The 55877-nt window shown below is 64.2% G+C and carries 57 protein-coding genes and 1 pseudogene (1 of these 58 running past the window's edge); 27 read left to right on the top strand and 31 right to left on the bottom strand.

Translation table 11 applies throughout. The features are described 5' to 3' along the window. On the bottom strand, positions 1–314 hold the 5' portion of the coding sequence (locus tag CDE01S_RS07705) for an HpcH/HpaI aldolase/citrate lyase family protein (RefSeq protein ID WP_066705584.1). 742 nt of this gene lie to the left of the window's left edge; 314 of the gene's 1056 nt are visible here — the first part of the coding sequence; it begins with the start codon at positions 312–314; its stop codon lies beyond the left edge, outside the window. Positions 315–316: 2 nt separating this feature from the next. After that, complete coding sequence (locus CDE01S_RS07700) at positions 317–1303, bottom strand: malate dehydrogenase (RefSeq protein WP_066705582.1); 987 nt, start codon at positions 1301–1303, stop codon at positions 317–319. 161 nt (positions 1304–1464) lie between these two features. Here CDE01S_RS07700 and CDE01S_RS07695 point away from each other — a divergent pair. The 19 genes and pseudogenes from CDE01S_RS07695 to accD all read left to right on the top strand — a co-directional run bounded on the left by CDE01S_RS07695 (position 1465) and on the right by accD (position 20134). Then, positions 1465–2267 (top strand): annotated as a pseudogene (locus tag CDE01S_RS07695) (GntR family transcriptional regulator). A 136-nt stretch (positions 2268–2403) separates the two neighbouring features. After that, positions 2404–2847 carry a succinate dehydrogenase, cytochrome b556 subunit gene (gene sdhC, locus CDE01S_RS07690; RefSeq protein ID WP_066705581.1) on the top strand — a complete coding sequence of 148 codons (444 nt, stop codon included), beginning with the start codon at positions 2404–2406 and terminating at the stop codon, positions 2845–2847. 17 nt (positions 2848–2864) lie between these two features. Beyond that, the gene (gene sdhD / locus CDE01S_RS07685; RefSeq protein ID WP_066705579.1) at positions 2865–3230 is read left to right on the top strand and encodes a succinate dehydrogenase, hydrophobic membrane anchor protein; all 366 of its coding nucleotides are present in this window, start codon (positions 2865–2867) and stop codon (positions 3228–3230) included. Between the two features lie 3 nt (positions 3231–3233). Beyond that, positions 3234–5033, top strand: coding sequence for a succinate dehydrogenase flavoprotein subunit (gene sdhA / locus CDE01S_RS07680; RefSeq protein WP_066705577.1), 1800 nt, complete (start codon positions 3234–3236; stop codon positions 5031–5033). Between the two features lie 42 nt (positions 5034–5075). Then, complete coding sequence (locus CDE01S_RS07675; RefSeq protein WP_066705575.1) at positions 5076–5780, top strand: succinate dehydrogenase iron-sulfur subunit; 705 nt, start codon at positions 5076–5078, stop codon at positions 5778–5780. A 20-nt stretch (positions 5781–5800) separates the two neighbouring features. After that, positions 5801–6079: an FAD assembly factor SdhE gene (locus CDE01S_RS07670; RefSeq protein ID WP_066705573.1), complete on the top strand. Its 279-nt coding sequence runs from the start codon at positions 5801–5803 to the stop codon at positions 6077–6079. Positions 6080–6089: 10 nt separating this feature from the next. Continuing rightward, positions 6090–7400 (top strand): citrate synthase, encoded by a 1311-nt coding sequence (gltA, locus tag CDE01S_RS07665; protein ID WP_066705571.1) that lies wholly within the window; start codon positions 6090–6092, stop codon positions 7398–7400. Positions 7401–7478: 78 nt separating this feature from the next. Further along, positions 7479–7862 carry a hypothetical protein gene (locus tag CDE01S_RS07660; protein WP_066705569.1) on the top strand — a complete coding sequence of 128 codons (384 nt, stop codon included), beginning with the start codon at positions 7479–7481 and terminating at the stop codon, positions 7860–7862. Positions 7863–7915: 53 nt separating this feature from the next. Then, on the top strand, positions 7916–9337 hold the full coding sequence (gene leuC / locus CDE01S_RS07655) for a 3-isopropylmalate dehydratase large subunit (protein WP_066705567.1): 1422 nt from the start codon (positions 7916–7918) through the stop codon (positions 9335–9337). A 22-nt stretch (positions 9338–9359) separates the two neighbouring features. Further along, complete coding sequence (locus tag CDE01S_RS07650; protein WP_066705565.1) at positions 9360–9488, top strand: entericidin A/B family lipoprotein; 129 nt, start codon at positions 9360–9362, stop codon at positions 9486–9488. Beyond that, positions 9488–10138, top strand: a complete 651-nt coding sequence (gene leuD / locus CDE01S_RS07645; RefSeq protein ID WP_066705563.1) for a 3-isopropylmalate dehydratase small subunit — start codon at positions 9488–9490, stop codon at positions 10136–10138. Before CDE01S_RS07650 ends, leuD begins: the two co-directional genes overlap by 1 nt. Positions 10139–10166: 28 nt before the next feature. After that, complete coding sequence (leuB, locus tag CDE01S_RS07640) at positions 10167–11237, top strand: 3-isopropylmalate dehydrogenase (RefSeq protein WP_066705559.1); 1071 nt, start codon at positions 10167–10169, stop codon at positions 11235–11237. A 351-nt stretch (positions 11238–11588) separates the two neighbouring features. Beyond that, the gene (gene asd, locus CDE01S_RS07635) at positions 11589–12719 is read left to right on the top strand and encodes an aspartate-semialdehyde dehydrogenase (RefSeq protein ID WP_066705557.1); all 1131 of its coding nucleotides are present in this window, start codon (positions 11589–11591) and stop codon (positions 12717–12719) included. 231 nt (positions 12720–12950) lie between these two features. Further along, positions 12951–15425, top strand: coding sequence for a motility hub landmark protein FimV (locus CDE01S_RS07630; protein ID WP_369406357.1), 2475 nt, complete (start codon positions 12951–12953; stop codon positions 15423–15425). A 49-nt stretch (positions 15426–15474) separates the two neighbouring features. Beyond that, positions 15475–16257 carry a tRNA pseudouridine(38-40) synthase TruA gene (truA, locus tag CDE01S_RS07625; RefSeq protein WP_066705555.1) on the top strand — a complete coding sequence of 261 codons (783 nt, stop codon included), beginning with the start codon at positions 15475–15477 and terminating at the stop codon, positions 16255–16257. Between the two features lie 145 nt (positions 16258–16402). After that, complete coding sequence (locus CDE01S_RS07620) at positions 16403–17101, top strand: phosphoribosylanthranilate isomerase (RefSeq protein ID WP_066705553.1); 699 nt, start codon at positions 16403–16405, stop codon at positions 17099–17101. A 3-nt stretch (positions 17102–17104) separates the two neighbouring features. After that, positions 17105–18376, top strand: a complete 1272-nt coding sequence (trpB, locus tag CDE01S_RS07615) for a tryptophan synthase subunit beta (RefSeq protein ID WP_066705551.1) — start codon at positions 17105–17107, stop codon at positions 18374–18376. Further along, positions 18373–19191 carry a tryptophan synthase subunit alpha gene (trpA, locus tag CDE01S_RS07610; RefSeq protein WP_066705549.1) on the top strand — a complete coding sequence of 273 codons (819 nt, stop codon included), beginning with the start codon at positions 18373–18375 and terminating at the stop codon, positions 19189–19191. The genes trpB and trpA overlap by 4 nt, the downstream gene beginning before the upstream one ends. A gap of 70 nt (positions 19192–19261) precedes the next feature. Then, positions 19262–20134: an acetyl-CoA carboxylase, carboxyltransferase subunit beta gene (gene accD, locus CDE01S_RS07605; protein WP_066705653.1), complete on the top strand. Its 873-nt coding sequence runs from the start codon at positions 19262–19264 to the stop codon at positions 20132–20134. A gap of 233 nt (positions 20135–20367) precedes the next feature. On the opposite strand, the gene CDE01S_RS07600 is transcribed toward accD, so the two are convergent. Next, positions 20368–20931, bottom strand: coding sequence for a YggT family protein (locus tag CDE01S_RS07600; RefSeq protein ID WP_066705547.1), 564 nt, complete (start codon positions 20929–20931; stop codon positions 20368–20370). Between the two features lie 57 nt (positions 20932–20988). On the opposite strand from CDE01S_RS07600, the gene lysS reads away from it, so the two are divergent. The 3 genes from lysS to CDE01S_RS07585 are packed head-to-tail and all read left to right on the top strand — an operon-like array spanning position 20989 to position 24443. Continuing rightward, positions 20989–22551 carry a lysine--tRNA ligase gene (gene lysS, locus CDE01S_RS07595; RefSeq protein WP_439648670.1) on the top strand — a complete coding sequence of 521 codons (1563 nt, stop codon included), beginning with the start codon at positions 20989–20991 and terminating at the stop codon, positions 22549–22551. A 33-nt stretch (positions 22552–22584) separates the two neighbouring features. Further along, a complete protein-coding gene (locus tag CDE01S_RS07590; RefSeq protein ID WP_066705543.1) occupies positions 22585–23100 on the top strand; it encodes a pyridoxamine 5'-phosphate oxidase family protein in 516 nt (171 codons plus the stop codon). Continuing rightward, a complete protein-coding gene (locus tag CDE01S_RS07585) occupies positions 23097–24443 on the top strand; it encodes a GAF domain-containing protein (protein ID WP_066705542.1) in 1347 nt (448 codons plus the stop codon). Before CDE01S_RS07590 ends, CDE01S_RS07585 begins: the two co-directional genes overlap by 4 nt. A 21-nt stretch (positions 24444–24464) precedes the next feature. Here the strand turns inward: CDE01S_RS07585 and CDE01S_RS07580 are convergent, their stop codons facing one another. Continuing rightward, positions 24465–25205, bottom strand: a complete 741-nt coding sequence (locus tag CDE01S_RS07580; RefSeq protein ID WP_066705541.1) for a hemerythrin domain-containing protein — start codon at positions 25203–25205, stop codon at positions 24465–24467. A 149-nt stretch (positions 25206–25354) separates the two neighbouring features. Between CDE01S_RS07580 and CDE01S_RS07575 the strand changes: the two genes are divergently transcribed. Then, positions 25355–25930, top strand: coding sequence for a M48 metallopeptidase family protein (locus CDE01S_RS07575; RefSeq protein WP_066705540.1), 576 nt, complete (start codon positions 25355–25357; stop codon positions 25928–25930). Positions 25931–25942: 12 nt separating this feature from the next. Here the strand turns inward: CDE01S_RS07575 and CDE01S_RS07570 are convergent, their stop codons facing one another. The 23 genes from CDE01S_RS07570 to CDE01S_RS07460 all read right to left on the bottom strand — a co-directional run bounded on the left by CDE01S_RS07570 (position 25943) and on the right by CDE01S_RS07460 (position 46994). Next, positions 25943–27529, bottom strand: coding sequence for a methyl-accepting chemotaxis protein (locus CDE01S_RS07570; RefSeq protein WP_084382799.1), 1587 nt, complete (start codon positions 27527–27529; stop codon positions 25943–25945). Positions 27530–27640: 111 nt separating this feature from the next. Further along, a complete protein-coding gene (nagZ, locus tag CDE01S_RS07565) occupies positions 27641–28693 on the bottom strand; it encodes a beta-N-acetylhexosaminidase (protein ID WP_066705538.1) in 1053 nt (350 codons plus the stop codon). 63 nt (positions 28694–28756) lie between these two features. Continuing rightward, positions 28757–29149 carry a holo-ACP synthase gene (gene acpS, locus CDE01S_RS07560; RefSeq protein WP_066705536.1) on the bottom strand — a complete coding sequence of 131 codons (393 nt, stop codon included), beginning with the start codon at positions 29147–29149 and terminating at the stop codon, positions 28757–28759. Then, positions 29146–29895: a pyridoxine 5'-phosphate synthase gene (locus tag CDE01S_RS07555; protein ID WP_066705534.1), complete on the bottom strand. Its 750-nt coding sequence runs from the start codon at positions 29893–29895 to the stop codon at positions 29146–29148. The genes acpS and CDE01S_RS07555 overlap by 4 nt, the downstream gene beginning before the upstream one ends. Continuing rightward, entirely contained in the window at positions 29892–30641 is a 750-nt protein-coding gene (gene recO, locus CDE01S_RS07550; protein WP_066705532.1) for a DNA repair protein RecO, read from the bottom strand. The genes CDE01S_RS07555 and recO overlap by 4 nt, the downstream gene beginning before the upstream one ends. Before the next feature lie 137 nt (positions 30642–30778). Then, on the bottom strand, positions 30779–31741 hold the full coding sequence (gene era / locus CDE01S_RS07545; RefSeq protein WP_439648669.1) for a GTPase Era: 963 nt from the start codon (positions 31739–31741) through the stop codon (positions 30779–30781). 5 nt (positions 31742–31746) lie between these two features. Next, positions 31747–32439 carry a ribonuclease III gene (gene rnc, locus CDE01S_RS07540; RefSeq protein ID WP_066705529.1) on the bottom strand — a complete coding sequence of 231 codons (693 nt, stop codon included), beginning with the start codon at positions 32437–32439 and terminating at the stop codon, positions 31747–31749. An 8-nt stretch (positions 32440–32447) separates the two neighbouring features. Further along, positions 32448–32801: a DUF4845 domain-containing protein gene (locus CDE01S_RS07535; protein ID WP_066705528.1), complete on the bottom strand. Its 354-nt coding sequence runs from the start codon at positions 32799–32801 to the stop codon at positions 32448–32450. A gap of 27 nt (positions 32802–32828) precedes the next feature. Next, on the bottom strand, positions 32829–33794 hold the full coding sequence (gene lepB / locus CDE01S_RS07530) for a signal peptidase I (protein WP_066705526.1): 966 nt from the start codon (positions 33792–33794) through the stop codon (positions 32829–32831). Next, the gene (gene lepA / locus CDE01S_RS07525; RefSeq protein ID WP_066705524.1) at positions 33794–35605 is read right to left on the bottom strand and encodes a translation elongation factor 4; all 1812 of its coding nucleotides are present in this window, start codon (positions 35603–35605) and stop codon (positions 33794–33796) included. The genes lepB and lepA overlap by 1 nt, the downstream gene beginning before the upstream one ends. 511 nt (positions 35606–36116) lie before the next feature. Then, on the bottom strand, positions 36117–37580 hold the full coding sequence (locus CDE01S_RS07520) for a DegQ family serine endoprotease (RefSeq protein ID WP_066705522.1): 1464 nt from the start codon (positions 37578–37580) through the stop codon (positions 36117–36119). Positions 37581–37642: 62 nt separating this feature from the next. Further along, positions 37643–38692 (bottom strand): MucB/RseB C-terminal domain-containing protein, encoded by a 1050-nt coding sequence (locus tag CDE01S_RS07515; protein WP_066705520.1) that lies wholly within the window; start codon positions 38690–38692, stop codon positions 37643–37645. A 31-nt stretch (positions 38693–38723) separates the two neighbouring features. Continuing rightward, positions 38724–39335: a sigma-E factor negative regulatory protein gene (locus CDE01S_RS07510; protein WP_066705518.1), complete on the bottom strand. Its 612-nt coding sequence runs from the start codon at positions 39333–39335 to the stop codon at positions 38724–38726. Between the two features lie 35 nt (positions 39336–39370). Further along, positions 39371–40006, bottom strand: coding sequence for an RNA polymerase sigma factor RpoE (gene rpoE / locus CDE01S_RS07505; protein ID WP_066705516.1), 636 nt, complete (start codon positions 40004–40006; stop codon positions 39371–39373). Beyond that, positions 40003–40479 carry a hypothetical protein gene (locus CDE01S_RS07500; RefSeq protein WP_157077069.1) on the bottom strand — a complete coding sequence of 159 codons (477 nt, stop codon included), beginning with the start codon at positions 40477–40479 and terminating at the stop codon, positions 40003–40005. Before CDE01S_RS07500 ends, rpoE begins: the two co-directional genes overlap by 4 nt. Before the next feature lie 22 nt (positions 40480–40501). Continuing rightward, positions 40502–41746 (bottom strand): beta-ketoacyl-ACP synthase II, encoded by a 1245-nt coding sequence (gene fabF / locus CDE01S_RS07495; RefSeq protein WP_066705512.1) that lies wholly within the window; start codon positions 41744–41746, stop codon positions 40502–40504. A 114-nt stretch (positions 41747–41860) separates the two neighbouring features. Continuing rightward, positions 41861–42100: an acyl carrier protein gene (acpP, locus tag CDE01S_RS07490; protein ID WP_066705508.1), complete on the bottom strand. Its 240-nt coding sequence runs from the start codon at positions 42098–42100 to the stop codon at positions 41861–41863. A 98-nt stretch (positions 42101–42198) separates the two neighbouring features. Beyond that, positions 42199–42945, bottom strand: a complete 747-nt coding sequence (gene fabG / locus CDE01S_RS07485; protein ID WP_066705507.1) for a 3-oxoacyl-ACP reductase FabG — start codon at positions 42943–42945, stop codon at positions 42199–42201. Further along, a complete protein-coding gene (gene fabD / locus CDE01S_RS07480; RefSeq protein ID WP_066705505.1) occupies positions 42942–43892 on the bottom strand; it encodes an ACP S-malonyltransferase in 951 nt (316 codons plus the stop codon). The genes fabG and fabD overlap by 4 nt, the downstream gene beginning before the upstream one ends. 63 nt (positions 43893–43955) lie before the next feature. Then, positions 43956–44933 carry a beta-ketoacyl-ACP synthase III gene (locus CDE01S_RS07475; protein ID WP_066705503.1) on the bottom strand — a complete coding sequence of 326 codons (978 nt, stop codon included), beginning with the start codon at positions 44931–44933 and terminating at the stop codon, positions 43956–43958. Positions 44934–44987: 54 nt separating this feature from the next. Beyond that, positions 44988–46013 (bottom strand): phosphate acyltransferase PlsX, encoded by a 1026-nt coding sequence (gene plsX, locus CDE01S_RS07470; RefSeq protein WP_066705501.1) that lies wholly within the window; start codon positions 46011–46013, stop codon positions 44988–44990. A gap of 106 nt (positions 46014–46119) precedes the next feature. Beyond that, complete coding sequence (gene rpmF, locus CDE01S_RS07465; protein ID WP_005794249.1) at positions 46120–46302, bottom strand: 50S ribosomal protein L32; 183 nt, start codon at positions 46300–46302, stop codon at positions 46120–46122. Positions 46303–46445: 143 nt separating this feature from the next. Continuing rightward, positions 46446–46994 (bottom strand): YceD family protein, encoded by a 549-nt coding sequence (locus tag CDE01S_RS07460; RefSeq protein ID WP_066705651.1) that lies wholly within the window; start codon positions 46992–46994, stop codon positions 46446–46448. A gap of 25 nt (positions 46995–47019) precedes the next feature. Between CDE01S_RS07460 and CDE01S_RS07455 the strand changes: the two genes are divergently transcribed. The 3 genes from CDE01S_RS07455 (at position 47020) to CDE01S_RS07445 (ending at position 49173) form a co-directional block, all read left to right on the top strand. After that, positions 47020–47634: a Maf family nucleotide pyrophosphatase gene (locus CDE01S_RS07455; RefSeq protein ID WP_066705499.1), complete on the top strand. Its 615-nt coding sequence runs from the start codon at positions 47020–47022 to the stop codon at positions 47632–47634. Then, positions 47631–48395, top strand: a complete 765-nt coding sequence (locus tag CDE01S_RS07450; protein ID WP_066705497.1) for an SAM-dependent methyltransferase — start codon at positions 47631–47633, stop codon at positions 48393–48395. Before CDE01S_RS07455 ends, CDE01S_RS07450 begins: the two co-directional genes overlap by 4 nt. Before the next feature lie 349 nt (positions 48396–48744). Beyond that, positions 48745–49173 carry a GreA/GreB family elongation factor gene (locus CDE01S_RS07445; RefSeq protein WP_066705495.1) on the top strand — a complete coding sequence of 143 codons (429 nt, stop codon included), beginning with the start codon at positions 48745–48747 and terminating at the stop codon, positions 49171–49173. A gap of 34 nt (positions 49174–49207) precedes the next feature. Here the strand turns inward: CDE01S_RS07445 and CDE01S_RS07440 are convergent, their stop codons facing one another. From CDE01S_RS07440 to CDE01S_RS07425, 4 genes are read right to left on the bottom strand one after another with little or no spacing between them, the layout of a single operon-like run. Then, positions 49208–50248, bottom strand: a complete 1041-nt coding sequence (locus CDE01S_RS07440) for a S49 family peptidase (protein WP_066705494.1) — start codon at positions 50246–50248, stop codon at positions 49208–49210. Position 50249: 1 nt separating this feature from the next. Continuing rightward, positions 50250–50621, bottom strand: a complete 372-nt coding sequence (locus CDE01S_RS07435) for a Rieske (2Fe-2S) protein (protein WP_066705493.1) — start codon at positions 50619–50621, stop codon at positions 50250–50252. 16 nt (positions 50622–50637) lie between these two features. Continuing rightward, positions 50638–51303 (bottom strand): HAD family hydrolase, encoded by a 666-nt coding sequence (locus CDE01S_RS07430; RefSeq protein WP_157077068.1) that lies wholly within the window; start codon positions 51301–51303, stop codon positions 50638–50640. A gap of 16 nt (positions 51304–51319) precedes the next feature. After that, on the bottom strand, positions 51320–52360 hold the full coding sequence (locus tag CDE01S_RS07425) for an RluA family pseudouridine synthase (protein WP_066705487.1): 1041 nt from the start codon (positions 52358–52360) through the stop codon (positions 51320–51322). Positions 52361–52855: 495 nt separating this feature from the next. Here CDE01S_RS07425 and CDE01S_RS07415 point away from each other — a divergent pair, with 495 nt between their 5' ends. After that, positions 52856–55753 carry an Rne/Rng family ribonuclease gene (locus CDE01S_RS07415; protein WP_066705484.1) on the top strand — a complete coding sequence of 966 codons (2898 nt, stop codon included), beginning with the start codon at positions 52856–52858 and terminating at the stop codon, positions 55751–55753. The last annotated feature ends 124 nt before the right edge of the window (positions 55754–55877 follow it).

The following is a 55877-nucleotide window of genomic DNA, read 5'->3' as shown; positions in this document are numbered from 1 at the left end:
GCGACATGGTCCACCGGATGCACGCGCACGGCGACACGTGGCGACGCCGGCAAGGCCGCCTTGCCGGCGGCCTCCTGCGCTTCGTTGGCCAGCGCCACCACCATCTGGGCATGGTCGCGCTCGCCACCGACCGGGGCGCCGTCTTCGCAATCGAGCGAGACGTCGAAGACGCAGGCCCCGAACTCGGCAATCATCTCGGCCTGCAGCTGCAGGCTCTTGCGCATCCGGACCTCGACGCCGCTGTAATGGTCGCAGACCGGCAAGAAGCCGGCCGCGGCCTGGGCGCCAAGGAGGATGTCGCGCGGATGAGCCATGTTTACAGCAGGTGCTTGACGCCGTCCTGCTCGCCTTGCAACTCGGCCAGGGTGATGTTGATACGCTCTTGCGAGAAGGCGTCGATGGCCAGGCCTTCAACCACCTTGTACTCGCCGTTTTCGCAGGTCACCGGGAAGCCGAACATGGTGTCCTTCGGAATGCCGTACTGGCCATCCGACGGAATGCCCATGGTGACCCACTTGCCGTTGGTGCCCAGGGCCCAGTCGCGCATGTGGTCGATGGCAGCATTGGCAGCCGAAGCAGCCGACGACAGGCCGCGTGCCTCGATGATGGCCGCGCCGCGCTTGCCCACGGTGGGCAGGAACACGTTGGCGTTCCATTCCTGGTCGTTGATCATCTTGGCCACGCTCTCACCCTTGATGGTGGCAAAGCGGTAGTCGGCGTACATGGTGGGCGAGTGGTTGCCCCACACGGTGAGTTTTTCGATGTCGGCCACGGCCTTGCCGGTCTTGGCAGCGATCTGGCTGGCAGCGCGGTTGTGGTCCAGGCGCAGCATGGCGGTGAAGTTCTTACGCGGCAGATCCGGGGCGCTCTTCATGGCGATGTAGGCGTTGGTGTTGGCCGGGTTACCGACCACCAGCACCTTGACGTTGCGGCTGGCCACGGCGTTGAGGGCCTTGCCCTGGGCCGTGAAGATGGCGCCGTTGACGGCCAGCAGCTCGGCACGTTCCATGCCCGGGCCACGCGGACGCGAACCCACCAGCAGGGCGTAGTCGGTATCCTTGAAAGCGGTCATCGGATCGCTGTGGGCTTCCATGCCGGCCAGCAGCGGGAAGGCGCAGTCGTCGAGTTCCATCATCACACCCTTGAGGGCCTTCTGGGCCTTTTCGTCGGGGATTTCGAGCAATTGCAGAATGACGGGCTGGTCCTTGCCCAGCATTTCGCCGGAAGCGATGCGGAACAACAGGGCGTAACCGATTTGGCCTGCGGCGCCAGTAACAGCAACGCGAACGGGCTTTTTGCTCATGGTGAGAACTCCAGAAGTGTTGTGAACGGTAACCGGGACGTAACCAAGCCCCGGATGCACCGCGAAGTGTACCGCGAAAACCCTGATTTATCAATTTGTCTTATGTCTTATATAAGATATGATTCAACCTGTTCTGCCTGCGTGCAACCACCTCCCGCCCCATGAACCAGACGCCCTCTTTTGCTGTTGACCCTGCCCACCCCGGCACGGAAGGTGGCGCGTCTGCGCAACCCGGCCCGACCCCCGCCTTCAGCCCGCTGTACCAGCAGATCAAGGGACTGATTCTGCAAAGCCTGCAGTCGGGTGAATGGAAACCCGGCGAGGCCATTCCGAGCGAAATGGACCTGGCAGCGCGCTTTCGCGTCAGCCAGGGCACGGTGCGCAAGGCAATCGATGAACTCGCGGCCGAGAACCTGCTGCTGCGCCGCCAGGGCAAGGGTACCTTCGTCGCCACCCATGCGGAACAGCATGTCCAGTACCGCTTTCTGCGGCTGATGCCGGACCAGGGCGACAACCAGAGCGAAGGACCGGCCGAGCGCACCATCATCGACTGCAAGCGCCTGCGCGCCAGCGCCGACGTGGCGCGCGCCCTGGCACTGCGCACCGGCGACAGCGTGCTGCAGGCACGCCGGGTGCTTTCCTTCGCCGGCCGCCCCACCATCCTGGAAGACCTGTGGCTGCCGGGCACCCCCTTCAAGGGCCTGACAGCGGAGCGCCTGAGCCAGTACCACGGCCCGATGTATGCACTGTTCGAAACCGAATTCGGCGTGCGCATGGTGCGCGCCGAGGAAAAAATCCGCGCCGTCCTGCCCGATGCCGCCCAGGCCGCCCTGCTCAAGATTCCGAAAACACGCCCTTGCTGAGCGTGGAACGCATTGCCTACACCTACAACGACGTCCCGATGGAACTGCGCCGCGGCCTGTACCTGACCGACACCCACCACTACCACAACGAACTCGGCTGAGAAACTCTGTTACCACGTGCAAACCCCATAAAGAATCCCCCGACTCCCTCGTTCCATTGCTGCGTTGCAATAGAATTTGCCCCGGCAACCTGCCAGAAATTACAAAGCGGTTACATCCAAAAGAGAAAGCCCAACCATGACTGAGCTTGTCACCCCTTCCCAGGCCAAACGGCCCGAGTTCCGCAACATCAACGCGTTCAAGGATCTCCCCACCTACCGCATGGCCCCGGCCGCCTGGGTGTCGATCCTGCATCGCGTCAGCGGCGCCCTCATGTTCCTCCTGCTGCCCTTCATCATCTGGCTGTTCGATGTGTCGGTGTCGTCGGAGTATTCCTTCGCCCGTTTCACGGCCCTGTTCGGTGCCGGCGTCGGCCCGGTGCCGGGCTGGTTCTTCAAGCTGGTGGCACTGGCCCTGATCTGGGCCTACCTGCACCACATCATTGCCGGCATCCGCCACCTGTGGATGGACCTCACCCATGCGGTGACCAAGGAATTCGGCCGCAGTTCGGCCATCGTCACACTGGTGCTCAGCCTCGGTCTGACCGCGGTTCTCGGTGCCAAGCTGTTTGGCCTTTACTAAGCAAGAAGGAGCGACACATGTCGGTTAACTACGGCTCCAAGCGCATCGTCGTCGGTGCGCACTACGGACTTCGCGACTGGCTGAGCCAGCGCATCACCGCGGCCCTGATGGTCGTGTTCACCCTGCTGCTGCTGGGCCAGGTCCTGCTCACCCGCGGCCCCATCGGCTACGAAACCTGGGCCGGCATCTTTGCCGCCCAATGGATGAAGGTACTGACCTTCGTTGTCATCATCGCGCTGGCCTACCACGTCTGGGTGGGCATGCGCGACATCTGGATGGACTACATCAAGCCCATCTGGCTTCGCCTGTCGCTGCAGGTATTCACCATCGTCTGGCTGGTTGGCTGTGCCGGCTGGGCCATTCAAGTCCTGTGGAGGCTGTAACCCATGTCCTACTCCTTATCCAAACGCAAATTTGACGTTGTCATCATCGGTGCCGGCGGTTCCGGCATGCGCGCCTCGCTGCAGCTCGCACGCGCCGGCCTGAACGTGGCCGTGCTGTCCAAGGTGTTCCCGACCCGCTCGCACACCGTCGCCGCTCAAGGTGGCGTCAGCGCCAGCCTGGGCAACATGAGCGAAGACAACTGGCACTACCACTTCTACGACACCATCAAGGGCTCTGACTGGCTGGGCGACCAGGACGCCATCGAGTTCATGTGCCGCGAAGCACCGAAAGTGGTGTACGAGCTGGAACACTTCGGCATGCCGTTCGACCGCAACCCCGACGGCACCATCTACCAGCGTCCGTTCGGCGGCCACACCGCCAACTACGGTGAAAAGCCGGTGCAGCGTGCCTGCGCCGCCGCCGACCGTACCGGCCATGCCATGCTGCACACGCTGTACCAGCAGAACGTGCAGGCCAAGACCACTTTCTTCGTCGAATGGATGGCGCTGGACCTGATCCGCGACGCTGACGGCGACGTGGTGGGCGTGACCGCGCTGGAAATGGAAACCGGCGAGACCTACATCCTGGAAGCCAAGCACACGCTGCTGGCCACCGGCGGTGCCGGGCGCATCTTCGCCGCATCGACCAACGCCTTCATCAACACCGGTGACGGCCTGGGCATGGCGGCACGCGCCGGCATCCCGCTGCAGGACATGGAGTTCTGGCAGTTCCACCCGACCGGCGTGGCCGGCGCGGGCGTGCTGCTGACCGAAGGCTGCCGCGGCGAAGGCGCCATCCTGCTCAACAGCAATGGCGAGCGTTTCATGGAGCGTTATGCCCCGACGCTGAAGGACCTGGCACCGCGCGACTTCGTCTCGCGCTGCATGGACCAGGAGATCAAGGAAGGCCGTGGCTGTGGCCCGAACAAGGACTACGTGCTGCTCAAGCTGGATCACCTGGGCGCCGAGACCATCCACAAGCGTCTGCCCTCGGTGTACGAGATCGGTGTCAACTTCGCCAATGTGGACATCACCAAGGAGCCGATTCCGGTGGTGCCCACCATCCACTACCAGATGGGCGGCATTCCGACCAACATCAACGGCCAGGTCGTCACCCCCGACGGCAGCGGCAGCCAGAAGGTCGTGAACGGCCTCTACGCGGTGGGCGAATGCGCCTGCGTGAGCGTGCACGGTGCCAACCGCCTGGGCACCAACTCGCTGCTCGACCTGCTGGTGTTCGGCCGCGCGGCCGGCAACCACATCGTCCAGGCCAGCGACAAGGCCAAGGCCCACAAGCCGCTGCCGGCCGACGCCGCCGACCGCACACTGGCCCGTCTGGCCCGTCTTGACAGCTCCACCACCGGTGAATATGCCCAGGACGTTGCCAACGACATGCGCGCCACCATGCAGCAGCACGCTGGCGTGTTCCGTACCCAGGCCTCCATGGACGAAGGTGTGCGCAAGATCAATGCCTTGCGCGAGCGCGTGGCCAACATCACGCTCAAGGACAAGTCCAAGGTGTTCAACACCGCGCGCATCGAGGCGCTGGAAGTCGAGAACCTGATGGAAGCCGCCCAGGCCACCATGACCTCGGCTGCCGCCCGCCGCGAGTGCCGCGGTGCCCACACCGTGAACGACTACGAGCGTCCGGCCGACGACGCCCAGTTCCCGCTGGGTCGCAACGACGCCGAGTGGATGAAACACACCCTGTGGGACAGCGCCACCAACAGCCTGTCGTACAAACCCGTCAACCTGAAGCCGCTGACCGTGGAGTCGGTGCCCCCGAAGGTCCGTACCTTCTAAGGCCCCCACATCCAGCATCCACGACGCACGGAGAAAAATACCATGGCAAAACGCACATTCCAGATCTACCGTTACGACCCGGAAAAGGACGCCAAACCCTACATGCAGACCATCGAGGTCGAACTCGACGGTCACGAGCGCATGCTGCTCGACGCCCTGATGAAGCTCAAGGCGGTTGATCCGTCCATTTCGTTCCGCCGCTCCTGCCGCGAAGGTGTCTGCGGCTCGGACGCGATGAACATCAACGGCAAAAACGGCCTGGCCTGCCTGACCAACATGAACACGCTGCCTGGCGTGATCACGCTCAAGCCGCTGCCCGGCCTGCCGGTGGTGCGCGACCTGATCGTCGACATGACGCAGTTCTTCAAGCAGTACAACTCGATCAAGCCCTACCTGATCAACGACACGCCGGCACCCGAGCGCGAGCGCCTGCAGAGCCCGGAAGAGCGTGAAGAGCTCAACGGCCTGTACGAGTGCATCCTGTGTGCCAGCTGCTCGACCAGTTGCCCGAGCTTCTGGTGGAACCCGGACAAGTTCGTCGGTCCCGCCGGTCTGCTGCAGGCCTACCGCTTCCTGGCGGACAGCCGCGACAACGCCACCGGCGAGCGTCTGGACAACCTGGAAGATCCGTACCGCCTGTTCCGCTGCCACACCATCATGAACTGTGTCGATGTCTGCCCCAAGGGTCTGAACCCGACCAAGGCCATCGGCAAGATCAAGGAAATGATGGTCGCCCGCGCGGTGTAAGCAATTCACCGGGGTTCAACATGGACAATGAACTGATTGACGAAAGAACGCTGAGCAAGCTGAAGTGGCGCTGCCGCCGCGGCCTGCTCGAGAACGACCTCTTCATCGAGCGTTTTTTCAACAAGTTCGAGTCCACGCTGACCCTGGCCCAGGCACAGGGCCTGACGGCCCTGATGGACCTGAGTGACAACGATCTGCTCGACCTCCACCTCGGCCGCAAGCCGCTGGCCGAGGTCAGCCCCGAGCTGAACCGTGCGGACGTGCAAGAAGTTTTAGACATGTTGAGAGAAACCTGCTGAAAGGCCCCCAATGAAACTCGCTGACAACAAAGCCACCCTGTCGTTCAGTAACGGCAGCCCCAGCGTCGAGCTGCCCGTCTACCAGGGCAACATCGGCCCGGATGTGATCGACATCCGCAAGCTCTACGGCCAGACCGGCATGTTCACCTACGATCCGGGTTTTCTCTCGACGGCTTCCTGCCAGTCGGCCATCACCTACATCGATGGTGACAAGGGCGAGCTGCTGTACCGCGGTTACCCGATCGAGCAGCTGGCCACCCAGTGCGACTTCCTTGAAACCTGCCACCTGCTGCTGTACGGTGACCTGCCGAACGCCGACAAGAAGGCCGCCTTCAGCCAGCGCGTGACCATGCACACCATGGTCAACGAGCAGATGCAGTTCTTCCTGCGCGGTTTCCGCCGTGATGCGCACCCGATGGCCGTGCTGACCGGTCTGGTGGGCGCCCTGTCGGCCTTCTACCACGACAGCACCGACATCAACAACCCGGAACACCGCGAAATCGCCGCGATCCGCCTGATCGCCAAGATGCCAACGCTGGTGGCCATGGCCTACAAGTACGGCGTCGGCCAGCCCTACATGTACCCGCGCAACGACCTGAGCTATGCCGGCAACTTCCTGCGCATGATGTTCGGCACACCCTGCGAGGACTACAAGGTCAACCCGGTGCTCGAACGCGCCATGGACCGCATCTTCATCCTGCACGCCGACCACGAGCAGAACGCATCCACCTCCACCGTACGCCTGTGCGGCTCGTCCGGTACCAACCCGTTCGCGGCGATTGCCGCTGGCGTGGCCTGCCTCTGGGGCCCGGCCCACGGCGGTGCCAACGAGGCCTGCCTGAACATGCTGGAAGACATCCAGGCCAACGGCGGCGTGGCCAAGGTCGGCGAGTTCATGAACCAGGTCAAGGACAAGAACTCCGGCGTGCGCCTGATGGGCTTCGGCCACCGCGTCTACAAGAACCACGACCCGCGTGCCAAGCTGATGCAGGAAACCTGCAAGGAAGTGCTGGCCGAGTTGGGCCTGGAAAACGACCCGCTGTTCAAGCTGGCCATGTCGCTGGAGAAGATCGCTCTGGAAGATGACTACTTCGTGCAGCGCAAGCTCTACCCGAACGTCGACTTCTACTCTGGCATCGTGCAGCGCGCCCTGGGCATTCCGGTCAACCTGTTCACCGGCATCTTCGCCCTGGCCCGCACTGTCGGCTGGATCGCCCAGCTGAACGAAATGATCAGTGATCCGGAATACAAGATTGGCCGTCCGCGCCAGCTCTTCACCGGTTCGCCGCGCCGCGACGTGCCGCCGTTGGCCAAGCGTTAAACTGCGCTGAAACGCATGCCCGCCGCACGGCAACGTCGGCGGGCATTTTTCATGGGTCGCCCAACTTTTGTCCCCAACATGCACCTGATCCGAAGCGCTGCTGAACTTCGCTCGCTGCTGGAAGACGCGTCCGCTGCGTCCTCCTGCGCGTGTGGCCTGGGACACTGTGCCGGCTGGACCAGCATCACCGAAGAGCGCTGGCCGGCTGCGCAGATGACCCAGGTGGCCACCCTGCGCGACCCGGAGGTCTATGAACCGACCTTCGAGGAATACCACCCGCACGGCACACGCTACGACTCGCCGGAGGCACCGGTGGCACTGGCCTACTTTCCCTACAACCGCTGCGACGTCTGGCAGTGCCGCTCATGCTGCCGCCATATGCTGCGTTACACCGAGTTCGGCGGTTACTACGTAGACCACCGCGTGCGCGAACTGTCGCCGCAGCTGGACATCCACGATTGAAACCCCACTGGCAGCGTCCGCATAAAATGGCGGATTGCCAAGGAAGATTGCCCATGGGACGCACCCTGTACGACAAGATCTGGGACGAGCACGTCGTCCACACCGAGGAAGACGGCACCGCCATCCTCTACATCGACCGCCATCTGGTGCATGAAGTCACCAGCCCGCAGGCCTTCGAGGGCCTGCGTCAGGCTGGCCGCAAGGTCTGGCGCGTCAGCTCCATCGTGGCCACCGCCGACCACAACACCCCGACCACCGGCTGGGAACTGGGCTACGACGGCATTGCCGACCCGATCAGCAAGGAACAGATCACCACGCTGGACGCGAACATCAAGGAGTCCGGCGCCGCCGCCTTCTTCCCCTTCCTGTCCAAGCGCCAAGGCATCGTGCACGTGATCGGCCCGGAAAACGGCGCCACCCTGCCCGGCATGACCGTGGTCTGCGGCGACTCGCACACCTCGACCCACGGCGCCTTTGGTGCGCTGGCGCACGGCATCGGCACCAGCGAGGTCGAGCACGTGATGGCCACGCAGACCCTGCTGGCCAAGAAGGCCAAGAACATGCTCGTCAAGGTGGAAGGCCAGGTTGCCAAGGGTGTGACCGCCAAGGACATCGTGCTGGCCATCATCGGCAAGATCGGCACCGCCGGCGGCACCGGCTACACCATCGAATTCGCTGGCTCCGCCATCCGCGCCCTGAGCATGGAAGGCCGCATGACGGTGTGCAACATGGCGATCGAAGGCGGCGCCCGCGCCGGCCTGGTGGCGGTGGACGACAAGACCATCGAGTACGTCAAGGGCCGCCTGCTCTCTCCCACCGGTGTGGAATGGGACCAGGCGGTGGCCTACTGGAAGACGCTGCACTCCGACGCCGATGCCAAGTTCGATGCAGTGGTCGAACTCGATGCCGCGCAGATCCTGCCGCAGGTCACCTGGGGCACCTCGCCCGAGATGGTGCTGGGGATCGACGGCCGCGTACCAGACCCCGACAAGGAAAAGGACGCCAACAAGCGCGGCGCCATCGAGCGTGCCCTGACCTACATGGGTCTGGAGCCGGGCAAACCGCTGGCCGATATCGCCATCGACAAGGTCTTCATCGGCTCGTGCACCAACAGCCGCATCGAGGACATGCGAGAGGCTGCCGCCGTGGTGAAGAAACTGGGCCAGAAAGTGGCCAAGAACGTCAAGCTGGCGATGGTGGTACCAGGCTCCGGCCTGGTCAAGGAACAGGCCGAGCGCGAAGGCCTGCACGAGATATTCAAGGCCGCCGGCTTCGAGTGGCGCGAACCGGGCTGCTCCATGTGCCTGGCCATGAACGCCGACCGCCTGGAGCCGGGCGAGCGCTGCGCCTCCACCAGCAACCGCAATTTCGAAGGCCGTCAGGGTGCCGGTGGCCGTACCCACCTGGTGAGCCCGGCCATGGCCGCCGCTGCCGCGGTGCACGGCCATTTCGTCGACGTCCGCAAATTCGCCTGAACTATCTGCCTAGGAGAACACGATGAAAAAAACGACCCTGTTTGTGATCCTGTCCCTGACGCTGGCGCTGGTGGGCTGCAACACCGTCAAGGGCGTGGGCCAGGACATCCAGAAGGCCGGCGAGAAGATCGAAGGCGCGGCGAAGAAATAATGAAAACCTTTACCGTACACAAGGGCCTGGTGGCCCCGATGGACCGCGAGAACGTCGACACCGACGCCATCATTCCGAAGCAGTTCCTCAAGTCCATCCGCAAGACCGGCTTTGGCCCCAATCTGTTCGACGAATGGCGCTACCTCGATGCCGGCTACCCGGGCCAGGACCCAGCCAGCCGGAAGCCCAACCCGGATTTCGTGCTGAACCAGCCGCGTTTCGAGGGCGCCTCCATCCTGCTGGCACGCAAGAACTTCGGCTGCGGTTCCTCGCGCGAGCATGCGCCATGGGCGATCGACCAGTATGGCTTTCGCGCCATCATCGCGCCCAGCTTTGCCGACATCTTCTTCAACAACTGCTTCAAGAACGGCCTGCTGCCAATCCAGCTGCCGGAGGCCACGGTAGCGCAGCTGTTCGACGAATGTGCCGCCTTCCCCGGCTACCAGCTCACCATTGATCTGGAACGCCAGGTGATCGTCAAGCCGCAAGGGGAGGAAATTCCCTTTGACGTGCAGGCCTTCCGCAAGTACTGCCTGCTCAATGGCTTCGACGACATCGGCCTGACGCTGCGCCACAAGGACAAGATCGCCGCCTTCGAAGCCCAGCGCTTGGCACAAAAACCCTGGTTGGCCCACACCACTATTGCGTGAGCAGCTATCAATTTAATAGTAATCAAAAATGAAAATCGCAGTCTTGCCGGGTGACGGCATCGGCACCGAAATCGTGGCCGAGGCCGTCAAGGTCCTGAAGGCGCTTGGCCTGAAATTCGAGATGGAAAGCGCGCTGGTCGGCGGCGCCGCCTACGAGGCGCACGGCCACCCGCTGCCCGAGTCCACCCTGAACCTGGCCAAGGCGGCCGATGCCATCCTGTTCGGCGCCGTCGGCGACTGGAAGTACGACAAGCTGGATCGCCCGCTGCGCCCTGAGCAGGCCATCCTGGGCCTGCGCAAGCACCTCGGCCTGTTCGCCAACTTCCGCCCCGCCATCTGCTACGAGCAGCTGGTTGGCGCCTCCAGCCTCAAGCCCGAGCTGATTGCCGGTCTGGACATCCTGATCATCCGCGAGCTGACCGGCGACATCTACTTCGGCCAGCCGCGCGGCCGACGCACCGCGGTGGACGGCCACTTCCCCGGCGCCGAAGAGGCCTTCGACACCATGCGCTACAGCAAGCCGGAGATCGAACGCATCGCCCACGTCGCCTTCCAGGCTGCGCGCAAGCGCAACAAGAAGGTCACCAGCGTGGACAAGGCCAATGTGCTGGAAACTTTCCAGTTCTGGAAAGACGTGGTGACGGAAGTGCATGCCCAGTACCCGGACGTGGAACTGCAGCACATGTACGTGGACAACGCTGCCATGCAACTGGTCAAGGCCCCCAAGGCCTTCGACGTGGTGGTCACCGGCAACATGTTCGGCGACATCCTGTCGGATGAAGCGTCGATGCTGACCGGCTCCATTGGCATGCTGCCCTCGGCCAGCCTGAACAGCCAGAACCGGGGCCTGTACGAGCCCAGCCATGGCAGCGCACCCGACATCGCGGGCAAGGGCGTGGCCAACCCGCTGGCCACCATCCTCTCGGCCGCCATGATGCTGCGCTTCAGCCTGAACCAGGCCGAAGCGGCCGACCGCATCGAGACAGCTGTGAAGAAAGTACTGGCCCAAGGTCTGCGCACACCGGACATCTGGAGCGAGGGCACGACCAAGGTCGGCACGGCGCAGATGGGCGACGCGGTGGTCAAGGCATTGGGCTGACCCACCGGTCCTTCGCATCTCACACTAAGGGGCAGCCATCCGGCTGCCCTTTTTGCTTGCATCCCCGCACAGCCAAGCCTCGCGGGCCGCTCCCGCTCACGGCAGAGACCGCATCCACTCTGCCGGAACAGCACCTCATCCGCTACAATGGAGCCTTATGTTTGCCGCCCGCCCGTTCCCCCTGAACACCGCCTCTGCCGCCCCGGCAGGCGTGGCTACGCGCGCAACGATCATCAAAACCACGACCATTAAGGGCTGATCCGGCTCCGGTTCGTCGTGCGCCCTTCCCGGCCAGACGAGCCGGGGCAGACAGGCCGGTGTGCACTGTTTTATTTTTGAAAGGGCGTTGAAATGAGCAAGTTGGTAGGTTTGGTCGGCTGGCGCGGCATGGTCGGCTCCGTGCTGATGGACCGCATGGTGCAGGAAAAGGATTTCGACCTGATCGAGCCGGTGTTCTTCTCCACGTCGAATGCCGGCGGCAAAGCCCCGGCACAGGCGAAAAACGAAACCATGCTCAAGGATGCCAACAGCATCGACGAGCTGAAGAAGTGCGACATCATCCTGACCTGCCAGGGCGGCGACTACACCAAGGAGGTGTATCCGAAGCTGCGTGCTGCCGGCTGGAACGGCCACTGGATCGACGCCGCCTCCACGCTACGCATGGCCGATGACGCCGTCATCGTGCTCGACCCGGTCAACCGCGACGTCATCGACCAGGCGCTGGCCAAGGGTGGCCGCAACTGGATCGGCGGCAACTGCACCGTGAGCCTGATGCTGATGGCCATGGGTGGCCTGTTCAAGGCCGGTCTGATCGAGTGGGTCAGCGCCATGACCTACCAGGCCGCCTCCGGCGCCGGTGCGCAGAACATGCGCGAACTGCTGAGCCAGATGGGCGCCCTGCACGATGCCGTCAAGGCCGAGCTGGCCGACCCGGCCTCCGCCATCCTGGACATCGACCGCAAGGTGGCCGCCACCATGCGCGACGCCAGCTTCCCGACCAAGAACTTCCGCAACACCGCCCTGGCCGGCAGCCTGATCCCCTGGATCGACGTGCCGGTTGAGCACGGCCAGAGCAAGGAAGAGTGGAAGGGTGGCGCCGAGTGCAACAAGATCCTGGGCAACCCGGCCTTCCGCAGCGCCGGCAGCATCCCGATTGATGGCCTGTGCGTGCGCATCGGCGCCATGCGCTGCCACTCGCAGGGCCTGACCGTCAAGCTGAAGAAGGATGTGCCGCTGGACGAGATCGAGTCCATGCTGGCGGGCGCCAACGACTGGGTGAAAGTGGTCCCTAACCAACGTGAGATCACCGAGCGCGACTTGACGCCGGCCGCCGTCACCGGCACGCTGACCGTGCCGGTCGGCCGCCTGCACAAGCTGGCCATGGGCAACGACTACCTGGGCGCCTTCACCGTGGGCGACCAGCTGCTGTGGGGCGCGGCCGAACCGCTGCGCCGCATGCTGCGCATCCTGCTGGCAGCCTGAGTCCCTTTTCCCCAGACCCAACGGCTTGCGGTTCACCGCAAGCCGTTGTCGTTTGACAACATTCAGCCCCACCTGGGGCGACGAACGGGCAGCTCAGAAGGTTAAGCGCTTTCTTAGCTTGTCAGGCTAACATCTTGATGTTAAGGTACTTTTCCTGTTTTGAGCGTCGGTCGCCTGGTCCATACAAGGTGCTAGGCGTAGCCGCTTGCCCGAACATCGGAGGCTAATAAATTGATTGCTAAGTCACATCGTTGGCAGAAGACTGCCCTGGCCGCTGCGGCCGCGGCGGTTCTGGGTCTGTGGGGAACCCATGCCTCGGCGCTTTCGCTGGGGCGTATTGCCGTCCTGTCGGCGCTGGGCGAGCCTCTGCGGGCTGAAATCGACATTCCCGACATCAATGCTGAGGAAGCTGCCTCGCTGAAGGCCAGTGTGGCCTCACCGGAAGCCTTCCGGGCCGCCGGCATGGACTACAACGCGAGCATGAGCGGTCTGCAGATCACGCTGCAGAAACGCCCCGACGGACGCTCTTTCCTGCGAGTCAGCAGCGACCGCACGATCAATGATCCCTACATCGACCTGATTCTGGAGGCCAGTTGGTCTTCCGGCCGCATCGTGCGCGATTACACGATGCTGTTCGACCCGCCCAATCTGCGCCAGCCGCAGGCCGTGACGGCCACCGTGCCGCAAGTCAGCCCCGCACCGTCCCGTGCGGCTACGCCCGCAGCCCGTACCACCGCGCCGGCGCCCGCCAGCGATACGGGCCGCACTGTGGCGCCGGCCGCCGCCCGCCAGCCCGCCAGGGCGCCCGCGGAACCGACGGCCAAGGTAGCGCCGGACAGCTCGGCCAAACAGCTGACCGTCAAATCCGGCGATACGGCCAGCAAACTGGCCGCCGCCAACCGACCGGCCGGCGTATCGCTGGACCAGATGCTGGTGGCCATGCTGCGTGCCAATCCCGATGCGTTCATCGGCGGCAACATCAACCGTCTGCGCAGCGGCGCCGTGGTAGACATGCCTGGCGCCGAAGATGCACAAGCCACACCGGCCGACGAAGCGCGCCAGATTGTGCTGGCGCAAAGCAAGGATTTCAATGAATTCCGCCGCAAGCTCGCCGGCAATGCGCCGGTCAGCCAGGTAACCAGTGCCGACCGCCGCGCCAGCGGCAAGGTGGAAGCACAAGTCGAAGACAAGAAGAGCGCGGCCGGTACACCCGACAAGCTGACCCTCTCCAAGGGCGCTGTCCAGGCCAAGGGCGGCGAGGAAAAGATTGCCCAGGAACGCAGCGCCAAGGAAGCGGCCAGCCGCGCCGAGGAACTCTCCAAGAACATTGCCGAACTGAGCAAATTGAGCGCGGCGGCAGCCCCTGCCCCTGCCGCATCAGCCCCCCAGGCTGCAGCACCGGCACCGGCCGCGTCCGAGCCGGCCGCTGCGGCCAGCGCGGCCGCCCCCGCCGTCACAGCCTCGGCACCGGCAACTGAAGCCTCTGCCCCAGCACCCGCCCCTGTGGCCTCTGCCCCCGTCAAGCGGCCAGTTCCCCCGGTGCCGATGCCGGTGGAAGAGCCCAGTCTGCTGGACGAACTGCTGGACAATCCGCTGGTCCCCGCGGCAGCGGCAGGCCTGCTGGCCTTGCTGGCCGGCCTGGGGATTTACCGCGTGCGCCAGCGCAAGCAGGCGGCCCAGATGGACAGCTCCTTCCTGGAAAGCCGGCTGCAACCCGATTCCTTCTTCGGTGCCAGCGGTGGTCAGCGCGTCGACACCCATGACAGTGGTGCCAACGGCTCTTCCATGGTCTATTCCCCGAGCCAGCTCGAGGCAGCGGACGATGTGGACCCGGTGGCCGAAGCCGATGTCTATCTGGCCTATGGCCGCGATCTGCAGGCCGAGGAAATCCTCAAGGAAGCCCTGCGCGTCCATCCTGACCGGGTGGCCATCCACCTCAAATTGCTGGAGATCTACGCCAAGCGCCGCGACGTCCGCAACTTCGAAAGCAGCGCCGCCGAAGCCCATCGCCTGACCGGTGGCGAAGGTGCCGACTGGAACCGCGTGTGCGAACTGGGCCTGGGCATTGATCCGGGCAACAGCCTCTTCCAGCCCGGCGGTCAGCCGGCCGCCTCGGCACCGACATTGCCGGCAGCCGTGTCGGAGCCCGTGGCCAGCGCACCGGAGGCCAGCCCGCAAGTGGCCACCCCTGCCGCCGAGCCTGCGGCATCCGCCTTGGATCTGGACCTGGATCTGGACTTCTCGCTTGATGAAGAACCGGCAACAGCAACACCCGCAGTCACCGCAACGCCGGCCGCCGCGCCTGCACCAGAGTCAGTGGCCCCCGACCTGGACCTGAATTTCGAGTTGCCCACCGCCTCCATCCAGGGTGCGGACAATAGCCTCGAGTTCGAACCGCCCAGCTTGCCTGAGCCGTCAACCGGTCGCGACAGCACCGCCGAAACGGCTGGCAGCACGCCGACGGCCGCCGCCGATACCGGCGCACTTGAGTTCGATCTGGGTTCGCTCTCGCTTGACTTGGGTGAAGCCACGACCGAGCAGACCGGCGCCACGGACGACCCGCTGGCCACCAAGCTGGCCCTGGCAGAAGAGTTCAGTGCCATCGGCGACACCGATGGTGCCCGCGCCCTGATCGAGGAAATCATTGCCGAAGCCACCGGTGACATGAAGATCAAGGCCCAGGAGGCCCTGAGCAAGCTCAACTGAGCTGGCTAGGTCCTAAGGCGAAGGCAATGCACCTGGACCCGACCCTGCCGTGAGGGTAGCCTTAGGCGTCAGCTACAACGGCCAGTCTTACGACGGCTGGCAAAGCCAGCCCTCGGGCCGCACGGTACAGGACCAGCTGGAAAAAGCGCTGGGCAAATTTGCGGACCAGCGTATCTCCACCCTGTGCGCCGGCCGCACCGATGCCGGCGTGCACGGCCTGATGCAGGTGGTGCATTTCGACACCAGCGCCGAACGCGCACCCTACGCCTGGGTACGTGGCACCAACAGCTTCCTGCCGCGCGACATTGCCGTGCAGTGGGCCCATGTGGTGCCGGACGAGTTCCACTGCCGTGCCAGCGCCCTCTCGCGCCGTTATGCCTATTCGCTGCTGGAGTCGCCGGTGCGCCCCAGCGTCGATGCCGGTCGCGTCGGCTGGGTCTTCCAACCGCTGGACCTGGCGGCCATGCAGGCGGCCGCCACCCGCCTGCTGGGCGAGCACGACTTCACCTCGTTCCGCGCCTCCGCTTGCCAGGCGCTGTCGCCTGTAAAGAACCTGCTGCGCATCGAAATCAGCCGACGCGGCGCCTACTGGCGTTTCGAGTTTGAGGCCAATGCCTTCCTGCACCACATGATCCGCAACATCATGGGCTGCCTGATCGTCATCGGCCAGGGCAAGCAAGCACCGGAGTGGATCGACGAGGTCCTGGCGGCACGCAGCCGCGATGCCGCCGCCCCGACCTTCTCACCCGACGGCCTGTACTTCCTCGGGCCGCGCTACGATGCCCGCTGGGGCCTGCCCGACCGCACGCCTGCGTATGATTGGCTGCCATGAAGCTCCCCCCCGTTGCTCCCCCACTCCGTGTGGGTCGCCGCCCCCCTCAAGGGTGCAACACCAGCGGCCCGGCAAAGCCGGTTCCGCGGTGTTCCTGGTCTGAGCGGTGCCCGCGTTACAGGCCGTGTGCCATGGAGACATTGGCATGAACACTCGAAGTCTCCCGGACACAGAACGTACCCGCATCAAGATCTGCGGCCTGACACGCGAGCAGGATGTGGACGCTGCCGTGGCCGCCGGCGCCGATGCCGTGGGTTTCGTGCTGTACGAAAAAAGCCCGCGCCATGTGACGCCCGAGCGCGCCGCCGAACTGGCCCGTCGCCTGCCGCCTTTTGTCACGCCGGTGCTGCTGTTCGTCAACGCAGATGCTACAAAAATCATAGCTGCCTGTGCTGCCATTCCGGGCGCTACCGTGCAATTTCATGGGGATGAAACACCCGCCGACTGTCTGCTGGCCAGCCAGAACGGCGCCCGCCCCTTCCTGCGTGCCGCCCGTATTCCGCTGGGCGAAGCCGGCCGGGGCTTCAACCTCGTAAAATACGCCCAAGAATACTCGGCCGCCCAGGCCATCCTGCTCGACGCCCACGTCGACGGTTTTGGGGGCGGCGGCAAATCGTTCGAATGGTCACTTCTTCCTCCAAGCGTCGACGCTCACCTCGTCTTGAGTGGTGGGCTCACACCTGCAAACGTGGCCGATGGCATTCGGCAGGTACGGCCGCGCTGTAAGTCGCTGGCCGTGGATGTGAGTTCCGGCGTTGAGGCCTCCAAGGGCATCAAGGACGCCGGCAAGATCAATCAGTTCGTCGCGGCCGTGCGTGCCGCCGACGCACAACTTGCAGGCTAAAACATGTTCGACTACCACCAGCCCGATGCCAAGGGGCATTTCGGCATCTACGGCGGCAGCTTCGTCAGCGAGACGCTGACGCACGCCATCAACCAGCTGCGCGAGGCCTACGCCCGCTACCAGAACGACCCGGACTTCCTGGCCGAGTTCCAGGACGAACTGGCCCACTTCGTCGGCCGGCCCTCGCCCGTCTACCACGCCGCGCGCATGAGCCGCGAGCAGGGTGGCGCGCAGATCTTCCTCAAGCGCGAAGACCTCAACCACACCGGCGCGCACAAGATCAACAACACCATCGGCCAGGCCATGCTGGCGCGCCGCATGGGCAAGACGCGCATCATCGCCGAAACCGGCGCCGGCCAGCACGGCGTAGCCACCGCCACCATCTGTGCGCGCTACGGCCTCGAGTGCATCGTCTACATGGGCAGCGCGGACGTCAAGCGCCAGAGCCCCAATGTCTACCGCATGAACCTGCTGGGCGCCACCGTGGTGCCGGTGGAGAGCGGCAGCAAGACGCTGAAAGACGCACTCAATGAGGCCATGCGCGACTGGGTGGCGAATGTGGACAACACCTTCTACATCATCGGCACCGTGGCCGGCCCGCACCCCTACCCCATGATGGTGCGCGACTTCCAGAGCGTGATTGGCAACGAATGCCTGGTGCAGATGCCCGAGATGCTGGCGCGCGCCGGCTGCAAGACGCCGCAGCCCGATGCGGTGGTCGCCTGCGTCGGTGGCGGCAGCAATGCCATGGGCATCTTCTACCCCTACATACAGCATGAGCAAACGCGCCTGATCGGCGTGGAAGCCGCCGGCGAGGGCATGAACACAGACAAGCATTCGGCTTCGTTGCAGAAGGGAAGTCCGGGCGTGCTGCACGGCAACCGCACCTATGTGCTGCAGAACGAGGACGGCCAGGTGACCGAGACGCACAGCATCAGCGCCGGCCTGGACTACCCCGGTGTCGGCCCCGAGCACGCGTACCTGAAGGACATCGGCCGTGCCGAGTACGTCGGCATCACCGACCAGGAGGCGCTGGCCGCCTTCCACTACCTCTGCCGTACCGAGGGCATCATCCCGGCACTCGAATCCAGCCACGCCATCGCCCACGCCATGAAACTGGCCAAGACCATGCGGCCCGACCAGTCCATTCTCGTGAACCTCTCGGGCCGCGGCGACAAGGACATCGGCACCGTGGCCGACCTCTCGGGCGCCGACTTCTACGACCGCCCCTCGATGCGTGGCATCCAAGTCAAAGGCGGAGAATCCCAGAAATGAGCCGTATCACCGCCACCTTCGCCGCGCTGCAGGCCAGCCAACGCAAGGCCCTGATTCCCTTCGTCACGGCCGGCTTCCCCTACCCCGACATCACGCCCGAGCTGATGCATGGCATGGTCACCGCCGGTGCCGACGTGATTGAGCTCGGCGTGCCCTTCTCCGACCCCAGCGCCGACGGCCCCGTCATCCAGGCCGCCGGCGACAAGGCCCTGGCGGCCGGCATCGGCCTGCGCCAGGTCATCGAGATGGTGCGTGTCTTCCGCCAGAAGGACAGCACGACCCCGGTGGTGCTGATGGGCTACGCCAACCCGATCGAGCGCTACAACCAGCTGCACCAAGCCACTGGCGACAACGCCTTTGCCCGCGATGCGGCCACTGCCGGCGTCGACGGTGTGCTGGTGGTGGACTACCCGCCCGAGGAGTGCGAAGCATTTGCTGCCGCGCTCAAGGCCCATGGCCTGGACCTGATCTTCCTGCTTGCGCCCACCAGCACGGACGAACGCATGGACCAGGTGGCCAGGGTGGCCAGCGGTTACGTCTACTACGTCTCGCTCAAGGGCGTGACCGGTGCCGGCACCCTGGACACGGCAGCGGTGGAAGCCATGCTGCCGCGCATCCGCCAGCACGTCAAAGTGCCGGTGGGCGTCGGTTTCGGCATCCGCGATGCGGCCAGTGCCTGCGCCGTGGGCCGGGTGGCCGACGCGGTGGTGATCGGCAGCCGCATCATCCAGCTGATCGACAACCAGCCGCGCGACAAGGTGGTCCCCGCCGCCGTGGACTTCCTGCGCGGGATCCGGACCGCTTTGGATTCATAATCCACCCCCAAGCGACCAATGAAACCGGAAATTGGGTTCCAACCCCAATTTCCAAATTGAGGAATTGCACATGAGTTGGCTTGAAAAACTTCTGCCTCCCAAAATCCAGCACACCGACCCGGCTGACCGGCGCAGTGTGCCCGAAGGCCTGTGGATCAAGTGCCCCAGCTGCGAAAGCGTGCTCTACAAGACCGATCTGGAGCAGAACCAGAACGTCTGCCCGAGCTGCAGCCACCACCACCGCATCGACGCCCGTGCCCGTCTCAACGCCTTCCTTGACAACGAGGGCCGCTACGAGATCGGCCAGGAAGTGGTGCCGGTCGACGCCCTGAAGTTCAAGGACAGCCGCAAGTACCCCGAGCGCCTGAAGGAGGCGATGGAAGCCACCGGTGAGACCGATGCCCTGATCGTGATGGGCGGCGCCGTGCATGGCATCAGCCTAGTGGCAGCTTGTTTCGAGTTCGGCTTCATGGGCGGTTCCATGGGTTCGGTGGTGGGCGAGCGTTTCGTGCGCGGCGTGGAAACCGCGATTGAGCAGAAAGTACCCTTCCTGTGCTTCACCGCCACCGGTGGTGCCCGCATGCAGGAAGGCCTGCTCTCGCTCATGCAGATGGCCAAGACCAATGCAGCGCTCACGCGCCTGGCCAAGAAGGGCCTGCCTTACATCAGCGTGCTGACCGATCCGACCATGGGCGGCGTCAGCGCCGGCTTCGCCTTCCTGGGCGACGTGGTGATTGCCGAGCCCAAGGCCCTGATCGGCTTTGCCGGCCCGCGCGTGATCGAATCGACCGTGCGCGTGACGCTGCCGGAAGGCTTCCAGCGCGCCGAGTTCCTGCAGCAAAAGGGCGCGGTCGACTTCATCTGCGACCGCCGCGAACTGCGCAAGACCGTGGCCAGCACACTGGCCATGCTGCAACGCCAGCCGGCCGACGCAGTGATCTGAAGCAGACAGCCTCGAGCACCCCCCTTTACAGGGCGCGAGATCGTCGCGCACTACCGGACTCAGTCGTGAAACACCGCGGGACCGGCTTTGCCGGACCGCTGGCGTTGCCCCCTGCAAGGGGCTGAGGCCTGCGGCTCCGAACCTGCCTGCGCAGGCTCGGACAGGCCGAAGAGCCACAGCCTCTGACGCGGGCCTGTCTGGCGGCTACGCGCAGCGAGCAAGCCTGGGGGTGTTCAATACATCAGCGCAGCGCCCTGCAGGCTGCCCAGCACGATGGCAGCCACCTGCAACAGGACCAACAGCACCAGCGGCGACAGGTCGATGCCACCCACCAACGGCACAAAACGCCGGATCGGCGCCAGCGCCGGCGCCACCAGCCGTTCGATGACATCGGTCAGCACATTGCTGCTCTGCAGCCACGAGAGCACGGCGTAGACGATGACCAGGCCCGTCAGCCCAGAAATGGCCAGCCGCACCACACCGAAGGCGGCCAGGATCAGCACCGAGACGTAGCTGGCACCGAAGCTGGTGAACGCCCACAGCAGCGAGAACTGCGCCAGTTCGATCAGGAACGCACCGACCAGGCTCGCCGTATCCCAGCGCCCCAGGGCCGGCAGCAGGCGGCGCAGCGGCAGCACCAGCCAATCGGTCAGGGCAAAGACGAAGCGACCCAGCGGATTGCCGGAGCGCGCCGACATCGGGATGCGCTGGTGCTGCATGTACAGGCGCAGCAGGCAAGCGCCGCCCACCACACCGGCAATGACTTCGAGCAGCAGGGAAATGATCTGGAACAGCATGGATCTGGACGAAAAGTTCGCCAAATCATAGCGTCATTAAAATAGTGGGTTCTGGCCATGTTTCACGGCCACCTCCTACCCAGCCCTCTCATGTCTGAACACAACACCGCAGCCCCCGCCCAGGACGAAAACCAGCTGATCGCCGAACGGCGCGAGAAGCTCAAAACCATTCGCCAGCAGGAGGCCGGGGGCAAAGGGCCCGCCTTCCCCAATGATTTCAAACCGGCCGACCGTGCCGCCGACCTGTTTGCCGCCCATGCCGGCCAGACTGCCGAAGGCCTGGAAGCCCAGGCCTGCCCGGCCAAGGTGGCCGGCCGCATGATGCTCAAGCGCGTCATGGGCAAAGCCAGCTTCGCCACGCTGCAGGACAGCACCGGCCGCATCCAGATCTACGTCAAGCGCGACGAAGTGGGCGAAGAGGTTTACGAGCAGTTCAAACACTGGGACCTGGGCGACATCGTGGCCGCCGAGGGCACGATGTTCAAGACCAAGACCGGCGAGCTCTCGATCCAGGCCAGCAGCGTGCGCCTGCTGACCAAGAGCCTGCGCCCGATGCCGGACAAGTTCCACGGCGTGGCCGACCAGGAGGTCAAGTACCGTCAACGTTACATCGACCTGATGACCGACGAGGACGCACGCAAGCGTTTCGTTGCGCGCAGCAAGGCAGTGAGCTCGATCCGTGAGTTCATGGTCTCGCACAACTTCCTCGAAGTCGAGACGCCGATGCTGCACCCGATTCCCGGCGGCGCCAATGCCAAACCCTTCATCACGCACCACAATGCGCTGGACCAGGAGATGTTCCTGCGCATCGCGCCCGAGCTCTACCTCAAGCGCCTGATCGTTGGTGGCTTCGAACGCGTGTTCGAGATCAACCGCAACTTCCGCAACGAAGGCATCTCGGTGCGCCACAACCCCGAGTTCACCATGATGGAGTTCTACGCAGCCTACTGGGACTACCAGGACCTCATGACCTTCACCGAAGGCTTGGTGCGCCATGCCGCCCAGCAGGCGGCAGGCACGCTGCAACTCAGCTACGGCGGCAAGCCGGTCGACCTGGCGAAACCGTTCGAACGCCTGACCATCCGTGAAGCCATCGTTCACCACAGCGAGGCCGGTGTGAACGTGGACGACAGCGCCTGGCTGATCAACGCGCTCAAGAAGCTTGGCATGAACGAAGCGAAGGACAAGCTCTCAACCCGCTCGCTGGCCTCGCTGCAGGTGCTGTACTTCGAGGAGGTAGTGGAAGAAAAGCTCTGGCAGCCGACCTTCATCTGCGAGCACCCGGTGGAAATCTCGCCGCTGGCACGCGCCAGCGACACGCGCCCCGAGGTGACCGAGCGCTTCGAGCTCTACATCACCGGCCGCGAGTTCGGCAACGGTTTCTCCGAGTTGAATGACGCCGAGGAACAGGCCGCACGTTTCCACAGCCAGGTGGCCGCCAAGGACAGCGGCGACGACGAGGCCATGTTCTTCGACCATGACTTCGTGCGCGCGCTCGAATACGGCATGCCGCCCACCGGCGGCTGCGGCATCGGCATCGACCGCCTGATGATGCTGTTGACCGACAGCCCGAGCATCCGCGACGTGATCCTCTTCCCTGCGCTGCGCCGCGAGGGCTGACCTCCGCCGGCCTGCTTGCATGAAAGACACCCCATGACAGGCACGACAGCAGGCAGGCCAAGCTTGCTCAGCCCCGAGTTCATTGCGCTGATCACCAGCGGGGTGTCCACCATCGTCGCCTCGCACGATGCATCGGGCCGCCCCAGCCTGATGCGCGCTGTGGGGGCCGCCACCACACCGGATGGCACCCGCATCACGGTCTACCTGAACCGCCCGGCCTGCCCCCAGTTGCTGGCCGACCTGCAGGCCACCGGGCAGATTGCCGTGGTCTTCAGCGAGCCGTTTTCGCACCGCGCGGTCCAGGTCAAGGCCTGCCGTGTCGAACTGCGTGCCGCCGGCCCGGAGGATGCACCGGTCCTGGCACGTTATCTGGCCGGAATGGAACACGAACTCGGCCGCATCGGCTTCGGCCCGGACTACACCCGCACCATGCTGGCCTACCAGCTGGGCGACGTGGCCGCCGTCTCCTTCAGTCCTGAACAGGCCTTCGACCAGACACCCGGACCGAAAGCCGGCGCCAGCCTGCCGCCCGCCGGAGGCATGGCATGACCACGCTGGCCCTGGACGACATCCGGCCCTGCCTGGAAGGCATCATTCCGGCACAGATCGCCACCTGTGCCCCCGACGGCACGCCCAACGTGGCCTACCTGTCGCAAGTCTACTATGCGGATGAACGGCACGTCGCCCTGTCGTTCCAGTTCTTCAACAAGACGCGGCAGAACATCCTGGCCAACCCCTACGCCACCTTGTTGTTGCTGCACCCGCAGACCTTTGCCTTCTACCGGCTGCAGATCCGCTACCTGCACACGCAGACCGAAGGCGCGCTGTTCGAAGGCATGCGCGCCCAACTGGCCGGCATCGCCTCCCACAGTGGCATGGCCGAAGTGTTCGAGCTCAAAGGCGCCGACCTCTACGAGGTGCTCGACATCGAACGCGTGCCCGGCAACAGCCTGGAGGCGCCGCCGCCGCGCTGCGGCCTGCTGGGACAGATGCGCCGCTGCAGCGAGCGGCTCGCCCGCTGCACGGCACTGGATGAAGTGCTGGACACCGTGATGGCGACGCTGACCCAGGAGCTGCAGATCAGCCATGCCATGCTCTTGTTGTTCGATCCAACGCTGCAACGCCTGTACACCGTTGCCAGCCACGGTTACGCCGCTTCGGGCGTCGGCTCGGAGATCGAGCTCGGCCGCGGCGTCATCGGCATGGCCGCCCGAGCACTGACGCCGATCCGCATCACCCACATGACCGGCGCCAGCCTCTACAACCACGCCGTGCGCCGCACGCTGGAGAGCAGCCAGCCCGACATCGCCCTGGACACCGACATCCCCTACCCCGGGCTGGCCCAACCGCAAAGCCAGATGGCCGTACCCATCCTGCGCACCGGCCATCTGCTGGGGGTGATGTTCGTCGAGAGTGCCGAGGAGTTGCGTTTCAGTTTCGAAGACGAAGACGTGCTGGTGACGATGGCCGGCCATCTCGGCGCCGCCATCGACCTGCTGCGCCTGGATGGCGAGGAGGCCACGCCGGCCGCGGCCGTGTCCGCAACACCCACCTGTGCCGCACCGGATGCCCTGCTGCAGGTGCGCCGGTACAGGAGCAACAACAGCATCTTCCTCAATGACGGCTACCTCATCAAGGGTGTGGCCGGCGCGATTTTCTGGAAACTGCTGAACGACTATCAGCAGCGCGGCCGCACCGACTTCTCCAACCGCGAGCTGCGGCTGGATGCCAGCATCGGCCTGCCCGACGTGGTGGACAACCTGGAAGCGCGGCTGATCCTGCTGGTGCGCCGGTTGGCGGAGCAGGCCCTGCCGATCCGGATCGAGAAGACCGGCCGTGGCCAGTTCAGGCTCTGCGTCGGTGCCCGACTCGAACTCACCGAAACCGACTGAGCCGCCAGATTCGCTGCCGCTTCAGGCCTGCACCAGGCCCGGCACCGGTGCCAGCTTCAAGCCGCGCGCCAGCTTGGCCCACTCGCCGCTGCTCAGATGCGGCCGCACCACGTCCAGCACGGCGGCGAACGCGGGCGCCGGTGCATGGGCCTGCATGCCCTGCAGCACCGCCAGCCGCTCGGCCGGCGTCATGGCCGGCACCATCCAACGCATCGTGAACAGGGTTTCCTCGGGCGGGATGGTGGCCACCAGCCGACCATGGAGCGCTAGCAGCTCCTCGTCGGTGTAGTGCACCCACAAAGCCTGGTTGTGCTCGATCTCTTCGGCCTGCATGTGCTCGAAATTGTGGGCGATGAAGAGTGCCAGCTGACGGTACAGCGCCAGTGCAGCGTGTTCGCGCTCCGGGCCGCTGCTGGTCTGCAGCTTGCCGACTGCGGCCTTGAGTGCCGCAATTGCCTGCTCGTGCTCGACATGCTCGGCGGCAATGCGTGCACTGGCGCCGGGCATGCGTGCCTCCAGCGCCACATGCACGAATTCGTTCTCGTGCTCCAGGTGGGAGGTGCAGAAATCCGCAAATTGCAGCACGCGCGAACCGATCCATTCGACTTCCGAGTCATCCGCCGGGTCCATCTTGCCCACGGCCACCAGCATGTCGGCCATCAGGGCGCGCATGGCCTTGTGGATGCCCACATAGAGATCCACACGTTGGGGGAGTTCAGCCGCGAACGTCAGCTGTACCATCTCGTTCGAATCGATTTTCATGCTTGATTTCCTTGATCCCCGGCGAACTGCCGGGTTAAACAGGTCCCTCACCCACCGTGAGCGGGAACATGCAGGAAGTCTAGAAATTCGCCCCTCTTCTGACTCTTAAGAACTCGCTAGCGAATTCCTAAAAAATTACTAAGGCAGCCATGACACCCCACAGGCCGGCCCGCACGGCAAACACCCTGCCAAGGCCAACAGACCCCTTGCGCTACCTCACCGGGTATTCCCCTGCGGTGCTGGAACAGGTGCGGCAGCTCCTCGCCAGCGACCGGCTGGCGTCCCTGCTGCAGCAGCGGTACCCGGACACCCATAACATCCGCAGCGACAAGGCACTGTTCGACTACGTGCAGGCGCTCAAGGCCGAGTACCTGCGCAGCACCGAGCCGCTGAACAAGGTCTGCTTCGACAGCAAGCTCCATGTTGTCCAGCATGCCTTGGGCACGCACACCAGCGTCTCGCGCGTGCAGGGGAGCAAACTCAAGGCCAAGCGTGAAATCCGTGTTGCCAGCCTGTTCAAGAACGTGCCTCCCGAATTCCTACGCATGATCGTGGTGCATGAGCTGGCCCATCTCAAGGAAAAGGCCCACGACAAGGCCTTCTACCAGCTTTGTGCCCACATGGAGCCGAACTACCACCAATACGAGTTCGACCTGCGGCTGTACCTGACGCACAACGAGGCGACCGGACAGCGGATCTGGTCAGATTGGTCTGAAACGCCCTGACCAGATCGCGGCTCAGGCCGGCAGCAGCAAGGGCTGCGGGTCCCGGTTGACCACGAACATGCGCATGACACCTGCCATGCGATCGGCCTGTTCCTGCAGGCTGGCGGCAGCCGCAGCGGCCTCTTCCACCAGTGCCGCATTCTGCTGCGTCATCTGCTCCAGCTGCCCCATCGACTGGTTGACACCGCCGATCCCGCTGGACTGCTCACTGGCTTCGCGGGTGATGGCCTGGATCATGTGGCTGACCTCTGCCACCTGATGCACGATCTGCGCCATGGCGCTGCCGGCGTCCTGCACCAGGCGCGAGCCGGTCTCGACCTGGCTTCGGCTGGCCTCGATCAAGCCCCTGATCTCGCGTGCCGCCTCAGCCGATCGCTGCGCCAACGCGCGCACCTCGCCGGCCACCACGGCAAAACCGCGGCCCTGCTCACCGGCACGCGCCGCCTCCACCGCCGCATTGAGCGCCAGGATGTTGGTCTGGAAGGCAATGCTGTCAATCACGGCCGTGATGTCGGCAATGCGGCTGCTGGAGGCCTGGATGCCGGCCATGCTGCGCACCACCTGCTGCACCAGATCGCCCCCCTGCCCGGCGGAACTGGCCGCGGCGCTGGCGATCTGGCTGGCTGCATGGGCCGACTCGGCCATCTTGCGTACCGTCCCGGTCAACGCATCGAGCGACGCTGCCGCCTGCTGCAGGCTGGCGGCAGCCCGTTCGGTGCGGGTACTCAGATCGAGATTTCCGTTGGCGATCTGTGAACTCGCCCCGGTGATGCTGTCAGCGGCCAGCCGCACCTCCAGCACCATGGACTGCAGCGAATCGACCATGGCGTTGAAGTCATGCGACATGCGCCCCAGCTCGTCGTCCGACTGCACCACCACCGCCAGCGACAGATCGCCCGACTTGACGCGGGTGATGCCACCGGTCAGCTGGGCCAGCGGCTGGCGGATGCGCGCCAGCAACATCAGGCCCAGCAGCAAACCACTGGCCACGGCAAACAGCATGCCGAGGACGACCAGCCAGGTCAGCTGATTGACGGCAGCGTTGATTGCTTCACCACCGCGGGTGGTGTGCGAGCGGTTCTCCTCGATCGCCTTGCTGATCTGGACCTCCGCCGCCAGCGCCGACTGCACCGGCTGCTGGATTTCCTCTTCGAAGACCGCTTGGTCCAGGATTTCCTTGCGCTCGATCTTGGCCACACTGGCACCCACCTGGGCTGCGTACCGAGTCTGCTGCGCCAGGCCATCCTTGAGCATCTGCTGCAGGGTCGGGTCGGCCTCGGCGGCAATGGCTGCGCTCAGCAAGGTCGCCACCTCGGCAGCATGTTTTTTCCATTCGGCAACGCGCTGGGGCACACGCTCCATCTTCATCAGCAGATCGATGGAGAGGTCTTTTTCGGCACGCCGGGCCTTGAGCAGGTTTTCCTGGATCGCCGCCATGCGCACCAGTTGCGCCAGATCCGCATCCACCGTCTGGTGGGCCTGGGTCTGAATGCCACGCACTGCCCAAGCGGTGAAGCCCCCGACCAGCAAGAACACGCCGACCAGCAGCGCAATCGTCATGGCAATCCGCTGGACCAGGGTGAGCCTCAATCTCGTCATTCCATTTCCTCGATGTATGAGGCTCACACATGTGAGCCTCTGGTGATCGGGAAAAGTTTATGACTGCAGCGTTTCAGTTTCGTGACGAACGGCCTTCGTTTTCGCAGGGTCTCAGGGAATCAGGTCCAGCGCATGCATGTAGGACGGGCTCACCATCAGCTCGTCCCATACCGGCGCTGGTGTCACCGGCAGCAGGGCCTGGCGGCGCGCTTCACTGGCCTCGTCCAGCTGCCAGCGACCCTTGAGTTGCGTCTCACTCAAACCGTCGATCAGCTCGTCCACCGCTTCGCCCTTGCCGAGGGACTGGTTGCACAACAGCACCAGATCACAGCCGGCATTGAGCGCCGTCACCGCCGCTTCGGTGTAGCTGACCTCGCGCCCGTCGATCAGGCGTGCACCGGCCATGCTGAGGTCGTCGCTGAACACGGCACCGCCGAAGCGCAGGCGGCCGCGCAGGATGTCGCCCAGCCAGGTCGAAGAGAAACCCGCCGGTCGGGCATCCACCTTGGGGTAGATCACATGCGCCGGCATCACGCTATCGAGCGCCGTGTTGAGCCAGCCGTAGGGCGCAGCATCGTCGGCCAGGATGGCCTTGAGGCTGCGCTTGTCGACCGGGATCTCGGTGTGCGAATCTGCCTTGACGAAACCGTGGCCGGGGAAATGCTTGCCGCAGCTGGCCATGCCGGCCAGGCGCAGGCCGTGCATCAGGCTCTTGGCCAGCAGGGTCACCACGCGCGGGTCGCGTGCAAACGAGCGGTCGCCGATGACACCACTTTCACCGTAGTCGAGGTCGAGCACCGGCGTAAAGCTGAAGTCCACGCCGCAGGCGCGCAATTCGGCGGCCAGCACGTAGCCACAGGCGGTGGCGGCGTTGGTGGCTTGCAGCGGGTCCTTCAGCCACTGTTCACCCAGGGCACGCATGGGTGGCAGATGGGTGAAGCCATCGGTCCTGAAGCGCTGCACGCGGCCACCTTCGTGGTCGACGCAGATCAGCAGATCACGGCGAACTTTCTTGATGTCGCGGCACAGCGCTGTCAGCTGCGCACGGTCCTGCCAATTGCGCGCGAACAGGATGATGCCGCCGACCAGCGGGTGCTTGAGGCGGCGACGGTCGGTCTTGCTCAGGCTCAGGCCGGCGATGTCGATGATCAGGGGTGCGTGCATGGTGACATTCCTAAAATGCTATAAATTTGATAGCTATTGGCGCCTGTTTTAAAAGGCGAAAGCTCAGTTTTTCTCGACAACCACAAAACTGGCTGCATAGTCGGACTCGTCGGTCACGCTGACCTGGGCGCTCAGGCCGCGGGCCTCGAACCAGCTCTTGAGTTCGCCATGCAGCACGATCACCGGCTGGCCGCTGGGCAGCTTGCTGATTTCACACGCGCGCCAGGTCATGGGCATGCGCATGCCCAGGCCGATCGCCTTGGAGAAAGCCTCCTTGGCGGAAAAGCGCGTCGCCAGGTAACGGATGCCGCGTTCGGGCCAGCGCGCGCTGCGCGCCTGCCAGGTGGCGTATTCGGCTTCGCTCAGGATCTTGTGCGCAAAGCGCTCGCCATGCCGCGCCAAGCTGGCACGGATGCGCCGCACATCGCAGATGTCGGTGCCGATGCCGTAGATCACTGACCAACCTCATCGATGCAACGCAAATAGGCTTTCACTGTTTCCGTGTAACCCAACTCCAATGCATCAGCGATCAGCGCATGGCCAATCGACACCTCGGCCACGCCCGGCACCTGGCGCAGGAATTCGGTGAGGTTGTCGCGGTTCAGGTCGTGGCCGGCGTTCACGCCCAGGCCGGCATCGAGCGCGGCCTGCGCCGCCGCCGCGTAGCGCTGCAGCTGCACGGCCTGGCTGGCATGGCCCCAGGCTGCGGCGTAGGGCTCGGTGTAGAGCTCGACGCGGTCGGCCCCGGCCGCCTTGGCCAGCGCCATCTGCTCGGGCACCGGGTCCATGAACAGGCTGACCCGCACGCCCAGGGCGCGGCATTCGGCAATCAGCGGGCGCAGGCGCTCGGCATCGGCGGGGAAGCTCCAGCCGTGGTCGCTGGTGAACTGGCCCTCACTGTCGGGCACGAAAGTGGCCTGCTGCGGCCGGACCTGGCGGATGAAATCCATCAGGTTGTGGAAGGGGTTGCCTTCGATGTTGAACTCGCGCCCCGGCCAGTCCTGCATCAAGGTTGCGAGGTCGAACACGTCCTGCGCCCGGATGTGGCGCTCGTCCGGCCGCGGGTGCACCGTGATGCCGTGCGCGCCGGCCTGCAGGCACTGGGTGGCGGCGCGCGTGACGCTGGGAATGCCCAGATGGCGCGTGTTGCGCACCAGCGCGACCTTGTTGACGTTGACGGAAAGCGCGGTCTTGATTTTCATAAACTTTGGAGATCCACCATCATCTGCCGGGTGCGCAGTGTCGAGACCCCGCAATGGTAATTGAGCAAGGCACGTAGCTGCGGCTTGAGCTCCCCCATCACCGCGGCGCAGGCACGCAGCGTATCGGTAAAGGGGGCGCCCGTTGCCAGCGCCTGCTGCAGGGCCAGCCACTGGGCGCCGCTCAGACTGGCACGGTCGGCCTCGTGGCTGGCGCGCAAGCCGCCTTCGGGCACCAGGCTGTAGTGCGCTTCCTCGTCCAGCGGCGCCAGCGTCAGCGTCTGGTGGTCGAGTTGCGGCAGGAAACCGATCTCACGCAACAGCAGCAATTCGAAGGTGCGCAAGGCGGCCTGCAGCACCTCGTCGTGCTCGGAGGCCAGCACGCGCACCACGTTGGCATAGACGTCGAACAGCGCGGGATGCGGGTCCTCGCGCGCCAGCAGCTGCATCAACAATTCATTGAGGTAATAACCCGACAGCAGCGCCTCGCCGGTCGGCATGACATGCCCGCCCATCCACTCGGCACTCTTGAGCGTGCGCACCTCGGCATCGCCACCGAAAGCCAGCTGCAAGGGCTGCAGCGGCAGCAGCACCGGGCGGAAACTGGAGCTCGGCCGTTTGGCCCCCTTGGCCACCAGCGCAATGCGCCCATGATGGCGCGTGAACACGTCCAGGATCAGGCTGGTCTCGCTCCAGTCGTAGCGGTGCAGCACAAAGGCCGGTTCGTCACTGATGCGTTTGGTCGCCATCGAACACACGCAGCTGAGGAAGGGTGTTCCAGACCAAGGCTCCCGCGGAACTGGCTTGGCCAGGCCGCTGGGAGCGCCCCCCTCGCGCAGCGGAGGGGGGGTGGCGCAGCACCGTTAGGTGCGGAGCCTGGGGGGTTCTACTCATACCCGAAGGATCGCACACGGGCCTCGTCATCGGCCCAGCCGGAGCGCACCTTGACCCAGAGTTCGAGGAACACCTTGGCATCCATCAGCTTCTCGAGTTCGACCCGGGTCTCGGTGCCGATGCGCTTGATGCGCTCGCCCTTGTCGCCGATCACCATGGCCTTGTGGCCTTCGCGTTCCACCACGATGGTGGCGGCAATCCGGACCAGTCGCTTCTGTCTGCCCTTGCCAGCCTCTTCCTCGAACTTGTCGATCACCACGGTCGAGGTGTAGGGCAGCTCGTCACCGGTGAGGCGGAACAGTTTTTCGCGCACGGTTTCCGAGGCCAGGAACTTCTCGCTGCGGTCGGTCAGCTCGTCCTCGGCATACCACCAGTCCTGCTCGGGCAGATATTTCTCGCAGATGCCCAGCAGGCGCTCGATGTCCTTGGCGTTCTTGGCCGACATCGGCACAAACTCGGCAAACGGGTGGCGTTGCTGCATCTCCTGCAGCCACGGCGCGATCTCGGCGCGGCGGTTCACCGTGTCGAGCTTGTTGGCCACCAGCAGGGTGGGGATGTCCTTGTTCAACAAAGCCAGCACCTTGGCATCGGCCTGGTTGAACATGCCCGCCTCCACCACGTACAGGATCAGGTCCACATCACCCACGGCGCCCATCACCGTCTTGTTGAGGGAGCGGTTCAGCGCGTTGTTGTGGCGGGTCTGGAAACCCGGGGTGTCGACGAACACGAACTGGGTCGCGCCCAGGGTGCGCATGCCGGTGATGCGGTGGCGCGTGGTCTGCGCCTTGCGCGAGGTGATGCTGATCTTCTGCCCCACCAGTGCATTGAGCAGGGTGGACTTGCCCACATTGGGCTTGCCGACGATGGCCACCAGACCGAAGCGCCGCGCGCCGGTTTCGGCATCATTTTGGCCCTCTGAGTCCGTGGAATCAGCGCCGTCAGCTATCAAATTCATAGCATTCATACTTTGCCCTGGGCCTTGATGGTTTGCAGCATGGCGGCTGCCGCGGCCTGTTCGCCAGCACGGCGCGAGCCGCCGATGCCGCGCTCGACCAGCTGCAGTTCGGGAATTTCACATTCGACATCGAAGGTCTGCTTGTGCGCCACGCCCAGCGTGGCCACCACACGGTAGACCGGCAGCTTCATCTTGCGCCCCTGCAGCCATTCCTGCAACTCGGTCTTGGCGTCCTTGGCGCTGGCCTGCATCTGCGGGTTGATTTCCACCGCCTGGAACAGACGCTGCACCAGCGCCTGCGCAGCCGGGTAGCCAGCGTCCAGATAGACGGCACCCAGCACCGCTTCCAGCGCATCGGCCAGGATGGAGGGCCGCTTGTGGCCACCGGAGCGCACCTCGCCCTCGCCCAGCCGCACCACCGCCGGCAGGCCCAGGTCAACGGCCAGCTGATGCAGGGTGTCCTGCTTGACCAGGTTGGCGCGGATGCGCGAGAGATCGCCTTCGGGCAGTGAACTCAGATGCTCGTACAGCAGGTGCGCCACCGACAGGTTAAGCACCGAGTCGCCGAGGAATTCGAGACGTTCGTTGTGATCGGCCGAGAAGCTGCGATGCGTGACGGCACGCGTCAGCAGTGACGGATCGGAAAAGGAATGCTGCAAGCGGGCTTGCAACTCAGAGAGACCATCAGACACAGGCATCCATCACACTATTTGGAACGACCAGCGTACTTGAGGGTCAGCCAGGCCGGCCCGGCCAGGTGGATTTCGCGCTGGTAGGCAAAGCTCACCACCACCGTGTCGCCCTCTTTGGTGACTTCGAGATCCTTGCCGCTGATGGACTTGATGTCGTCGATCTGGGCTGCCTTGTCGAACAGGGCACGCACTTCCGCCACGCTGCTGCCGTCGCGGGCCTTCTTGGCCGCCTTGGTGATGGCCTGGTACTCGATCAGCGTCGGAAGAACCTGGGCGGCCACCACACCGGTCACGGCCAGAATGCCGCCGACGAAAAGCAGCCCCAGAAACGAGATGCCGCGTTGTCCTGATTTGAGTTGTGTCCGCATAGCGTTCCCCATGTACGACATTGCTGGTCAGTTGAATTTACCGATGCGCTTCAGATCACTGAAGTTCATCCAGACAAAGAAGGCCTTGCCCACGATGTTCTGGTCCGGCACAAAACCCCAGAAGCGCGAATCGAGCGAATTATCGCGATTGTCGCCCATCATGAAGTAGTGTCCTTCGGGCACTTTGCACACCACGCCTTCAACGCTGTAGCGGCAGTTGTTGCGGTACGGGAACTCCTCCACACCGGGGATGAACGCCGGGCGTTCGTCATCAGTCAGGATGCGGTGCCGGACGGTGCCGAGCGACTCCTCGTACTGCTTGAAGTAGCGCATCACGCTCTCGTCGAAGAACTCGGGCACCGCACTGGTGGCCACGGGCTGGCCGTTGATGGTCAGCCGCTTGTTCAGGTAGGCCACCTCGTCACCCGGCACGCCCACCACGCGCTTGATGTAGTCCAGGCTCGGCTTGGGCGGATAACGGAACACCATGATGTCGCCGCGTTCGACCTTGTTGCCTTCGGTGATCTTGGTGTTGATCACCGGCAGGCGCACACCGTAATGGAATTTGTTGACCAGGATCAGGTCGCCCACCAGCAGCGTCGGGATCATGGAGCCGGACGGGATCTTGAACGGCTCGAACAGGAAGGAGCGCAGCAGAAAGACCACCAGGATCACCGGGAACAGGCCAGCCGTCCAGTCCAGCCACCAGGGCTGCATCAGCAGTCTTTCGCGTGCCGGCGCCAAGTCGCTGGCCCCTTGGGCGATGCCCAGCTTGTTCAGGTCGGCGCTGCGCTGCAGTGCTTCAGCTTCCAGCTTGGCGGCGGCCTGCTGGCGCTGCGGCAGGAAATAAAAGCGTTCGGCCAGCCAGTACAGGCCGGTCACCACCGTGGCCAGGAACAGCAGCAAGGCAAAGTTGCCTTCAATCACGCCGAAGTACCAGGAACCGGCATACCCGACAAAGGCGGCCAGGATGAGGGAGGTCAAAAATTGCATCAGTCTTCCACCTGCAGAATTGCCAGGAAGGCCTCTTGGGGCACTTCCACCGATCCGATCTGTTTCATGCGCTTCTTGCCTGCTTTCTGCTTTTCGAGGAGTTTCTTCTTGCGCGTGATGTCACCGCCGTAGCATTTTGCCAGCACGTTCTTGCGCAGCGCCTTGATGGTCTCGCGCGCAATGATGTTGGCGCCGATGGCGGCCTGGATGGCCACGTCGTACATCTGGCGGCTGATGATCTCGCGCATCTTGGCCGCCACCGCGCAGCCGCGGAAGGCCGCCTGGGTGCGGTGCACGATGATGGACAGTGCATCCACCTTCTCGCCGTTGAGCAGGATGTCGACCTTGACCACGTCGGAGGCCCGGTACTCCTTGAACTCGTAGTCCATGGAGGCATAACCGCGGCTGACCGACTTGAGCTTGTCGAAGAAGTCGAGCACGATCTCGCCCAGCGGCATCTCGTAGGTCAGCATGACCTGGCGGCCATGGTAGGCCATGTTGAGCTGCACACCGCGCTTCTGGTTGGCCAGCGTCATGACCGGCCCCACATAGTCCTGCGGCATGTACAGGTGCACGGTCACGATCGGCTCGCGGATTTCCTGGAGCTTGCCCTGGTCCGGCATCTTGGACGGGTTCTCGACCATGATGACCTCGCCGTCGCCCTTGACCACCTGGTAGACCACGCTGGGCGCGGTGGTGATCAGGTCCTGATCGAACTCGCGCTCCAGTCGCTCCTGCACGATCTCCATGTGCAGCAGGCCCAGGAAGCCGCAGCGGAAACCGAAACCCAGCGCCTGGCTGACTTCCGGCTCGTAGTGCAGCGAGGCGTCGTTCAGCTTGAGCTTTTCCAGCGCATCGCGCAGCGAATCGTATTCACTGGCTTCGGTCGGGTACAGGCCGGCAAACACCTGCGGCTGGATTTCCTTGAAACCCGGCAGCGCTTCGGTGGCGGTGAAGGCCGCGCCCCCCGAACCGCCCTTGATCAGGGTCACGGTGTCGCCCACCTTGGCCGCCTGCAGCTCCTTGATGCCGGCAATGATGTAACCCACCTCGCCCGCTTCCAGTGATTCGCGCGGCTCGTTGGCGGGCGTGAACACGCCCAGGTTGTCGGCGTTGTAGGTGGCGCCGGTGGCCATCATCTTGATGCGCTCGCCCTTGGCCAGGCGGCCGTCCACCACGCGCACCAGCATCACCACGCCGACATAACTGTCGAACCAGCTGTCGATGATCATGGCGCGCAGCGGGCCGTCCGGGTTGCCCTTGGGCGCCGGCACCTTGGCGACGATCGCTTCCAGGATCTCGTCGATGCCCATGCCGGTCTTGGCCGAGCAGGGAATCGCGTCGGTGGCATCGATGCCGATCACGTCTTCGATCTCGGCCTTGGCGTTGTCCGGATCAGCGTTGGGCAGATCCATCTTGTTGAGTACCGGCACCACCTCGACGCCAAGGTCGAGCGCGGTGTAACAGTTGGCCACTGTCTGCGCTTCCACCCCCTGCGAAGCATCAACCACCAGCAAGGCGCCTTCGCAAGCCGACAGCGAACGGCTCACTTCATACGAGAAGTCCACATGGCCCGGGGTGTCGATCAGGTTGAGGTTGTAAATCTGGCCGTCGCGGGCCTTGTAGTGCAGCGCAGCGGTCTGCGCCTTGATGGTTATCCCACGCTCTTTCTCGATGTCCATCGAGTCGAGCACCTGTGCTTCCATCTGACGTTCTTCCAGTCCACCACAACGCTGGATCAAGCGGTCTGCCAGCGTCGATTTGCCATGATCAATGTGCGCAATGATCGAAAAATTTCTGATGTGCTTCATCAACGGAAACGCTTAAGTGATTGAATTAAAACGGACGCAGAAAGAAAAAAGGGCGCGTCGACTTGTGACGCGCCCTAAACCAACAATCTATGGCAACTGCGATAGTTGGAGCTTCATTGTAGGCAAAAAGCCCAGTCCGTACAGCCCAAAAAACAGTCACCAAGGGTCGTTGCAGCGCAGCAACAAGGATTTTATACACAGCTTATCAACAGTATTCGGTGGAGAGATTCTGGACAACTTGTGGGCGATCTGTGGATCATCCCTGTCCGGCTCAACACCATCCCGCATCGTGGATCGACAGCTTTTCAATATGCAAGTAATGCCCAATCCACGGGTTCCATTCTAACCAATTTAATCAATTTGCGAAAAAGAAGTTAGTAATCACAAACAAAATTCAATCTCGCCGTCGACTGAAAAAAAATCAAAAAAAAATTTTCGCCCTGCCAAAACAGACAAAAACCCCCAAACCCGACTCAGGGTTGGGGGTTTTGAGCGGCCCGTGCCGACCGCTTCAGCGTGCCGGGCGGATCACCGCGTATTGCGCCCAGTCACCACGCCGGAACAGCACGTTGATGGGTTTGCCCTTGTCGAGCCGGCCCAGCACGGCTTCAAATTCACGCACGCCGCCCACCTCCATATTGGCCACGGCCAGGATGACATCGCCTTCGCGCAGGCCGGCACGGGCAGCAGCCTCGGTGGCGGCATTCACCAGCACGCCGCCCTTGAGCTTGAGCTCCTTCTTCTGGGCGTCCGTCAGGTCGGCCACAACCAGGCCGAGCGCCTGGGCGGCGCCACTGGTACGCGGTTTCTCCTCACGGTCCTTGCGGGCCACCGGCTTGTCCGCCTCGACCTCGCCAATGGTCACGCTCAGGTCCTTGCTGCTGCCGCGACGGAACACCGTCAGCGTGCTGCGCGTGCCGGGTTTGACATTGCCCACCAGGCGCGGCAGGTCGGTCGATTTCTCGATCGCCTTGCCGTCGAACTTGATGATGATGTCGCCGGCCTCCACACCCGCCTTCTCGGCCGGTGAGCCACTCTCCACCCCACGCACCAGGGCACCTTGCGGCTTGCCCAGACCGATGGCCTCGGCCACGTCCTTGGTCACCTGGTCGATCTGCACGCCGATGCGCCCGCGCGTCACGCGGCCGCTGGCACGCAGCTGGTCACTGACGCGCGTGGCCTCGTCGATCGGGATGGCAAAGGCAATGCCCATGTAACCGCCCGAGCGGGAATAGATCTGGCTGTTGATGCCCACCACCTCGCCGCGCATGTTGATCAGCGGACCACCCGAGTTGCCGGGGTTGATCGCCACGTCGGTCTGGATGAAAGGCAGGTAGTCGCCGGTGTCGCGCTGCTTGGCGCTCACGATGCCGGCCGTCACCGAGTTTTCCAGGCCGAAGGGCGAGCCGATGGCCATGACCCACTCGCCGACTTTCAGGCGGCTCACGTCGCCGATCTTCACCGCCGGCAGGCCGCTGGCCTCGATCTTGACCACCGCCACGTCGGTACGCTTGTCAGCCCCCACCAAGCGGGCCTTGAACTCGCGCTTGTCGGTCAACGTGACGATCATCTCGTCCGCCCCTTCCACCACGTGCGCATTGGTCATGATGAAACCGTCGGTCGACAGGATGAAACCGGAGCCGACGCCGCGCGGCTGCTCTTCCTCCTGCGGCCGGTTGGAGCGTGGCCCCTGCTGGCGCGGCACATTGGGCATGGGCAGGCCGAAGCGGCGGAAGAACTCCAGCATGTCCTCGTCCATGCCGCTGCCGCTGCTGGGCCGCACCATGACTTTCTCGATGGTGCGGATATTGACCACCGATGGCCCCACCTGCTCCACCAGATCAGTGAAATCAGGCAGCACGCGCGTTTGTGCCGTGGCAGGCTGCAGCGGCAGCAGCAGCGCCGACGCCATGGCCAGCGCAGCCCCCAACCAAAAGGTGGAACGCAGTTTTTGACTCGCGATACCGAACATCATCAACCTCTCATTGACAAAAAAACACCGCCCGGTGCAAGGCGCACCCGAACGTACATAAGGTTCTATTTCTTTCGCTCAAGGCCCTGGGCAAACGCTTGCAGCGTCGGCCCCGGCACCTCACCCACCACCGTGAGCCACCAGCCCCCGTCCTGCGCCGCATTCCTGGCTGCGACGCGGCGCACCAGGGTATGCGTTGCCCCCATGGCCATCAACCCTTCGGCGCCATGGCGTCGGCGGTCAAACGGCTCGATGAACAAGGACACCGAAGCCATCCCGTCAGAAAACACCCACTGCACCAGGTTGTCGGATGCGTCGGGCCGGCTGCCCGCAGGGCGTCGGTAGCAACTCATGGGCTTGAAGCCGGGCACCGGGCTCTTGAGCTGCCAGCCTTCGGCGGCCGCGGTGGTCTTGACCAGCTCCGGCTTTTCCAGTTTGTAGCCTTCGGTGTTGCGCATCATCTGCGTCAGCTTGTCCATGCTGACCGGCGCATCCAGCTGCAGCTCCGAAAAGGCGACCTGCTCGAGCACCTGGCCATCCAGGTCGAGGGTCTGCAGCTTGACGACCAGGCCGCTTTTCTTCTCGCTCCAGATGCGGTAGCCGAAACGCAACTTGTCCTTGGGCGCCAACTGCACCACGTCGGCCTCGAAACCGGCCACCCGCTCACTGCCCTGCGCGCGTGCGCTGTAGAACTGGTCGATGGCACTGTCGGGCGACTGGAGCAGGTGCGGAAACAGGCCCAGCGACTCGCGCTTTTCCGTCACCGCCACCTTGCTCTGCGGCGAGAAGGTGATGACCTCGTCGTTGCGGCGGAAGGTGGAGCGCGGCGTGCCCGAGAGCGCCTCCACGCGTTCGATCTGTTTTTCGCCATCGCACACATGCCAGATGCGCGAACTCGCCATGGTGCCGCCGGACGACACGACCAGCGTGCCGATGTAGGCACGGCGGCGCGAGGCCTCGTGCAGGCGCATCAGCCAGTCGGTGATGCTGCGCTCAGGCGCAACGCCGGTGGCTGCGGCCTCGGCCGAAGCGCCGCTGGTCTGCGCCTGGCCATTCAATGCCATCAACAGCAGGGCCGTGGCCAGCAACAGGCGGCTCAGGGAAACGGTCTTCATACGGGGTTGCTCATGCCATGCATGTTTTCATTCAGCGCGCCGGCCGTTCGAACGTCGCGTTGCGCACGAAACCGGCCGGCATCTGCAGCGCCGAGGTGCCGCCGAACTGCTGGTGCGCCGCCAGCAACTGGTCCAGGCGCGGATCGCGGATCATGGCCGGGGTGGCCTCGCCCGCGACGGGCTGCACCGGCACGCTCACCTGCGCCAGCTGCGGCGCTTCACCGACCTTGCCGTCGTCGGACGTCAGATGCCAGCCGACCACCATCACGGTCGCCAGCGAGGCCAATCCCGCCACCAGCTTCCAGCGCATGCTGGCGTCATTGGCACTCGGATGTGCGGCACGATTTTGGCCTTCCGAGCTTGATGAATATGCGCTGGCAGCTATGAAATTCATAGCGACCGCAGGGCGCTCCAGCGCCACCTCCTGCTGCAGGCGCTGACGCAGGCGCTCGGTGAAGGCGGCATCACGGGCACTGGTGGCGCCCAGCTCTTGCGCACGCAGCACATCGCCCACTAGGTGATAGGCATGCCACTGGGCACGGGCATCCGCGCTGTGCTCGATCAATGCCAGCGCACGTGCGCATTCCTCACCGCGCAGCTGCCCATCCGCCAGGGCGGACACCAGTTCTCGCGTCGTCGACATGTCTTGCGTCATCTTGGCACTACCTCTGTTTCGTCTTACCAGCGCTTGCCGGACTGGTGTTCCAGCAGCGGCCGCACCCGCGCCGAAATGGCCTCGCGCGCCCGGAAGATCCGGGACCGCACGGTACCGATCGGACAGTCCATCGCGGCGGCAATATCCTCGTAGCTCAGGCCTTCGATCTCGCGCAGCGTCACCGCCTGGCGCAAATCCTCCGGCAGGGCCTCCATGGCCGCATTGACGGCCTGTGCGATCTCGCTGGCCGCCAGCACCGATTCCGGCGTCTCATCGCTGGTTGGTTCATTTCCGGGGCGAGAAGTTTCATCTTCCTCGCCATCGGGTTGCAGGGTCGTCAGCGTCACCAGGGGATCACGCTTGAGGTCCAGCAGGAATTTCTTGGCGGTATTTACCGCAATGCGGTACAGCCAGGTGTAGAACTGGGCGTCGCCGCGGAACTGGTGCAGCGCCCGGTAGGCACGGATGAAGGTTTCCTGCGCAATGTCCTCCACCAAGTCGCCATCGCGCACCATGCGGCTGATCAGGCGCTGGATGCGACGCTGGTATTTGACGACCAGCAATTCGAAAGCGTGCTGGTCACCCGCCAGCGTGCGCTCGACCAGCAGCAGATCGCTGTGATCCGCAGAAGGTTGCGCAGACGGCACCGGCTCTTTCATGCGCGCCCTTGCCCGGCATCCGGCCAACCGTCGGCATGGCCCACCGCCGCCGTGCGTGGAACACGCGACCACAAGGCCCGGCGCAAGGCATCCCAGCGCGTTGGCTCGTTCGTCCGTGTCACCCAGAGCCAGATCGGGCGGCCCGCCTGCGGCCGGAATTCCAGCAGCATCCAGCGCTGGAGATCCAGCGTCGGCCGCACCGTACCGCCCAGGCTGTCGCGGCCGGTCTGCCAGCCCCACTGCTGGCCATCCCAGCGCAAGGTGCCCTCTGCTGCCTTCAGCAGGCTGCGCAGCGCCAGCGCACCGCTCAGCAGCCCAAACAACACGGCCAGTCCTTGCGGCCAGCCGATGCGGCCGGCATCGCGGATCCAGAGCACACTGACCACTGCGCCCAGCCCCCACAGTGCCAGTGTCAGGCCGGTCTGAATGTGGCAACGCCCCACCGGATATGTAACCGCTGGGGCGCTGTGCATGCTGAAAGCTCGACGGTGCGCGTCAGATGCGCTTGAAGACCAGGGTGCCGTTGGTTCCGCCGAAGCCGAAGTTGTTCTTCACGGCCACATCGATCTTCATGTCCCGCGCGGTGTTGGCGCAGTAGTCCAGATCGCACTCGGGGTCCTGGTTGAAGAGGTTGATGGTCGGCGGGCTCTTCTGATGATGAATGGCCAGCACCGTGAACACGGATTCAATGCCACCGGCGCCGCCCAACAAGTGGCCGGTCATGGACTTGGTGGAGTTGACCACGGTCTTCTTGGCATGGTCGCCCAAAGCAGCCTTGATCGCGTTGGTCTCGTTGATGTCGCCCAACGGCGTGGAGGTGCCGTGCGCGTTGAGGTAGTCCACCTGATCGGCATTGACGCCGGCGTTGCGCAAGGCGGCCACCATGGCGCGGCGCGGGCCGTCCATGTTGGGTGCCGTCATGTGGCCGGCATCGGCGCTCATGCCGAAGCCGCTCAGTTCAGCGTAGATCTTGGCGCCGCGCGCCTTGGCGTGCTCGTACTCTTCCAGCACCATGACGCCGGCGCCTTCGCCCAGCACGAAACCATCGCGGTCCTTGTCCCAGGGGCGGGAGGCCGTCTTGGGATCGTCATTGCGGGTGGAGAGCGCACGCATGGCAGCAAAACCGCCCACGCCCAGCGGCGAAACGGTGGCCTCGGAACCACCGGCGATCATGACGTCGGCATCGCCGTACTCGATCATGCGCCCGGCATCACCGATGTTGTGCAGGCCGGTGGTGCAGGCGGTGACGATGGCGAGGTTGGGGCCCTTGAAACCGAAACGCATCGACACATGACCCGAGATCATGTTGATGATGGATGCCGGCACGAAAAAAGGCGAGATGCGGCGCGGACCACGGTTGGTCAGCTCGGCATGGGTGTCCTCGATCAGCGGCAGGCCGCCAATACCGGAACCGATCATGCAGCCGATGCGGCAGGCCTGCTCTTCGCCCAGGGCCTCGCCCGTGGGCAGGCCGGCGTCGGCCACGGCCTGAACCGCGGCGGCAATGCCGTAATGGATGAAGGTGTCCATCGTGCGCGCCTCTTTGGAGCCGATGTACGAATCAAGGTCGAAACCCTTCACCTCGCCGGCAATCTTGCAGGCGAAATTGGTGGCATCGAACTTGGTGATCAGGTCAATGCCGGACTGACCGGCCAGCAGAGTGGACCAGGCATCAGCCACGGTATTACCCACGGGGCTGATACAGCCCAGACCTGTTACGACGACGCGACGACGGGACATAGATTTCTGTGTGTGCTACAAAAACGGGAGCCACCGTGAGCGGTACGCCCATTGGGCGTTATGCCGCTCACAGGGCTGTGCAGTACAGCAAACGCCGTACCGCAGGGAATGCCATCAGGCCTTCTTGTGGGTGTTGGCGTAGTCGATGGCGTTTTGCACCGTGGTGATCTTCTCGGCGTCTTCGTCCGGAATCTCGATGCCGAACTCGTCTTCCAGGGCCATCACCAGCTCGACGGTGTCGAGGGAGTCGGCACCCAGATCAGCCACGAAGGCTTTCTCGTTGGTGACTTGAGACTCTTCCACACCGAGTTGTTCGGCAATGATTTTTTTGACGCGTGCTTCGATATCGCTCATATTTCCCTCAGAGGGTTGTAAATGAATCCGTGATTTTAGCCGGCCCGGGAAGTTGTCTGCCCAGGCCGGATGGCCGTACGGATAAATCGGCTTGAACCTTACATCAACATGCCGCCGTTGACGTGCAACTCCTGCCCCGTCACATAACCCGCCTGCGGCGACGCCAGATAAGCCACCGCGTGCGCAATGTCGGCCGGTTTGCCCAGATGCCCCAGCGGAATCTGGCTCAACAAGGCCTTTTGCTGTTCGTCCGGCAGATGCGACGTCATGTCGGTTTCGATGAAGCCGGGCGCCACGCAGTTGACCGTGATGGTACGCGAACCCAGTTCACGCGCCAGCGCGCGCGTCATGCCGGCCACGCCGGCCTTGGCGGCGGCGTAGTTGGCCTGGCCCGGGTTGCCCGAGGCGCCCACCACCGAGGTGATGCTGATGATGCGGCCATAACGCTGCTTCATCATGGGGCGGATGACGGCACGGCTCAGGCGGAACACCGCCTTGAGGTTGGTGTCGAGCACCTCGTCCCATTCGCCATCCTTCATGCGCATGGCCAGGTTGTCGCGCGTGATGCCGGCATTGTTGACCAGCACGTGCAACGCGCCCTGCTCCTTGATGATGGTTTCGATCAGGGCGTCGCAGCCGGCGGCATCGTTCACATTGAGCTTGACGCCCTTGCAGCCGTTGAATTCGGCCAGCGCCGCGCTGATCTTCTCGGCGCCGTCGTCACTGGTGGCGGTACCGATGACCTTGAGGCCGCGGTGGGCCAACTCATGGGCAATCGCGGCGCCAATGCCGCGCGAAGCGCCGGTGACCAGGGCCACTTGGCCTTCGAATTTCATCTCGCTCATTCCAATGCTCCTTTCACTTCCGCCAGCGTGGCCGGGTCATACAAGGCCATGCCAGTGAGTTCTGCATCAATGCGCTTGACCATGCCGGCCAGCACCTTGCCCGGGCCGCATTCCACCAGGGTCGTGATGCCGTGCGCCTTGATGGCCTGCACGCATTCGACCCAGCGCACCGGGCCGAAGGCCTGGCGGTACAGCGCATCGCGGATGCGGTCGGCATCGGTTTCCACCGCCACGTCGATGTTGTTGATCAGTGGCATCTGCGGCGCACCGAAAGTCACCGTCTCCAGCCGCTCGCACAGCTTCTCGGCCGCCGGTTTCATCAGGCTGGAGTGGAAGGGGGCCGACACCGGCAGCGGCAGGGCACGCTTGGCGCCGTTGGCCTTGAGCACTTCACACGCCTTCTCGACCGCCGCCTTGGAGCCGGCAATCACCGTTTGCGCCGGATCGTTGAAATTGACCGCTTCCACCACTTCGGCAGAGCCGGCACCAAAGGACTGCGTCACCTCGGCACAGCCGGCAATCACCTTGGCCGCTTCCATGCCGAGGATGGCCGCCATAGCACCGGTGCCCACCGGCACGGCTTCCTGCATGGCTTGGGCGCGCAGGCGCACCAACGGCGTGGCCTGGGCCAGCGTCAGCACGCCGGCGGCCACCATGGCCGAGTATTCGCCCAGCGAATGGCCGGCCACCGCGGCCGGCGCCACGCCGGTCTCGCCCATCCAGATGCGGTAGGCCGCCACTGCCGCCACCAGCATCACCGGCTGGGTGTTGGTGGTCAGGGCCAGCGCCTCCTTGGGGCCTTCCTTGATCAGCTTGGCCACGTCCTCACCAAGGGCGTCGGACGCCTCCTTCAGGGTTTCGAGCACCACCGGATGGTCGCCCCAGCCGTCGAGCATGCCGACCGACTGCGAGCCCTGACCGGGAAAGACAAAGGCAAACGGTTTCATCGTGATTCGTCAGAAATAATGGATTGATTCAGGGTTCAGACCTTGCCGTATGTGCACCAGGCGCTACATATTCAATAGCACCGAACCCCAGGTGAAGCCGCCGCCCACCCCTTCGAGCATGATCAGCTGGCCCGGCTTGACCTGGCCGCCGCGAACCGCCGCGTCCAGCGCCAGCGGAATCGAGGCCGCCGAGGTGTTGCCGTGCTGGTCCACGGTCACGATGACCTTGTCCATCGGCAACTTCAGCTTCCGGGCTGTGCTCTGCATGATGCGGATGTTGGCTTGGTGCGGAATCAGCCAGTCGATGTCGGTGTCCTGCTTGCCGGCCTTGGCCAGCGTGGCCCGGGCCGTTTCTTCCAGCACGCCAACCGCCAGCTTGAAGACGGCCTGACCGTCCATCTTGAGCACCGGGTCGCCCAGCACATTACCGCCCGAGACATGGCCCGGCACGCACAAGATGCCAACGTGCTTGCCATCGGCATGCAGGTCGCTGGCCAGGATGCCCGGCTTGTCGGAGGCTTCCAGCACCACGGCACCAGCGCCGTCGCCAAACAGCACACAGGTAGTACGGTCCTTGAAATCAAGAATGCGGGAGAAGACCTCGGCCCCGATCACCAGCGCCTTGCTGGCCGCACCGGTCTGGATCATGGCATCGGCCACGGTCAGCGCGTAGATAAAGCCGCTGCAGACCGCCTGCACATCAAACGCCGGGCAGCCATGGGCGCCCAGCTTGTTCTGCAAAATACAAGCGGTGGAGGGAAACACCATGTCCGGCGTGGACGTAGCGACAATGATCAGATCGATGTCCTGCGCCTGCAGGCCGGCAGCCTGCAGTGCGTTGCGTGCGGCGGCCACACCCAGGTCGCTGCTGCACTCATCCGGGGCGGCGAAATGCCGGGCCCGGATGCCGGTGCGCTCGACAATCCAGTCGTCGGAAGTTTCCACCCCTTGGGTGGCCAGTTCAGACACCAGTTGGGCATTGCTCAAACGGCGCGACGGCAGATAGCTGCCAGTACCAGTGATGCGGGAATAACGTCTCATGGGCTGTTCTATGGGTTGACCCGGCGCCGGCCAGACCCTGGCCGAGATAACCGGTTACTCCGCGCCGGCCACACCAGCCAGCAACGGAGCGGCATGCGCGATCCGGGCCTGGACCCGGTCGAGCAGCTTGTTACGGGCTGCATCATACGCGCGGTTCAACGCCTGCTCAAAAGCGAAGGCGTCAGCCGAGCCATGGCTCTTGAATACCAGACCACGCAGGCCCAGCAGTGCCGCGCCATTGTAACGCCGGTGATCCATTCGCTTCTTGAATACAGAAAGCACCGGATAAGCACAGATGGCAGCAAATTTCGTGAAGATATTGCGGGAAAACTCTTGCTTCAGGAAACTGCCGATCATCGAGGCCAGGCCTTCGCTGGTCTTGAGGGCCACATTGCCGACAAAACCGTCACAGACCACGATATCGGTCGTTCCCTTGAAAATATCGTTGCCTTCAACATTGCCAAAGAAATTCAAATCACCGGAATTAGCCGCCAATCGAAGCAGTTCACCCGATTTTTTGATGATTTCATTGCCTTTGATGACTTCTTCACCAATGTTGAGCAGACCCACCGAGGGATTCGGGTCGTCGCGCAGCACCGAAACCAGGGCCGAGCCCATGACCGCGAACTGGAGCAGGTGCTCAGCCGTGCAGTCCACATTGGCCCCCAGATCGAGCACCGTGGTACCGCCCCCCTTGGCATTGGGAATTTGCGCCGCAATGGCCGGGCGATCAATCCCGTCCACGGTTTTGAGCAGATAGCGAGCAATCGCCATCAGCGCGCCGGTGTTGCCGGCCGACACCGCAGCCTGCGCCGCGCCGTCCTTGACCTGCTGGATCGCCACACGCATGGACGAATCCTTCTTGCGGCGCAGCGCCACCTCGATCGGGTCATCCATCCCCACCACTTCGGTGGCCGCCACCACGCGGGCGCGCGGATGCTTCAAAGCGCTCAGGCTGTCGGGCAGGCCGACCAGCAGCAACTCGGCGTCGGGGTGGTGTTCAAGAAAATTACGGCACGCAGCCAGCGTGACGCGGGGGCCGTGATCGCCCCCCATGCAGTCAACAGCGATCGTGATCATGGGCAAGTAGCGCGATCAGGCGCCTGGGAACCGGTAACGGTCGTCATCAAAACAAAGGCCCGAGGCTACTGTTTTGTAGCATCGGGCCTTGGGCAGTCAGGCTTGATCAGGCTTCAGACTTGTTCTTCAGCACCTGACGGCCGCGGTAGAAACCGTTCGGGCTGATGTGGTGGCGCAGGTGGGTTTCGCCGGTGGTGGGTTCCACAGCGATGCCGGGCACGTTCAGTGCGTTGTGCGAACGGTGCATGCCGCGCTTGGAAGGAGACTTTTTGTTTTGCTGGACGGCCATGATCGGCTCCTGGTCTTATGCCATGCGGACACCGCACAGCAGGGGTTGTTCAATAAGGTTGGTGGGTCTGCGCAGGTTGGGTCTGCGCGAAGCCTTGAATTATAGCCTAACTGATTGATTTTGCGCTAGTTTCCCTTACCGCCTCAATTGGACTTGCCGCCTTTGAGTCCGGCCAGGGCGGCAAAGGGATTGGGCTTGCTGGCTTGCGCGGCGTCAAAATCGGCATCTTGCGCCGCCAGTTTGACCGCGGTCGGGCAGACGTCGTGGCGCGGCACCACCGACAGGTCCATCAGCAATTCATCCTCAATCAGCTCGTGCAGGTTGAAATCCCGGCTCAGGGCCAGGACGTCTTCTTCCGCCTCCTCGTCTTCGGCCTCGGCCTGCGCCTCGCTTGCCACAAAGCGGAACGAACGGTTAACCGACACCGCCACATCCACCGGCCCGAGACAACGCTGACAGGTCTGCGGCAGGCTGAGCTGCGCACTCAGGTGCAGCCAGACCTGGGCCGAACCACTGGCATCGGTCCGCGTCTCGCCGCGGGCTTCCCACTGCACCGGGCGCTCGCCCCCCTGGCCGCCGGCTTCCTCCAGCAAACGTGCGAACCGGGACAAGGGCTCCTGACCGGCCAGGACGGCACCCGCCTTGGCAAAGGCCTTGACGTCAAGCCGGGTAACAACAAACTCATGTGACATGGCTGCAGTGTAAGAGAATCGAACCATGACTGACATTGCCTCCCGACAACTGGTGCTGGGCTCGACCTCACCGTACCGGCGCGAACTGCTGGCACGCCTGCGCCTGCCCTTCGACGTCGCCTCGCCCGAGGTCGACGAAACCCCGCACCCCAACGAAACCCCGCGCGATCTGGCCTGCCGCCTGGCGCTGGCCAAGGCCCGCGCCGTGGCGACCCGCTTCCCGGCCGCAGTGGTGATCGGCTCCGACCAGGTGGCCGACCTCGACGGCCAGCCGCTGGGCAAACCCGGCACGCACGAGCGCGCGGTGGCACAGTTGCGCCAGATGCGCGGCCGCGTCGTGGTATTCCAGACGGCTGTGGCCGTGGTCTGCATGGAGACCGGCTTTGCGCAGACCGACCTGGCAGCGGTGCGCGTGCACTTTCGCGACCTGGGCGATGCCGAGATCGAGGCCTACCTGCGCGCCGAAACGCCCTACGACTGCGCCGGCAGCGCCAAGAGCGAAGGGCTGGGCATCACGCTGCTGGAGTCGATCGAGAACGACGACCCTACGGCCCTGGTCGGCCTGCCACTGATCCGCACCAGCCGCCTGCTGCGCGCCGCCGGTGTTCCCTTGCTGTCATCCCAGAAAGCCAGCGCATGAGCACCCCCATGGGCAAGCTCTACCTGGTGCCGGCACCGCTGGACTTCGGCTGCGCCACACAAACACCGCTGACCGACGTGCTGCCGCAAGGCACGCTGGCCGTGGCCGCCCGCTTGCAGCACTGGGTGTGCGAAAACGCCAAGAGCGCACGTGCCTACCTCAAGCGTGTCAATGAGTTTCATCCCCTGCCCTGCCCCATTCAGGCGCTGCAGATCCAGGAGCTGCCGCGCGAAGTGCACAAGAAAGGCGACCATGGCGGCACCTTCGACGCCCGCCCGCTGCTGGGCGCGGCCCTGGCCGGTCACGATGTCGGCCTGCTGAGCGAAGCCGGCATGCCGGCAGTGGCCGACCCGGGCTCCTCGGTGGTACGTTCCGCGCACGAGCTGGGCATCGAGGTCGTGCCGCTGGTCGGCCCGGTGTCCCTGCTGCTGGCCCTGGCGGCCAGCGGCCTGTCGGGCCAGAATTTTGCCTTTGTGGGTTACCTGCCGCAGGATGCTGCCGCCCGCACGCAGCGCATCAAGGAGCTTGAAGCACTGGCCCTGAAGACCGGGCAAACCCAGCTTTTCATCGAAACGCCTTATCGCAATACGGCCCTGCTGGATGCGCTGCTCAGGACCCTGCAACCCACCACCCGGCTGGCCGTGAGCAGCGGCCTCACGCTGGCGAGCGCACACAACCGGAGTGACAGCGCCAGACAATGGAAACAGCAAACGACTGCACTCGACAACAACACGCCGGCGGTGTTCTCCATCGGGCGCTGACCAGCGGCCTGGCCGCCTTGATTCTGGCAAGAACCCTGGGGGCTTTGCACCCCTGATGGTGCCGACATGAAGGTGCCACCTATACTTTTCCCGATGCGTTGCGCCACACCGTCTTCGACCGAACACCACATGGGTACGCCGGCCCCTGTGCGGCAGGGCTGCGCGCGCGTGCAGGGGTTGATGCCGACGGACACCAAACTGTGTCCGCCCACCCTCGCACATTCCTGAGCCCGGCGATTTCCCCTTCGAACTTTTTGCGCAACTCTTCAATCGCCGGGCACAGCCTCAGCGCGATGACGCCCGCCGCACGGATCCGTGCGACGGCGTCTTGTCCCGACAGGAGTTTTCAATGAACACGTTCTCCCCGGTCGAGCGCACGCTCACCCAGCTTGACCACGTACGCCTCCACAAGCTGACCACACGCTCGCAGGCCACCCACTTTTCGCCAACACCCACGCTCGAAACCATGCAAACGCTGCTTGACACCAGCGACCTGGTGGCATCGCACGATGTGGCCCCGGATATCGTCACCATGAATTCCCGGGTACTGCTGGTGGATCCAAACACCCAAACGCGTCAGACCCTGACCCTGTGCTACCCGGAGGATTCCGATCCTGGCGCAGGTTTCATCTCCGTGCTCTCCCCGATGGGCGCGAGCCTGCTCGGCTTGCGCGTGGGCGCCCTGGCGCGCTGGCGAACACCGCATGGCACGGAGGGCATGGCCGAGATAACGGCCATTCTTTTCCAGCCGGAGGCCAGCGGCGATTACACGACCTGAGGCCCGGGGGCGCCCAGGCCGATAGCCGCGCCGCTCAGCGGAACGAGGGCAGCGTGCGCAAGGCCTTGACCGCGCCCTCGCCAATGGCGGCGCCGAAACGCTTGACCAGGCGCTCGGCCACGTTGTCACGCCGGGTGTAGTCAACGACTTCCTCAGCCTTCACCACCTCGCGTGCCACGTAGTCGAGGTTGCCGAACTGGTCAGCCAGGCCGAGTTCCACGGCCTGCTGGCCACTCCAGAACAGGCCGCTGAACATCTCCGGCGTCTCCTTCAGGCGCTTGCCGCGACCGGCCTTGACCACGCTGATGAACTGCTGGTGAATCTGGTCCAGCATGGCCTGGGCAAACACGCGTTGTTTCTCGGTCTGCGGGCTGAAGGGGTCGAGAAAACCCTTGTTCTCGCCGGCGGTCATGAGACGGCGCTCGATGCCGAGCTTGTCCATCAGGCCGGTAAAACCGAAACCGTCCATCAGCACGCCGATGCTGCCCACGATGCTGGCCTTGTCAACATAGATCTTGTCGGCCGAGACAGCGATGTAATAGGCGGCCGACGCGGCGGCTTCCTCCACCACGGCGTAGACCGGCTTGTTGTGCTTGGCCTTCAGGCGGCGGATCTCGTCGTTGATGATGCCGGCCTGCACCGGGCTGCCGCCGGGCGAGTTGATCAACAGCACAATCGCCTGGGAACCATGGTCCTCGAAGGCGCTGCGGACGGACGACACCACCAGCTCGGCGCTGGCCTCGGTGCCCGAGGCGATCTCGCCCTTGATCTCCACCAGCGCCGTGTGCGGGGTGATGGTGCTTTTGGACGAGTTCCCCAGGCCGAAGCCAATGCCGACCAGCAGCACAATGAGCACCAGCCAGCTGATGCGCGTGATCAGGCGGAAACGGCGCGCCGCGCGCTGTTCCTCCAGCGCAGCAAACGCCAGCTTTTCAAGCACGCTGCGCTCCCAGCCCGGCACATCGGTTGCGGCATCTTTTGCTCCGTTTTTGATAGCGACTTGCGCATGATCGATCGGGTCTTGAGGGCTGTTTGGCATGTTGTCTTGCGTGTCAGGGCGGCTGGAATCGTTCATATCAGAACTCGACAGGTTGCAGGTTGTAGGCAGTATGCCAGTGCACCACACCGTCATGTTCGGTGAGGGGAATCTTGGCCAGGCCGCCGCGGCAAGGGCCACCACGGCAGGCGCCGGTATCGGGCGCATAAACCGCACCGTGCGTGGCGCACATCAGCCAGCGGCCGGTCGGGTCGAAAAAGTGGTTGGGCTGGTAGTCCATCTCCATCGCCACATGGGTGCAGCGGTTGACATAAGCATGCACCTGCCCCTCGAAGCGGATGGCAAAGGCGCGGCAGGTCTGCCCGTGGTAAACCAAGTCGAAGGGCACCGCCAGGCCGCCCTCGGCCAGGTCCGCCGAATTGCATAAGGGGATCAGGACTTCGTCGCTCATGGTCTCGTGAAGGTTCTCAGCCGTTCTGCAGCAGCCAGTCGTGCAAGTCGCGCACCGAATGCGCCACATAACGCGGCTGCAGCGCCTGAAAGGCGTCCGGCTCATGCGCACCGTAGCTCACACCCACGCTGGCACAGCCGGCATTGAGCGCCATCTGCAGGTCGTGTGTGGTGTCGCCGATCATCAGCGTGCGCTCCGGCTCGACGCCGAACTCGCGCATCAGTTCCTGCAGCATGCGCGGATGCGGCTTGCCGGCGGTCTCGTCCGCGGTGCGTGAACCGTTGAACATGCCCTTGAGCTCCACCGTCTGCAGCACCTCGTCCAGGCCGCGTCGGCTTTTGCCCGTGGCCACCGTCAGCCAGTGGTGCCGCGCCTTGAGGTCCTCCAGCATGGCCAGCACGCCGCCGAACAGGCTGATGTCGTTCTGGTGCGCCATGTAGTGGTACCGGTAACGCGCGCCCAGTTCCGGGTATTTCTCTTCCGGCACGTCGGGCGCGGCATGCGCCAAGGCCTGCATCAAGGCCATGCCGATCACATAGGAGGCCTGCTCATCGCTGGGCACGGTGCCACCGACATCGCGCACCGCCAGCTGGATACAGCGCGTGATGATGGCGGTGGAATCGAACAGCGTGCCATCCCAGTCGAAGGCAATCAGATCAAACTGGCGGGGACGGAAAGCCATAGGTTCAAGGGCAGAGTCAGGCATGGGAAGACATGGCATGCACCACAAATTGGTCCAGTTCGCTCGGCAAGGGTGCCAGCAGTTCGATGCGCTCGCCGCTGACCGGATGGCTGAACTGTAACCGCCACGCATGCAGAAACATCCGTTTGAGCGCCGGGCCGTCCGCTGGTTTTTGCAACGCTTTGTTCAGCTCGAAGTCGCCGTACTTGTCGTCGCCGGCGATCGGCAGCCCCTCGGAAGCCAGGTGCACGCGGATCTGGTGCGTGCGCCCCGTCTTGATGGTGACCTCCAGCAGCGAGTAGCCCTGGGCCGCCGGCCCCACCGGGAGCGGCGAGCGCTCCCGCACCTTGACCAAGGTGACTGACTTCATGCCGTCCGGGTCGTCCTTGGCCACCACCCGGACACGGCGCTCGCCGTCGTCAAGCAGGTACTTGTGCAGCGGTTTGTCCAGCACCTTCTTGTTGGCCGGCCACTGCCCGGCCACCAGCGCCAGATAGGTCTTGCCGGTCTCGCGCTCGCGGAACTGGTCCTGCAGGCTTTTGAGGGCGCTGCGCTTCTTGGCCACCAGCAGGATGCCGCTGGTCTCGCGGTCCAGCCGGTGCACCAGTTCCAGAAATTTCGCCTGGGGTCGTGCCATGCGCAACTGCTCGATGACGCCGAAGCTCACGCCCGAGCCGCCATGCACCGCCACACCGGCCGGCTTGTTGATGGCCAGCACGGCCTCGTCCTCGAACAGCACAGGAAACTCGCGTGCCGGCGCACCACGTGCCACCAGCCCGGCCATGGCCTCGGCTTTTTCCGCCACCCGCTCCGACAGGCGCACCGGCGGCACCCGCACCACATCACCGGCTTCGACCCGTGTGTCGGCTGAAGCCCGCCCTTTGTTAACCCTCACTTCGCCGCTGCGGATGATGCGGTAGACATGGGTTTTCGGCACGCCCTTGAGCTGGCGCAGCAGGAAATTGTCCAGGCGCTGGCCAGCCGCTTCCTCGTCGACTTCCACTGATTTGACCTGGGGAGCGCTGGCGGGCAATTTGCCCCCTATAATGTGTTTCACTAGCGACGCGCTGTAAGTGGTTGATTTGTCTGGAGTTTAGTCCACATGACGCCACCAGCCGCGCTGGAAGGTTGATGTCACCGCCCGTTTTGTATGCAGACCGCAAGCCAGTTGCTTGCCGTGGCCGGTAAAACAGGCGGCGTAACCGACGCACTGAAACACTGATACGGAATACCCAAGTCTGTCAGCGAGAAGCTGGCAGGCGGATCAAAGCGAAATGTTTGTGTTGATGAGTCTGATCCTCACCTGCCTGCAGCGCTGCTACGCGCTGTTTGATGGCATGGATCGGCCGTCAGTGCCCGCCACGCGGGCACAAAGAGTTGCCAAACCGGTAACCACTCCACAATCGCTCCCCCTCGCCCCCATCCACGCGCCTACACTGCGGCTCACCATCTGAGCCTGCGGTTCTCCGGCAATTCCCTTCGTTTCAAGGCGTCAGTTCAGGCATCGTTGGCCCGCTATGGGCATGTGAACTGACAAGAAGGAAAGCAAGCCATGAAACGCATGCTGATCAACGCCACGCAGGCAGAAGAACGCCGTCTGGCGATTGTGGACGGGCAGAAACTGCTCGACTACGAAATCGAAATCGAAGGGCGCGAACAGCGCAAGGGCAACATCTACAAGGCCGTCGTCACACGCGTCGAGCCTTCGCTCGAAGCCTGTTTCGTCGACTACGGCGAAGACCGCCACGGCTTCCTGCCGTTCAAGGAAATCTCCAAGCAATACTTCCAGCAAGGCGTCTCGGTCAGCCAGGCCCGCATCCAGGACGCGATCAAGGAAGGCCAGGAGCTGCTGGTACAGGTCGAAAAGGAAGAGCGCGGCAACAAGGGCGCGGCCCTGACCACCTTCATCTCGCTGGCCGGCCGCTACGTGGTGCTGATGCCCAACAACCCGCGCGGCGGTGGCGTCTCGCGCCGCATCGAGGGTGACGACCGCGCCGAACTGAAGGAAGCACTCGACCAGCTCGAGTACCCCAACGGCATGTCCATCATCGCGCGCACCGCCGGCATCGGCCGCAGCGCGCCCGAGCTGCAGTGGGACCTGAACTACCTGCTCAAGCTGTGGAACGCCATCGACGGCGCCACCAAGGGCGCCAAGGGCGCCTTCCTGATCTACCAGGAATCGAGCCTGGTGATCCGCGCCATCCGCGACTACTTCAATGCCGACATCGGCGACATCCTGATCGACACCGACGACGTGTACGACCAGGCGCAGCAGTTCATGGCGCACGTCATGCCCGAGCATGCCGCCCGCGTGAAACGCTACCGCGACGACGCACCGCTGTTCTCGCGCTTCCAGATCGAGCACCAGATTGAGTCGGCCTACGCCCGCACCGTGACGCTGCCGTCCGGCGGCGCCATCGTGATCGACCACACCGAAGCCCTGGTGTCGGTGGACGTGAACTCGGCGCGTGCCATCAAGGGCGGCGACATCGAGGAAACCGCCACCCGCACCAACCTGGAAGCCGCGGACGAAGTGGCCCGCCAGATGCGCCTGCGCGACCTCGGCGGCCTGATCGTGATCGACTTCATCGACATGGAAGAAAGCCGCAACCGCCGCGAAGTGGAAAACCGCCTGCGCGATGCGCTGCGCCAGGACCGCGCCCGCGTGCAGTTCGGCACCATCAGCAAATTCGGTCTGATGGAGATGAGCCGCCAGCGCCTGCGCCCGGCCCTCTCGGAAGGTGCTTCCATCCCCTGCCCGCGCTGCGGTGGCTCCGGCCACATCCGCGACACCGAAAGCTCGGCGCTGCAGATCCTGCGCATCATCCAGGAAGAAGCCCAGAAGGACAACACCGCTTCGGTGCTATGCCAAGTGCCGGTGGACGTCGCCTCCTTCCTGCTCAACGAGAAGCGCACCGAAATCGCCAAGATCGAGCTCAAGCAGCGCATCAACGTGCTGATGGTGCCCAACAAGTCGCTGGAAACGCCGAACTACAAGCTCGAGCGCCTCAAGCACGACGACCCGCGCCTGGACAACATCGAAGCCAGCTACAAGATGGCCGAAGAGGTGGAAGACCCGACCGCGGTGACGCGTCGCTCGCAGGAGCCGACCAACAAGCAGACTCCGGTCATCAAGGGTGTGCTGCCCGATGCACCGGCACCGATCGTGGCACCGAAACCCGTCGCGCAGCCCCAGGCGGCCAAACCGGTAAAAGCAGCCAAGCCGGCAGCCCCGGCCAGCACCGGCTTCTTCGGCTGGCTCAAGAGCCTGTTCGGCGCTGCGCCGGCAGCCGAGCCCGTCAAGACGGGTGACAAGAAAGACGAGCGCCGCGAGGGTCGCGGTGGCCGTGGCGGTGAAGGCCGTGGTCGTGGCGAAGGCCGCGGCGGCGAAGGTCGCGCTGAGGGTCGTCCGGAAGGACGCGGCGAAGGCCGTGGACGCGGCGGTCGTGGTGGACGCGGTGGCCGTGATGGCGAAGGCCGCGGTCGCGGTGAGCGCCAGGGCCAGCGCGGTGAGACCGACAACAAGGCCATGACGGCCGAGTCGGCAGCCCAGGGCAACGAAGCCGCCAAGACCGAACAGCGTCAGGAACGCGCGCCGCGCAACGGCGAGCAGCGTGGTCGCGGTGACCGTGCTGAACGTGGCGAACGCACCGAGCAGGGTGAACGCGGTGAGCGCACAGAACAGCGCGCCCCCCGGGGTGAACGCGCCGAACGCGGTGAAAACCGTGGTGAAGGCCGCGGCGAGCGGGGCGAGGGTCGCGGCGGACGCCGCGGTGAACGCCCGCCGCGTCAGGACGACACCCGTCAACAACCGGCTGAAGAAGTCCGCCTGAACGGCGAAGGCATGGTTGGCGCGCCAGCAGTCGCCCCTGCGGTTGCCACGGCGGAAAATCAGGTCGTGCTCGACATGGCACAACAAGCCGCCACCGAGACTGCAGCACCGGCTGAAGGCGAAGGCGGCAACGGCCAACGCGAGCGCCGCTCGCGCGACCGTTATGGCCGCGACCGCCAGCGTGGCGAGCGCGGGGAACGCGGCGAGCGTCAGGAACGTGCCCCGCAGGAAACTGCCCCGCAGGAAACTGCCCCGGTGGAAACGCCGCCAGCAGCATTCAACAGCGCACCGGTTGCCGCACCCGTGGCTGAAACCCGCGCCCCAGCACCGGCTGCAGCACCCGCCGCCCGTGGCCTGCCGCGTGTCCAGAGCTATGCCCTGCCGCTGGCCGAGCTGAACCAGATCGCCGATACCGCCGGCCTGCAGTGGGTCAACTCCGATGCGGACAAGGTGGCAGCCGTGCAGGCCGCCATCGCCGCAGAACCGAAGCCGGTGCATGTGCCGCGCGAGCGTCCGGCGCCGGTGGTGATCGACGAGGGTCCGCTGATCCTGGTTGAGACCCGCAAGGATCTGCGTGACCTGAACCTGCCGTTCGAGCAGCAGTCGGTGCAGAGCTGACGCCCTGCCCCGCCAACAAAAAGCCCGCATCATGCGGGCTTTTTTGTGGCTTTTGCCTTGTGGTTATTGCGCCAAATGCTATTGAATTTGCAGCGTTTGGCTGAGTGCCTGGCAGAGCTGGCAA

The organism is Curvibacter delicatus NBRC 14919 (genome assembly GCF_001592265.1).
Classification (GTDB): domain Bacteria; phylum Pseudomonadota; class Gammaproteobacteria; order Burkholderiales; family Burkholderiaceae_C; genus Hylemonella; species Hylemonella delicata.
The sequence above is the reverse complement of the archived record's forward strand: the minus strand, read 5'-3'. Positions and strand labels throughout refer to the sequence as shown.

Coding starts and splice junctions, on each gene's coding strand:
- trpB (WP_066705551.1), top strand. CDS start 17,105: ATGTTCGACTACCACCAGCCCGATGCCAAGGGGCATTTCGGCATCTAC.
- CDE01S_RS07670 (WP_066705573.1), top strand. CDS start 5,801: ATGGACAATGAACTGATTGACGAAAGAACGCTGAGCAAGCTGAAGTGG.
- CDE01S_RS07500 (WP_157077069.1), bottom strand. CDS start 40,479: ATGCACAGCGCCCCAGCGGTTACATATCCGGTGGGGCGTTGCCACATT.
- CDE01S_RS07415 (WP_066705484.1), top strand. CDS start 52,856: ATGAAACGCATGCTGATCAACGCCACGCAGGCAGAAGAACGCCGTCTG.
- asd (WP_066705557.1), top strand. CDS start 11,589: ATGAGCAAGTTGGTAGGTTTGGTCGGCTGGCGCGGCATGGTCGGCTCC.
- CDE01S_RS07675 (WP_066705575.1), top strand. CDS start 5,076: ATGGCAAAACGCACATTCCAGATCTACCGTTACGACCCGGAAAAGGAC.
- CDE01S_RS07575 (WP_066705540.1), top strand. CDS start 25,355: ATGACACCCCACAGGCCGGCCCGCACGGCAAACACCCTGCCAAGGCCA.
- rnc (WP_066705529.1), bottom strand. CDS start 32,439: ATGCCTGTGTCTGATGGTCTCTCTGAGTTGCAAGCCCGCTTGCAGCAT.
- CDE01S_RS07520 (WP_066705522.1), bottom strand. CDS start 37,580: ATGATGTTCGGTATCGCGAGTCAAAAACTGCGTTCCACCTTTTGGTTG.
- CDE01S_RS07450 (WP_066705497.1), top strand. CDS start 47,631: ATGAGCACCCCCATGGGCAAGCTCTACCTGGTGCCGGCACCGCTGGAC.
- sdhD (WP_066705579.1), top strand. CDS start 2,865: ATGTCGGTTAACTACGGCTCCAAGCGCATCGTCGTCGGTGCGCACTAC.
- leuC (WP_066705567.1), top strand. CDS start 7,916: ATGGGACGCACCCTGTACGACAAGATCTGGGACGAGCACGTCGTCCAC.
- leuB (WP_066705559.1), top strand. CDS start 10,167: ATGAAAATCGCAGTCTTGCCGGGTGACGGCATCGGCACCGAAATCGTG.
- sdhA (WP_066705577.1), top strand. CDS start 3,234: ATGTCCTACTCCTTATCCAAACGCAAATTTGACGTTGTCATCATCGGT.
- rpoE (WP_066705516.1), bottom strand. CDS start 40,006: ATGAAAGAGCCGGTGCCGTCTGCGCAACCTTCTGCGGATCACAGCGAT.
- CDE01S_RS07570 (WP_084382799.1), bottom strand. CDS start 27,529: ATGACGAGATTGAGGCTCACCCTGGTCCAGCGGATTGCCATGACGATT.
- CDE01S_RS07455 (WP_066705499.1), top strand. CDS start 47,020: ATGACTGACATTGCCTCCCGACAACTGGTGCTGGGCTCGACCTCACCG.
- rpmF (WP_005794249.1), bottom strand. CDS start 46,302: ATGGCCGTCCAGCAAAACAAAAAGTCTCCTTCCAAGCGCGGCATGCAC.
- CDE01S_RS07590 (WP_066705543.1), top strand. CDS start 22,585: ATGACAGGCACGACAGCAGGCAGGCCAAGCTTGCTCAGCCCCGAGTTC.
- CDE01S_RS07435 (WP_066705493.1), bottom strand. CDS start 50,621: ATGAGCGACGAAGTCCTGATCCCCTTATGCAATTCGGCGGACCTGGCC.
- CDE01S_RS07620 (WP_066705553.1), top strand. CDS start 16,403: ATGAACACTCGAAGTCTCCCGGACACAGAACGTACCCGCATCAAGATC.
- CDE01S_RS07440 (WP_066705494.1), bottom strand. CDS start 50,248: ATGAACGATTCCAGCCGCCCTGACACGCAAGACAACATGCCAAACAGC.
- CDE01S_RS07510 (WP_066705518.1), bottom strand. CDS start 39,335: ATGTCGACGACGCGAGAACTGGTGTCCGCCCTGGCGGATGGGCAGCTG.
- CDE01S_RS07600 (WP_066705547.1), bottom strand. CDS start 20,931: ATGCTGTTCCAGATCATTTCCCTGCTGCTCGAAGTCATTGCCGGTGTG.
- era (WP_439648669.1), bottom strand. CDS start 31,741: ATGAATTTGATAGCTGACGGCGCTGATTCCACGGACTCAGAGGGCCAA.
- CDE01S_RS07555 (WP_066705534.1), bottom strand. CDS start 29,895: ATGAAAATCAAGACCGCGCTTTCCGTCAACGTCAACAAGGTCGCGCTG.
- sdhC (WP_066705581.1), top strand. CDS start 2,404: ATGACTGAGCTTGTCACCCCTTCCCAGGCCAAACGGCCCGAGTTCCGC.
- lysS (WP_439648670.1), top strand. CDS start 20,989: ATGTTTCACGGCCACCTCCTACCCAGCCCTCTCATGTCTGAACACAAC.
- trpA (WP_066705549.1), top strand. CDS start 18,373: ATGAGCCGTATCACCGCCACCTTCGCCGCGCTGCAGGCCAGCCAACGC.
- fabG (WP_066705507.1), bottom strand. CDS start 42,945: ATGAGCGAGATGAAATTCGAAGGCCAAGTGGCCCTGGTCACCGGCGCT.
- CDE01S_RS07430 (WP_157077068.1), bottom strand. CDS start 51,303: ATGGCTTTCCGTCCCCGCCAGTTTGATCTGATTGCCTTCGACTGGGAT.
- CDE01S_RS07515 (WP_066705520.1), bottom strand. CDS start 38,692: ATGAAGACCGTTTCCCTGAGCCGCCTGTTGCTGGCCACGGCCCTGCTG.
- CDE01S_RS07475 (WP_066705503.1), bottom strand. CDS start 44,933: ATGAGACGTTATTCCCGCATCACTGGTACTGGCAGCTATCTGCCGTCG.
- nagZ (WP_066705538.1), bottom strand. CDS start 28,693: ATGCACGCACCCCTGATCATCGACATCGCCGGCCTGAGCCTGAGCAAG.
- gltA (WP_066705571.1), top strand. CDS start 6,090: ATGAAACTCGCTGACAACAAAGCCACCCTGTCGTTCAGTAACGGCAGC.
- fabF (WP_066705512.1), bottom strand. CDS start 41,746: ATGTCCCGTCGTCGCGTCGTCGTAACAGGTCTGGGCTGTATCAGCCCC.
- fabD (WP_066705505.1), bottom strand. CDS start 43,892: ATGAAACCGTTTGCCTTTGTCTTTCCCGGTCAGGGCTCGCAGTCGGTC.
- lepB (WP_066705526.1), bottom strand. CDS start 33,794: ATGCAATTTTTGACCTCCCTCATCCTGGCCGCCTTTGTCGGGTATGCC.
- lepA (WP_066705524.1), bottom strand. CDS start 35,605: ATGAAGCACATCAGAAATTTTTCGATCATTGCGCACATTGATCATGGC.
- leuD (WP_066705563.1), top strand. CDS start 9,488: ATGAAAACCTTTACCGTACACAAGGGCCTGGTGGCCCCGATGGACCGC.
- CDE01S_RS07460 (WP_066705651.1), bottom strand. CDS start 46,994: ATGTCACATGAGTTTGTTGTTACCCGGCTTGACGTCAAGGCCTTTGCC.
- CDE01S_RS07580 (WP_066705541.1), bottom strand. CDS start 25,205: ATGAAAATCGATTCGAACGAGATGGTACAGCTGACGTTCGCGGCTGAA.
- CDE01S_RS07700 (WP_066705582.1), bottom strand. CDS start 1,303: ATGAGCAAAAAGCCCGTTCGCGTTGCTGTTACTGGCGCCGCAGGCCAA.
- CDE01S_RS07535 (WP_066705528.1), bottom strand. CDS start 32,801: ATGCGGACACAACTCAAATCAGGACAACGCGGCATCTCGTTTCTGGGG.
- plsX (WP_066705501.1), bottom strand. CDS start 46,013: ATGATCACGATCGCTGTTGACTGCATGGGGGGCGATCACGGCCCCCGC.
- CDE01S_RS07650 (WP_066705565.1), top strand. CDS start 9,360: ATGAAAAAAACGACCCTGTTTGTGATCCTGTCCCTGACGCTGGCGCTG.
- accD (WP_066705653.1), top strand. CDS start 19,262: ATGAGTTGGCTTGAAAAACTTCTGCCTCCCAAAATCCAGCACACCGAC.
- recO (WP_066705532.1), bottom strand. CDS start 30,641: ATGGCGACCAAACGCATCAGTGACGAACCGGCCTTTGTGCTGCACCGC.
- CDE01S_RS07660 (WP_066705569.1), top strand. CDS start 7,479: ATGCACCTGATCCGAAGCGCTGCTGAACTTCGCTCGCTGCTGGAAGAC.
- CDE01S_RS07585 (WP_066705542.1), top strand. CDS start 23,097: ATGACCACGCTGGCCCTGGACGACATCCGGCCCTGCCTGGAAGGCATC.
- acpP (WP_066705508.1), bottom strand. CDS start 42,100: ATGAGCGATATCGAAGCACGCGTCAAAAAAATCATTGCCGAACAACTC.
- CDE01S_RS07445 (WP_066705495.1), top strand. CDS start 48,745: ATGAACACGTTCTCCCCGGTCGAGCGCACGCTCACCCAGCTTGACCAC.